The organism is Streptomyces sp. NBC_00576, from assembly GCF_036345175.1.
GTDB lineage: Bacteria > Actinomycetota > Actinomycetes > Streptomycetales > Streptomycetaceae > Streptomyces.
The window spans coordinates 9,826,546-9,884,216 of record NZ_CP107780.1 but is presented as its reverse complement, the minus strand read 5'-3'; the positions used below and the strand labels follow the sequence as shown (position 1 = coordinate 9,884,216).

Here is a 57,671-nt window from a genome sequence, read left to right as displayed (position 1 = left end):
ATCTGCACCTCGCGGTACGGGCCGTCCGTGGCCTTGCAGGAGTAGGGGGCGGCGTCGGGGACGGTGAGGTACCAGTACTCCTCGCAGCCGCCGCCGGAACCGGTCGCGTACACCTCGGCGACGATGCGTTCACTGTTGCGCGGGGTGGTGAGGGTGCCGTCCTGGAGGGTGAGAACGCGGTCGGGGGTGTCCTTCGCGACGGGTGTCCCCCGGTAGAACGTCAGCGTGACCTTGACGTCGAGGATGCCCGTGTAGGTGTCGTTGACAACGTTTCCGATGAGCATCTCGACGGGCTGGGCCTTGCTCAGAGTGTCGCTGTAGCGCGTGACATCCTTCTCCACGGACCAGGCGATACCGTCCGGCGAGGGCTGCGGAGTTGAGGTACGCAGGACTTCGACGCCGCCGAGGTGGAGGTATCCGAGGCGGTCGTACTGACGGCCCTTCACCTTGCCGTCCATCCTCAGCACGACCTTGTTCCAGCTCGCGCCGCAACCGCTCGGGGGCGTGTACGTGCCCTGGTAGGGCGTGAAGTCCTTGAACTGGGCCTCGGCTACGGTGACTTCGCAGGACGGGGAGCCGACCGGCCGGGTGACCGCGGGCGCGGCGGTGACCGGGTCGTGCCAGTCGGTGCCGAACTCGGCGGGGACGTCGACCGCACGGGTGGCCGCCGCAGCCGACTGGGCGGGACTCGCTCCGAGGACGGTGCTCGCCAGGAGGGTCGCTCCGGCAAGCATGGACATGATGATCCGGCTTCTCATGGCCGGTGTTCTACGGGCAGTCGGCCCCGCACGGCAATGAGGCGAACAACCGCCAATCGGGCCGAATCCACGCCTCTCGCCGGAAAACCGTTTGCCTCCGGCCACTCTGTGGAGCGAACCTTTCACGGCCCGTTGTAGGCATTACCCGCCCCTCCCAACCCCCCACGACCACCCCCTCATGCGAGATGCGAGCCACTGGGACGTCATGAAGATCCAAGACCTTCCGTATCCCGACCCTGGTGAGCCGGATGCGCGCTCGGGCCCCAGATTTCTGTGGTGGCTGTTCCGCAACCAGCTCGGCGGGCAGTTCACCTCCCTCGCCTGGGGGTTGGTGCACTTCGTGGCCGTCTCCGGGCTGCCGTTCGGCGTCGGATTCGCCGTCCAGGCCGTCGTCGACCGCTCGGGCGGGCGGCTGGCCCTCGCGGGCGGGCTGATGGTGGGGTGCGGCGTGGCCATCGCACTCGGCGACAGCATGCTGCACCGGGCCGCGGTCACCAACTGGATCACGGCCGCCGCCCGCGTCCAGCAGCTCCTTGCCCGCAAGACCGCCCAGCTGGGCTCGGCACTGACGCGGCGGGTAGCGGCCGGTGAGATCGTCGCCGTCTCCACAGGGGACGTGGAGAAGATCGGCTGGTTCGTGGAGGCCCTCTCCCGGTTCACCGCCGCCGCCCTGACCGTCGTCCTGGTCTGCGTCGGCCTGTACGTCTACCAGCCGGCGCTCGGCATCGTCGTCGCCGTGGGTGTCCCCGTCCTCGCCCTCGCCGCGCTGCCGCTGCTGCCCCGGGCCACCCGGCGCGCCGACTTCCAGCGCGAGAAGGCGGGCCGCGCGACCGAACTGGCCTCGGACACCGTCGCGGGACTGCGGGTGCTGCGCGGCATCGGCGGCGAGGAGCTCTTCCTCGACCGCTATCGCCGGGCCTCGCAGGAGGTGCGTCACGCGGCCGTGCGCAGCGCCCGTATGTGGGCACTGATCTCGGCGATCCAGGTGCTGCTGCCGGGCCTGCTGATGATCGCGGTCATCTGGCACGGTGTGCACCTGGCGAGGCAGGGCCGGATCACCGTCGGCGAGCTGGTCACCGTGTACAGCGCGGTCATGCTGCTGACGTATCCGCTGCGGCACTTCGAGGAGATCGCCATGGCGTACTCCTTCTCGCGGCCCTCCGCTAAACGGGCCGCGCGGGTGCTGTCCCTCGAGCGCGCCACGGACACGGCGGGCTCGCGCGAGGCGGTGGTACCGGCCGGCGATCTGTACGATCCCGCGACCGGGCTGCTGGCACCCGCCGGACGTCTGACCGCCGTGGTGTGCGGCGATCCCGACGCGGCGGGTCTGCTGGCGGAGCGGCTGGGCGGGCACCCCTCCGAGGAGGGCACGTCGGCGCTCCTCGGAGGGGTGCCGCTCGACGAGCTACCGCTCTCCAGCACCCGAACGGCCGTCCTCGTCCAGGACAAGGACCCGGTGCTGCTCTCCGGTTCGCTGCGCGAGCTGCTCGACGTGCCCGCCTCGGGTGCGGTGAGCGCCGCCGCGGCGCTGGCCGCCGCCCAGTGCGGGGACGTACTGGAGGCACTCGTGCAGGGGTCGCTCGATGCCGAGGACCCGCTGGACGCGCGGATCACCGAGCGCGGACGGTCACTGTCGGGCGGGCAGCGCCAGCGGCTGGCGCTGGCACGGTCGCTGATCACGGACCCCGAGGTGCTCGTGCTCGACGAACCGACGTCGGCCGTCGACTCGCACACCGAGGCCCGGATCGCCGACGGGGTGCGGGAGTTGCGCGCCGGCCGCACGACCGTCGTGTTCACCTCCTCACCGCTGCTCCTGGACCATGCGGACCGGGTCGTGCTGATCCACGAGGGCGAGGTCGCCGCGGTCGGTGTGCACCGCGAACTGGTGCACAAGGAACCGCGATACCGGGCCGTGGTGACCCGGGAGACCGAGGACGAGGCGGCCATCGGCCGCGAGCTGGACGACCTGGGTGAACTGGAAGAGCTCAAGGAAATCGGAGAGACGGCATGATCGGCATGGCGCCACCGGTGTACGACCCGGCGGCCCCGACAACGGCGAGCACCCTGCCGGTCGGTGCCCCCGCGACCGTACGCGCCTACGTGAGCGAACTCTTCCGCAGGCACCGCCGTGCCTTCCTGCTGCTGGTCACCGTCAACACGGTCTCCGTGGTGGCCTCCATGGTCGGTCCGTACCTGCTGGGCGACCTCGTCGAACGGGTTTCGGACGACGCCCGCGAACTCCATCTGGAGCTCACCGTCGGCCTGTTCGCCGCCGCGCTGGTCGTGCAGGCCGTCTTCGTACGGCAGGTGCGGCTGCGCGGTGCGATGCTCGGCGAGCGGATGCTGGCCGATCTGCGCGAGGACTTCCTCGTCCGGGCGGTCGGGCTGCCGCCGGGTGTTCTGGAGCGGGCCGGCACGGGTGATCTGCTCTCCCGCATCACGACCGACATCGACCGGCTCGCCAACGCGATGCGCGAGGCCGTGCCGCAGCTCGCCATCGGCGTGGTGTGGGCGGCGCTGCTGCTCGGCGGCCTCGTCGTCACGGCACCACCGCTGGCGCCGGCCGTGCTCCTCGCGGTGCCGCTGCTGGTGGTCGGCTGCCGCTGGTACTTCCGGCGCGCACCCTCCGCCTACCGCTCCGAGGCCGCCGGGTACGCCGCCGTCGCCGCCGTGCTCGCGGAGACCGTGGACGCCGGACGGACCATCGAGGCCCACCGGCTGGGCGAACGCCGGATCGAACTGTCGGACCGGCGGGTCAGGGAATGGACGGCCTGGGAGCGCTACACGCTGTGGCTGCGGTGTGTGCTCTTCCCCGTCATCAACGCCACCCATGTGACCGTGCTCTGCTCGGTGCTGATGGTCGGCGGGGTCTTCGTGCTCCAGGGCTGGATCGACGTGGGCCAGCTGACCACGAGCGCTCTGCTCGCCCAGATGCTCGTCGACCCCGTGGGGATCATCCTGCGCTGGTACGACGAGCTCCAGGTCGCCCAGGTGTCGCTGGCCCGGCTCGTCGGGGTCCGGGACATCGAGCCGGACGCCGGTGACCCCTCGCTTGCCCCGGACGGGCGGGACGTGCACGCGCACCAGGTGCACTTCGGCTACCGGGAGGGCGTGGACGTACTGCGCAAGGTGTCCCTGGAGGTCGCGCCGGGCACCCGGCTGGCTCTGGTGGGCCCCTCGGGCGCGGGCAAGTCCACGCTGGGCAGGCTGCTCGCCGGGATCTACGCGCCCCGGACCGGCCGTATCACCCTGGGCGGCGCCGAACTGTCGAAGATGCCGGCCGAGGAGGTCCGCTCGCACGTCGCGCTGGTCAACCAGGAGCATCACGTCTTCGTCGGCTCCCTGCGCGACAACCTGCTGCTCGCCCGCACGGACGCCGGGGACGCCGAACTGTGGGCCGCGCTGGGCGCGGTCGACGCGGACGGCTGGGCCCGGGCGCTGGACGAGGGGCTGGACACCGAGGTCGGCTCGGGCGGGTTCACGCTCACCCCGGCGCAGGCCCAGCAGATCGCGCTGGCCCGGCTGGTCCTGGCCGACCCGCACACACTCGTCCTGGACGAGGCGACCTCGCTCCTCGACCCGCGAGCGGCCCGTCATCTGGAGCGGTCCCTGGCCAGGGTCCTGGACGGCCGTACGGTCGTCGCCATCGCCCACCGGCTGCACACGGCCCATGACGCGGACGTCATCGCCGTCGTGGAGAACGGCCGGATCAGCGAGCTGGGCAGCCACGACGAGCTGGTCGCGGCGGACGGGGCGTACGCGGCGCTGTGGCGGTCGTGGCACGGGTGACACACCGCTGATCGGGCAGCGGGGCGGGGCCTGGTCGGCTTCGTCCCGTTGCGCGCTCCCGACGGGGAGTGGAACGCTGGAGGCGGCTGCCCGCTCCTGTGGGCGGCAGCGGGGTCGGTCCCCACCCACCTGGAGGTACCCGTGGACAGTGACGAGGGATGGGGAGACGACGTCTACCAGCCCGACGGATCCGAGGTACAGGACGACGCGGGCCTCCTGGACGCCGAGGACACCCTGCTCACCGACGGGGTGAGGGACCCCCTCGACCGTGGCTGGTCCCCTCCGGACCGTCCCTGGGCGGTGGAGCGTTCCGGTGTGACGGCGGCGGAGCGCAGGCAGGGCGAGACGCTGGACCAGCGCCTCGCGGAGGAGCTGCCGGACGTCGCGGCATCGGACGGCGACGGCATCGGCGACTGGGCGGGCATGGACGGCGAGCCGCTGGACAACGAGGTGGGCGCCACCCGTTCCGGTCGCCTGGTGGCCCCCAACGAGGGCGCGCACGAGGACGAGGAGAGCGGGCTGATCGCCACCGACGTGGGCATCGACGGCGCCGCGGCCTCGGCCGAGGAGGCCGCGATGCACATCGTCGACGAGGACGCCCTGTCCGGCTGACTGTCCCCCTGACACGAAGGCCCGGAGGGGCCGCCGACCGTCCGAGCGAGGAGAACACCCATGCAGCAGGACAAGCAGCCCGCCTACCACCCGGTCGTCTTCCGGGACCGGGCCGCCGGATACGCCTTCCTGACCCGGTCCACCGCGACGAGCGAGCAGACCATCGAGTGGGACGACGGGGAGACGTACCCGGTGGTGGACGTGGAGATCTCCTCCGAGAGCCACCCCTTCTACACCGGCAAGGCCCGGACGGTGGACACCGAGGGCCGCGTCGCCGCCTTCGAACGGCGCTACGGCGGCGGGGAGGGCCAGAGCTGAGACGGCTGTCTCAGCAGTGGGCCTCAGATGAAGTTGAGCGCTGCCGCGCAGCCCACTCCCCCGAGCAGCATGAACGCCGGCATGAGCACCTTCAGCTCGACCCAGCTTCCCGCCCGGAACCGCAGCGCCTTCGGCGGACCGATCGGGTACCAGCGCTTGCGGCCGATCGGGATCGGCCACAGCACCGGGCAGCCGGACACCGTCAGCGCGTCCCCGATGTCGTGCACCAGCGCGCCCAGCACGATCGGCAGCCCGAGCCACAGGTACTGCTGCCCCGGGTCCGTGAACAGCCAGTCCGAGCCGTTGCCCGGTTTGTCCAGGACACCGGCCAGGATCCAGGCACTGGTCGCGGCCAGCAGCCAGACCAGGATGTCGGCGCTGGAACCGCGGGTCGCCCGCCACAGCAGGCCTTCGATGGCGAGCACGATGTGCACGAAGAGGAGCGCCAGCACCGCCCAGCGGCCCCCGGCGATCGCGACGGCGGAAGCGCCCGCGCCGATCAGGACCGCCCACAGCCAGGTGTGCGTCAGTGTCCGGTGCCCGCCCGAGCGACGCGGGTCGCCCTGCTTCTTCGTCGCCTTGTAGACGGCGTAGGAGAGCTTGTCGACGATCTCGCACAGACCGCGCGAGATCGGCCCGAAGGCGCGCGAGATGGTCGCCGCCTTGTGGTCGAGGTCCGGGGCGAGTGCGGCACCGGCGCAGATCAGGGCACCGACCAGGACGACCGGCCAGGGCATCGGTTTGCCTGCCGCCGCCGCGGCGGCTCCGACACCGAGCCAGGCAGCGGCCCCCGAGAGTGAGTGTGCTGGTCCCATCATGGCCGTTTTCCGCCCTATTCCTCGTACGCCGCTGTCCAGTTGACCGGGTGCGCTGACGCTCCGTCGGCGACACAGCGTAGCGGCCGTGATCTTCGGACGGGCATCCGATTCCCCCTTCACCTGGGATCACAGGCAAGATGGGGGCGTGACCCTCATCGATCAGCTGCCGAAGACCGCAGACCCCGACGCCCTCTACGAAGCCTTCGAGTCGTGGTCCCAGGAGCGCGGTCTCACGCTCTACCCGCACCAGGAGGAGGCGCTGATCGAGGCGGTCTCGGGTGCGAACGTGATCGTGTCGACGCCCACCGGCTCCGGAAAGAGCATGATCGCGGCAGGTGCGCACTTCGCCGCGCTGGCCCGCGACGAGGTCACCTTCTACACGGCTCCGATCAAGGCGCTGGTCTCCGAGAAGTTCTTCGAGCTGTGCAAGATCTTCGGTACGGAGAACGTCGGCATGCTGACCGGCGACGCCTCGGTCAACTCCGACGCCCCCGTCATCTGCTGCACGGCCGAGGTACTGGCGTCCATCGCGCTGCGCGACGGCAAGCAGGCGGACGTCGGCCAGGTCGTGATGGACGAGTTCCACTTCTACGCCGAGGCCGACCGCGGCTGGGCCTGGCAGATCCCGATCCTGGAGCTGCCGCAGGCGCAGTTCATCCTGATGTCGGCGACGCTGGGCGACGTCTCGATGTTCGAGAAGGACCTCACTCGCCGCACCGGTCGCCCGACCTCGGTGGTTCGCTCGGCGATCCGCCCGGTCCCGCTGTCGTACGAGTACAAGCTGACGCCGATGACCGAGACGCTGACGGAGCTGCTGGAGACCCGGCAGGCGCCCGTCTACATCGTGCACTTCACCCAGGCGCAGGCGGTGGAACGGGCGCAGGCGCTGATGAGCATCAACATGTGCACGCGCGAGGAGAAGGACAGGATCGCCGAGCTGATCGGCAACTTCCGCTTCACCACCAAGTTCGGCCAGAACCTGTCCCGTTACGTCCGGCATGGCATCGGCGTCCACCACGCCGGCATGCTCCCGAAGTACCGCCGCCTGGTCGAGAAGCTGGCCCAGGCAGGCCTGTTGAAGGTCATCTGCGGCACGGACACGCTCGGCGTAGGCGTCAACGTGCCCATCCGTACGGTGCTGTTCACGGCGCTGACGAAGTACGACGGCAATCGTGTACGGAACCTGCGCGCGCGTGAGTTCCACCAGATCGCCGGTCGGGCGGGCCGTGCGGGCTTCGACACGGCGGGCTTCGTCGTCGCGCAGGCGCCCGAGCACGTTATCGAGAACGAGAAGTCGCTCGCCAAGGCGGGCGACGACCCGAAGAAGCGCCGCAAGGTGGTCCGCAAGAAAGCACCCGAGGGTTTTGTCGGCTGGACGGAGAGCACCTTCGACAAGCTGATCGTCTCCGATCCGGAGCCGCTGATGTCCCGCTTCCGGGTCACCCACACGATGCTGCTGTCGGTGATCGCCCGTCCCGGCAACGCCTTCGACGCGATGCGGCACCTGCTGGAGGACAACCACGAGCCGCGCAAGCAGCAGCTGCGGCACATCCGGCGCGCGATCGCCATCTACCGCTCGCTCCTGGACGGCGGCGTCGTCGAGAAGCTCGACGAGCCGGACGCGACCGGCCGCATCGTGCGCCTGACCGTGGATCTCCAGCAGGACTTCGCTCTGAACCAGCCACTGTCCACCTTCGCGCTGGCCTCGTTCGAGCTCCTGGACCCGGAGTCGCCGTCTTACGCGCTGGACATGGTGTCGGTGGTCGAGTCCACGCTGGACGATCCGCGCCAGATTCTCGCGGCCCAGCAGAACAAGGCGCGCGGCGAGGCCATCGGGGCGATGAAGGCGGACGGCGTCGAGTACGAGGAGCGTATGGAGCGCCTCCAGGACGTCTCGTACCCGAAGCCGTTGGAGGAGTTGCTCTTCCACGCCTACGACACTTACCGCAAGAGCCACCCGTGGGTCGGCGATCATCCTCTCTCCCCCAAGTCCGTCATCCGTGACATGTACGAACGCGCCATGACCTTCACCGAGTTGGTGTCGCACTACGATCTGGCCCGCACCGAGGGCATCGTGCTGCGCTATCTCGCCGGCGCTTTCAAGGCCCTCGACCACACCGTCCCCGACGACCTCAAGTCCGAGGACCTGCAGGATCTGATCGCCTGGCTGGGCGAGATGGTGCGCCAGGTCGACTCCAGCCTCCTGGACGAGTGGGAGCAGCTCGCCAACCCGGAGGTGATGACCGCCGAGGAGGCCCAGGAGAAGGCCGACCAGGTCAAGCCGGTCACGGCCAACGCGCGTGCCTTCCGTGTCCTCGTCCGCAACGCCATGTTCCGTCGTGTCGAGCTGGCCGCGCTCGACCAGGTGGGGGCACTGGGCGAGCTGGACGCGGAGGCCGGCTGGGACGCCGACGCGTGGGGCGAGGCGATGGACAAGTACTGGGACGAGTACGAGGACCTCGGCACCGGCCCCGACGCCCGTGGGCCTCGGCTGCTGATGATCGAGGAGGAGCCGCAGAACAGGCTGTGGCGCGTCCGTCAGGCCTTCGCCGACCCGAACGGCGACCACGACTGGGGCATCAGCGCGGAGGTCGACCTCGTGGCCTCTGACGCGGAGAGCCGCGCCGTCATCAAGGTCACCGCCGTCGGCCAGCTGTGAGCACAGGAGAATCGCACCCATGACGAACGCAGCCGAGAGACTCGTCGACCTGCTGGACCTGGAGCAGATCGAGGTCAACATCTTCCGTGGCCGCAGCCCCGACGAATCCCTCCAACGGGTCTTCGGCGGCCAGGTGGCGGGCCAGGCGCTGGTCGCCGCCGGGCGCACCACGGACGGCGAACGTCCGGTGCACTCATTGCACGCGTACTTCCTGCGCCCGGGCCGTCCGGGCGTGCCGATCGTGTACCAGGTCGAACGGGTCCGTGACGGCCGGTCGTTCACGACCCGGCGGGTCACGGCCGTGCAGCAGGGCCGCACGATCTTCAATCTCACCGCCTCCTTTCACAAGCCCGAGGAAGGCAGCTTCGAACATCAGCTGCCGCCGGCCCGGAAGGTCCCCGATCCGGGGTCCCTGCCGAACGTCACCCAGGAGATCAAGGAGCATCTCGGCGCGCTGCCCGAGCAGTTCGAGCGAATGGCGCGCCGTCAGCCCTTCGACATCCGTTATGTGGACCGCTTGCTCTGGACCCCCGAGGAGGTCCAGCAGTTGGAGCCGCGCAGCGCGGTGTGGATGCGCACGGTCGGCCCGCTGGGGGACGATCCGCTCGTCCACACGTGTGCGCTGACGTACGCCAGCGACATGACGCTGCTGGACGCCGTCCGACTCCCGGTGGAGCCCCTGTTCGGCCCACGCACCTTCGATATGGCCTCGCTGGACCACGCCATGTGGTTCCACCGGCCGTTCCGCGCGGACGAGTGGTTCCTGTACGACCAGGAGTCCCCCATCGCCACGGGCGGGCGCGGGCTGGCTCGCGGCCGGATCTACGACGTCGAGGGCAGGCTGCTCGTCTCCGTGGTCCAGGAGGGTCTGTTCCGGAAGCTGAGCTGAGGGCCCCGTCCGGTTCAGACTCGCGCGGCGCGCCTGCGGTCCCGCGCGGGTCGTGGGTTTCTGCCGCGCAGGCGGCTCAACAGGCCGCGGGTTCGCTCAGGTGCCCCGGGTTGCTCGGAAACCTCGGGTCGGCTGACCTGCAGCGGGGGCGAGGACCGGACGTGCTCCTGTTCGAGCTCTTCGTACGGGAGCGGGGCGTGTTCCGACCTCGGGCGAGGTGCGGGTCGGTGGTCACGGGCCTCGGCCAGGGTTTCGGTCAGGTCTGCGCGGAGCCAGCCGATCTCGTCCTGGTCGTCCGCGGTCATGATCCGTTCGGCCAGTCGGGCGGCAGGCGACCCCGGCACGCCGTGGGCCGACTGTTCGGGCCGGAAGCGGTTCAGGTAAGCGCGTTCGTACGGGTCGTTGACGATTTCCGCGACCTGGGCGGGGTCGAGGAAGGACGCCACGACTGCCGCTCGCGCCCACGGGCCGTCGGCCGTTCGGAGCAGGAATCCCAGTTGCCGTCCCCGCCAGTTGCGGGACCGCAGGTCAAATCCTGCTTCGAGTTGGTCCCGCAGACTTTGGGACGTACGGCCGGTCAGCAGCGGGGCGGTGTCCTTGCCGGCCGCGAACTGCCGTAGTTCGTCGGCGAGATAGAGCCAGACCACGGCCCGGTAGCGGTTGAGGTAGAAGTTCACCGGCGTCACCAGCCCCAGCCGGGCGAGGCGGGTGAACCGGGTGGGAGTCACATGCATGAGCTTCGCGCCATCCGCCGTGCCCACCGCTCGGACGCGTTCGCGCAGCGTTTCGGGGAAGCGTTGGTCATTGCGCAGCCGGTCGATCTCGTCGCGGCCGACGCGTCGGCCGCCGCCCCCTTCGTCAGGAACGGTCCGGACGCACCCGAGATGGATCGCGAGGTCGAACTCGCGTCGTTTGAGCCCCAGTTCGCGTGCGGCACGGCTCGGCGCAAAGGGTGCGCCGGAAGTGTGGAGCCTGCCGGTGGCCGGTACGACGGCGGTCTGGGCGGGTTGTGTGATGCCGGTGGCGGACATGGTCGGTCTCCCCCGTGGAGTGGCTGGCCCGCGCCGTGTGCGCCGGCCTCGGGAAAAACCGTAGCCGCTTCGGCGCCCACCCGGGCAAGCCTGTGGATAACTCTCACCGGAGCAGCATATTCGCAGGTCAGGCCTCTGATGTCGGGATGTTTTCGGGTTGCCTGGCATCCACGTCGAGGTGTTCGCCGACCCGATTGACGAGCAGTGTCATCTCGTATGCGATCTGGCCGATGTCGGCGTCCGCAGCGCCGAGTACGCACAGACAGCTACCGGTACCGGCCGCCGTGACGAACAGCACCGCGTCGTCGAACTCGATCATTGTCTGACGTACCTTGCCGGCGCCGAAGTGGCGTCCCGAGCCTTTCGCCAGGCTGTGCAGGCCCGAGGACACGGCGGCGAGATGTTCGGCGTCCTCACGTCGAAGTCCCGCGCTCGCGCCTGTCACCAGCCCGTCGTTCGACAGGACCAGCGCATGTCGTATGTGTTCGACACGCTCGGTCAGATCGTCCAGCAGCCAGCCAAGTCCTTGGTTCTGAGCCATGTTTGTGATCTCCCCGTGCGGCAGGTCCTCCAAGCCGAAGGATCCGGTCAGCCAGCCTTCCCCACGGCCGCCCTCCGAGCAAGCAGGACGGGTTCATGGCGCAGAGGGAACGGTGTTGCGGGGGATCAGCCGCGTGCTCCTCGTGTCAGCTCACCGAGTCGAGCAGCCGGGCGGTGTGCATCCGCCCGGCGTACTCGACCAGCCGGATCAGTACTTCCTTGCCCGAATCGCGGTCGCGGGCGTCGCAGAGCACCACTGGCGTGCCCTGGTCGAGGTCGAGGGCGCGCGACACGTCCTGGGCTCCGTAGGCCCGGGCGCCGGCAAAGCAGTTGACGGCCACCACGAACGGGATGTGCCGGTGCTCGAAGTAGTCCACTGCGGGAAAGCAGTCCTCCAGTCGGCGGGTGTCCGCGAGGACGACGGCTCCGAGGGCGCCCTGCGACAGTTCGTCCCACAGAAACCAGAAACGGTCCTGGCCCGGCGTACCGAAGAGGTACAGGGAGAGGCCCGACCGGATGGTGATGCGGCCGAAGTCCATGGCGACGGTTGTCGTGACCTTCTGGTCCACGCCGTCGGTGTCGTCCACCAACTGGCCGGCCTCGCTCAGTAGTTCCTCGGTTCGCAGTGGCCTGATCTCACTGACCGCGCCCACCAAGGTGGTCTTGCCCACGCCGAATCCGCCGGCGACCAATATCTTCAACGCCAGGGCTGACATTTCGTCGTCCGTGGCGTCGGAGTGCTCGGAGACCATCGATCACTTCTCTCGGGAGGTGCCGGCAACGGTCGAAGTCCGTAGGCAGCATCATGGCAACGACTGTTCCCCGTCGGGGGATTGGACCGCTATTAGCCCGACGGGAGCGGCTTGCGCCCGTCAGGTGTCCGGAAGAGGGCACAACTCGGCCTGGTCCGGATGGTTCCACGTCTCTCTTCTACAGCGCCCTCAGCCCTTCGATCACCTCTCGCAGGATGCGTTCGTCGGGCAGTTGTGCGGGCGGTACCGGACGGCTGACGATGACGCGGCCCAGCTCCAGGAGGTCGCCGAGCAACACCCTCACCACCCCTACGGGGAGGTCCGTGCCCGCGGAGAGTTCGGCGACGGACTGCGTCTCCGTACGGCACAGGTCGATGAGGGCCCGGTGCTCTGGTCCGAGCACGGTGTCGTCGTCCATGCCGGGTGCGCCCGTGTCGAGCGTGACGAGCGCGATCAGGTCGAAGCGCACCCCAGTGGGGCCGGGTCTGGTGCGTCCGCCCGTCATGGCGTACGGGCGGACGAGGGGCCCGGCCTCGTTGTCGTACCACTGGCTGCCCGGCTCCTGCAGGGTGCCTGTCGTGTCCTCGGTCATCTGTGCGGGCCGCCCTCTCGCCTCATCCGGCGGCGTGCGGGCGCGCCGCTGCTCGCGGCGCCGTGTGGAGGTGCTCGCCCACGCGCTTCACCAGCCGTGCCATCTCGTATGCCACGAGACCTATGTCGGCGGTCACGGCGGTGAGTACGGCGAGGCAGGAGCCGTCACCGGCGGCGGCGACGAACAGGAAGCCGTCGTCCATCTCCACCATGGTCTGACGCACGCCACCGGCACCGAAGTGCCGTCCGGCGCCTTTGGCCAGGCTGTGGAAGCCGGAGGCGACCGCGGCCAGATGCTCCGCGTCCTCGCGCTTGAGATCGGTGGAGGCGCCCACCGCGAGGCCGTCGTTGGACAGCACCACCGCGTGCCGCACCTCGCTGACACGCAGTACCAGGTCGTCGAGCAGCCAGTCGAGTTCGCCGGACCGCCGCTCCGCCCTCGTGCTCGGGTCCTTGATCATGCGCGGTCTCCTTCGCTGCTGTCTCTGCCGGTTTCGGGGCCTGGGCCGGCTCCGCGGCCGGGTGAGCTGCCGCCGCCGCGCACCCAGCCGTCGCGGTAGGCCGCCATGCGGTCCCGTACGGCCTCGGGGGTGCGCTTGTCCTCGCTTCGGGAGCCCGGCGTCCGGGCCGGCTCTTCGGGGCGCTGTTCGCGCAGTTGGGGGGCGAGGTGTGCCTGGCGGACGCGTCGCGGGAGGTCGTCGGACTCCTCCTCTTCGACGGGGCCCTCGGGCGGACGGTGCAGCCGCAGGGCGGTGACCCGTGGTGGTGGCGATTCGGGGGCGGTCTCCGCGGAGGCCTGTGCGGGAGCCACCAGTGCGGGGCGGTCCGCCGATGCCTGGACCGGTTCCTGGGGCGGGTCGGCGGCAGCGGGCACGCGCGCGTACTCGCGTTCGACGGCTCGCTCCCGGTCCACCGCGGCGCGCGGAGAGCGGTCCGCCGCGCCGCCGTGCAGCAGTGCCGTGGGCAGCAGGACGACCGCGGTGGTGCCGCCGTAGGGCGAGGTCCGCAGATGCACCTTGATGCCGTGCCGGGCAGCGAGCCTGCTGACCACGAAGAGGCCGAGCCGGTCGCTGTCGAACAGGTCGAGCGCCTCGGACTGTTCGATGCGGCGGTTGGCCTCGGCGAGGGTCTCCTTGCCCATCCCGAGTCCCCGGTCCTCGACCTCCACGGCGTAGCCGTTGCCGACCGGTTCGCCGGTGATGCGCACCCTGGTGTGCGGAGGTGAGAACTGGGCGGCGTTCTCGACGATCTCCGCCAGGAGATGCGTGAGGTCGGCGACGGCGGTGCCCGCGACCGACGCCTCGGGGAACTGTCGTACCTCCACGCGCGCGTAGTCCTCGACCTCGGAGACGGCGGCGCGGACCACGTTCGTCAGGGAGACCGGCAGGCGCCAGGCCCGGCCGGGTGCCGCTCCGGAGAGGATGATCAGGCTCTCCGCATGGCGCCGCATACGGGTGGTGAGGTGGTCGAGCCGGAACAGGTCGCTGAGTTCGTTCGGATCGTCGGATCTGCGCTCCATGCTGTCGAGGAGGCTCAGTTGGCGGTGCACGAGGACCTGGCTGCGGCGCGCGAGATTGACGAAGACCCCGGAGATGCCGCTGGCCAGTTCCGCGCGTTCCACGGCGGCGCGCAGGGCGGCGCGGTGGACGGTGCCGAGGGCCTCCGCGACCTGTTCGGTCTCGTCCTCGGCGGGCGGTCCGGGGGGTGCCTCGGCCCGGATGTCGATCTCCTCTCCCGCGCGCAGCTTCAGCATGGCCTGCGGCAGCTTGTGGCGGGCGATCTCCAGGGCGCTGTTGCGCAGGCTCACCAGCTCGACGACGAGGCCGCGTCCGATGCGTACGGAGATCACCAGGGACGCGGCGACAGCGGCGAGGCCGAGCAGGACCGCGGCGCCGGCCGGGGTGAGCAGACCCCGGGTGAAGGGGTCGGCCCGGTCCGCGACGTCGTGGCCCGCGTCCGCCTCGATGGCCCGCATACCGCCCTGCACGCGTGCGTGTGTCCTGGTCCAGGTGGCTTCGGGCGCGGCAGCGATCGCCCTGACGCCCGGGCGGGTGCCGAGCACCTTGTTCTCGACGGCGGCCAGAGTGGCGTACGCGCTGCCTGCCGCGAGGTTCTGCCAGGTGGCTCGTTCCGGGCCGCGCAGGTCCGAGACGGTGGCTTCGAGGAGGGTGAGGCGGGTGTTGACGGCCCCGGTGAACAGCCGCAGCCGTTGTCCGTCGAGGCGCCCGGCGAGCCGCGCCCCGGCGAGTACGGCGTCCTCCTGCGCCAACGCCTCTCCCGCGCGGGAGAATTCGAGCAGCACGCGCGCGTCGGAGCCGAGTTCGGCGTCCTGGATGCCGGTGAGCGCACCGCCCACGGCGAAGGCCGCCGAGATGGTCCTCGTGTACTGCGCGTACGCCTCGGACCAACCGGTACGGCGGTCGAGGACCGAGGTCCGCAGGGTGCGCAGTTGTTCGACGTCGGCGACGAAGGTCTCCAGGCGGTCCGCCACTCCGGCGGGCAGTTCCTCGCCGTCGGCGACGGTGTTGCGGTCGCCGAGGCGCAGCTTCGCCACGGTCCCGTCGGTGCGCTCGCCCAACGTTGTGAGGTCTACGCCTGGGACTGCGGCCGGATCGGTGGCGTGGCGTACGGCGGCCTCGCGTTCGGCCTGGAGTGCGGCGACGGCGGCGGCGACCGGGGCACGCACCTGAGTGTCGACGCGTTGCAGCTGCCGCAGCCGGGCGACGTCCTGGGCTGTGGTGACAGTGGCGTACGCCCACAGCGCGAGCAGGGAGACGACCGGCACCATCAGAAGGCAGACGATCTTGGCGCGGACGGTTCCCGGCCGCATACGCCAGCGTCCCGCGCGCGTGGGTATCTCGTCGGGCAGAGCCCCGAGGGGCTCCTCGGAGACTTCATCGGCCGGCGGACCGGCGTGCGCCCGGCGTCCGCGCACCGGGAGCGCCGCCCCGGGGGCGGCTGTGGGTGTCCTGCGGGGTGTACGCATGGCCTCCTCGCTCGTGGTGGTTCGGGGCGTGCCGCGCGGGCCGCGCAGGCCCTGTGCGCGCTCCTAACGGGCAGCGACGCTCTCGACCGGTCGCTGGGCGGACTCGGATGCCTCGCGTTCCCCGGCCGTCGGCGACAGGGCGACGAACGCCGAGGTCAGGAAGAGATAGGACCCGAGGCCGACGGCGAGGGGGAAGATGAACTGCATCGCCGTGGCCCCGGGCAGCACCTCGCCGGAAGGCGTGACGTCCACGTGCACCGCGAACATCCCGGTGTAGTGCATGCTGCTGACGGCCGCCCCCATGACGAGTGAAGCGACCGTCACCGCGATCGGCGACCGGATGTTCAGCGCCGCCCACAGGGCCGCGGTGGCCGCGACGACGGCGATCACCACGGAGAGCGCGACGAGCACCGGGTCGTATTTCACATCACCGTGCAGCCGTACCGCGGCCATACCGAGGTAGTGCATGCTCGCCACGCCCAGCCCGGTGGTGAGGCCGCCGACGAAGAGCGCCCGGGCGCGATCGTGCCCGTAGCCGACGGCGAAGACTCCGGTGGAGACGACGGCCATGGCGACGAGGAGGCTGAGGATGGTCAGCGGCACGTCGTAGCGGATGTCGGTGCCGCCGACACTGAAACCGAGCATGGCCACGAAGTGCATGGTCCAGATGCCGGTGCCGATCGCGGAGGCGGCGGTGAGAAGCCAGTTGCGGCGCGAGCGCCCGGTCGCGCCGAGCGCACGGACGGTGCAGCGCAGCCCGAGGGCGGCCCCTATGCAGGCCATCACGTATGACAGTACGGGGGTCAGCCAGCCGAAGGCGGCGTGGTCCAGGTGTCCCATGACCACGGGACGCTAGTGGGGGGACGGGCGCGCAAAGGGGGCGCATTTCGAAAGGTATTGAAATATGGCAGGGAATTGCGCCTGAACGATCGCGTCCAGCTCGAACGTGTGCGCTGTGCGGTACTTCTCGTCCGTGCGGGATCATGCGGAACATGAGCGACGACCACACACACGTCCAGGAGTTCTTCTCCGCCCGCGTGCTGGACGCCGACCGTGGCGCTGGGCACGCCCTGACGCCGCTACGTGCCGCCGTGGGGCCTTCGGGAGTGGTCCTGGGAGCGGGATCGGAGCCGCTCGACGCGGTGTTCGCGGCGAGCTGACCGCGCACCTGCCGCATCCGGCCGAGAAGCTACTTCGCTGGCCGTCCGACTGGCGTGACCTGCGCGGTCATCGGCGTGCGGAGCACCTCACCGCACGTGCCCTCTTCTGCCGCCGGAACTCCAACTCTACGTTGGACAACAGCAGATGAACGATCAACCATGGCAACCACACAGGGGGAAGGGTGGTCCGCATGTTCGGCGGTATCCATAAATCGTTCACGAGATTTCTCCGTTCCTGGCGCTCGGAGGAAGGCGCGGGGCGGGAGAAGCGCACGCACAATCTCTTCGAGGCCGCTGCCGTGTATGTGTCGGCGTGCGTGGAGGACGACCAGGATCGGATGGACGAGGCCGTGGCCTGGGTGTCTCCGGAGGCACTGTCGTTCGGGGTGAACGAGCTGGCGTGCCGTGCTGTCATCGCGTTGGCCAGGGAGCGCGACGAGTCGCCGCGGACGGTCGCCCGGGAACTCCTTGGGCTGCCGACAGCCTGACCGAAGCGGGAACATCTGGTCGATTCCCCCCTGTCCGGCAGGAAAGCAGCAGCTCCGGATGGGGTGGGAGTCGTGACAACGGCCTTCCGCTCGGATTAGGGTGCGCGCCGATGGACGAACCGATGGGGAGGCTGGGATGGCAGAGACGGACGAGGGAGCCGTCGCCACCGCGGACGACGCGCTCTATGTGCTCACGGCGATGCTGCTGACGCCCGCGCAGTTCCCGAGTGTGCTGGGCGACGACTATCCGGAGGCCTGTGCGGCGCTCGGCCTCGCGCCTCTCGCCGACGGGTACGGACTGGTGCTCGGCCAGGACGGCGACGGCGCGCGGTGGACCGTGGTCATCGACGACGTCTCCCTGGTCGCGGTCGCGATCGCGTCGTGGGACTGCGGAATGGAGTACGACCTGTCGCCGGAGGAGCACACCGTCGTCGCGGCCCTCCCCGGCTGGCCTCTCGCGGTCGCCGTCGCGGCTCCCGACGTGCCCGCGCCGCACGACCCGGGCCCCGAACTCACGGACCGACCGCCTCTTGCTCCGCCGGACACCGCCTCGTGGGGCCCGGCCCAGCGGCGCCTAGGCGCCGACCAGATCGCTCTCCAGTGGGCGACCTGGCGGGAGCAGCTCAGCGACGAGGACTTCAGCCCTCCGGGCGGCAGGCCGGCGGCACCCGAGGGCGAGCCGGACGGGCCCGGGGCGGACACCGATCGGCCTGCGGACACCGCGGCCCCGGCCGGGGCCACCCCGAGCCAGGCCGAAGGCACCGTGAGCCGGTCCCGGGCCGGCATCCGGCGTGTCCTCACGGAGGCACGCGCGTACGTGGAGACTCCTCCGCCCCTCGGCCGCGTCCGCTCCTCCTTCGCTCCCGGCGACGCGCGGACGCTGCGCGCCGACGGTCCCGGCTGGTCGATGGTGGCCAGGACCGACGACATCGCCTTCGTCCTGCTCGACGACGAGCCCGGAGAGGTGCTGCCGGTGGGCCGGGGCCCGGAGCTGCCCGGTCTCCTCGAAGCGCTCGACAGGATGGCTGTACGCCCGAGCTGAGCCCCGCCGGCCCATGCCGCCCGGATCCCGTGTTTCCGGGCGGCACAGGTCACGCCGATCGCCCTGTGTGCCACGCGGGGCGTCAGCCGGAGTAGGGCGCGCGGGAATTCAGCCGACGCCGCTTCAGCGGCCGATCTCCTTACGTGTGACGCGGCGCAGCCTGCGCCGCTGTGCGGGGTCCAGCGTGAGATAGGCAGCCGCCGGAACTCCCAGCACTATCAGCAGCGCGGCCCACCAGGGCAACCAGATCAACAGGATGAGCCCGACTGCCACGCCCCCTGCGGCGATCTTCGCGTTCCTCGACATGAGTGTCGCCTCCTTCGCGGCCACGGCCGCTCTCTGCTCTGGAAAACGGGTTCGCGCCTCCCACGGTTCCGGACCGCGCCCCTGAGACGCCCCTGAGATGCGACCCCTACTCGCCCCTGAGGGGCTCTCCCACCTCGTACATGTGCCGCAGAGCCTGCCGGTACGAGTCGACGAGCCCCGTCTCCGTATAGGAGATACCCAACTCACGGCAGTAGGCGCGCACCATCGGTTGGGCGAGCCGCAGATGTGGGCGGGGCATGCTCGGGAAGAGGTGGTGCTCGACCTGGTAGTTGAGGCCGCCGAGGAACCAGTCGGTCAGGGCGCTGCCGCGGACGTTGCGCGAGGTGAGCACCTGGCGGCGCAGATGACCCCAGCGCTCGCCGTCGGGATCGGGCATCTCCATGCCCTTGTGGTTGGGGGCGAAGGCCATGCCCAGGTGGAGACCGACCAGAGCCTGGTGGAGGGCGGCGAAGGCGACTGCCTGGCCGAGCGAGAGGGAGGTCAGCAGCAGCGTCGTGTACGCGGCGACGTGGGTCACCAGGAGCACGGCTTCCACGGCTCGTTCGCGGGGTGCCTGTCGGCGCAGGTCCTTGAAACCGGAGATCTTGAGAGCGATGCCTTCGAGGAGGGTGAGCGGGAAGAAGAGCCAGGCCTGATTGCGGGTCAGCCAGCGTCGAAAGCCGGTGCGATGCCGCGCCTGTTCGCCGGTGAACACCAGGACGTCGGCGACGACGTCGGGGTCCTTCTCGATGTGGTTGGGGTTGGCGTGGTGGCGGTTGTGCTTGTCGACCCACCAGGAATAGCTCATCCCCAGCAGCAGGTCGGCGTGGAGCAGGCCGATCGCACGGCTCATGGCCCTGTTGCCGGTGATCTGTGAGTGGCCCGCGTCGTGACCTATGAAGGCTGTACGCGCACAGAACACAGCGAGCGGCGGGGCGAGGAGCAGCACCCACCAGGAGCTGCCGATCAGCACGATGCCGGTGACGATCACGGCCAGAGCGAGCAGGTTGGCGAGGATCCCTGACGCGTACCAGGCGTACCGCCGCTCCAGAAGCCCTTGCCCCTTGACGGCCCGCAGAAGGGGCGCGAACTCGCTGCCGCCGGACTGCGCGGAAGGGGTCCCCGGAGGTTCGGCGGCGAGGACAGCGGTCTGCGGCATGGTCGGTCTCCGGGTCTCTTCGAGGATCGGGCTGACCTGAGGAAACGTACGAAATGGTCACCCTTGGCGACCATGGCGCCACCACCCGTTTCCTTGCGGGGGAAAGCCCCGCTGTCTCCAGGGGGTTGATGACACCTCCGGGAAAGGTGACCCGGGTCACGGCTCAGCGATGCCGGGCAGGTCGCCGGGGTGCTGTACCCTCGGCGGCTCGGACCCAGTAGTCAAATTTGAGGAATGCGGCCATCGCTGTGCAGAGGATTCCCGCGGCAACCCCCTCCGAGATCTCCGAACTGGCCCGCTGCTGTGCCGTGTTCGTGCCTGGCGATCCGGCCCGCAGCGGCCTGGTCGCGTTCTGGCGGCCCGACGGCGACGCGCCCCCCGTCGTCGCCGCCGGAACCGTCGGCGACCTGACCGTGATCCTGGCGGGCGACCGAGGTGTCGCACCGACCACGGTGACCGCCGTCCTGCTCCCGGTGCGCGCGGCGTTGCCGGTCCTCACGCGGGCGCGTGCCGCCTCACAGGGACATCGGGCGACGGCCTTCTGGGGTGCGGCCGCCGTTCTCGCCCTGCAACTGGCCGCGCGCGGACTGCTGCTGCCCGGCCTCTCCGCGGGCGACCACGACGCATGGCGGGCCGGACCGCTCGGCGCGCCGGATGTGGAGCGCGTCCGCGAACTCGCCGCCGCGATGCCCCCGGAGGCGCATGCCGTGCCATTGGAAGCCACGGGGCCGCCTCGGCTGCCCGACCCCGAGCGGCTGCTGCGCGCCTTCCTGGACGCGGTGGCCGACGCGCTGCCCCGCTCCCCCGCCGCCTCGCTCGCCGCCGGCGGGGCGGCCTACGCGGTGCCGGAACCGCAGCACGTGCCGGAGCAGCGCCCGTGGGCCGCCGAGGTCGCCGCCGGGCACGACGCGGGCGTACGGATCTCACTGCGGGTGGAGGTACCGGGGCTGGCGTCGGCCGGGCCGGACGAGACGGCCCTGCGGTTCCGGGCCGTGCTGCAGGTGCACAGTGTGAGCGAGCCCGGACTGGTCGCGGACGCGGCCGAGGTGTGGGCTTCGGTCGGCGCTCCCAGCAGCGCCTTCGGCCCGCGCGCGCGGATGGACGCCCTGCTCGCACTACGCCGCGCTGCCCGGACCTGGCCGCCGCTCGCGCCGCTGCTCTCCGCAACCGTGCCGGACGCCGTCGAACTGGCCGACGAAGAGGTCACCGAGCTGCTCGGGGAAGGCGCCCGCGCCCTGTCCGCCGCCGGGGTCGAGGTGCACTGGCCCAAGGAGCTGGCCCGCAAGCTGACAGCCCGCGCGGTCGTCGGCCCGCCCGACGACGACACAGGCCCCGGGAAGGTCCCTTCGGACACACCGTCGTTCCTGTCCGCCGACGCGCTGCTCGCCTTCAACTGGCGGTTCGCACTGGGTGACCAGCAACTCACGCGTGATGAGCTGGACCGTCTCGCCGAGGCGAACCGCCCCGTGGTGCGGCTGCGCGACCAATGGGTCCTCGTCGACCCGCAGGAGGTCCGCCGCGCCCACGCGCAGCAGGACCGCAAGGTCACGCCGGTCGACGCTCTCAGCGCCGCCCTGACGGGCTCCACGGAGGTCGACGGGCGCCAGGTCGAGGTGCGGCCCACCGGGTGGCTGGCGGCCCTGCGGGACCGTATCTCGGACCCGGACGCGCAGGACCCGGTCGGTCAGCCGGCCGCGCTCGCGGCGACACTGCGCGACTACCAGCTTCGGGGCCTGAACTGGCTCGCCCGGATGACGTCCCTGGGGCTCGGGTGCTGTCTGGCCGACGACATGGGCCTCGGTAAGACGATCACGCTGATCGCGCTGCATCTGCACCGGCAGACCGACGCGTCGGCAGCGGGGCCCACCCTCGTCGTCTGCCCGACGTCCCTGATGGGCAACTGGCAGCGCGAGATCGAGCGGTTCGCGCCCGGTACGCCGGTACGCCGCTTCCACGGGTCGCGGCGCAGTCTGGAGGCCCTGGCCGACGGCGAGTTCGTACTCACCACGTACGGCACGATGCGCCTGGACGCTCGGCGGCTGGCCGAGGAGCCGTGGGGCATGGTCGTGGCGGATGAGGCACAGCACGTCAAGAACCCGTACTCCGAGACCGCCCGGGAGCTGCGGTCCATCGGTGCACGCGCGCGCGTGGCGCTCACCGGCACCCCCGTTGAGAACAACCTGTCGGAACTGTGGGCGATCCTCGACTGGACGACCCCGGGACTGCTGGGCCGGCTCGGCACCTTCCGCTCGCGCTACGCGCAGTCCGTCGAGGGCGGTCAGGACCCGGCCGCCGCCGAGCGTCTGGCCCGGCTCGTACGCCCGTTCCTGCTGCGGCGGCGCAAGTCGGACCCGGGTATCGCCCCCGAGCTGCCGCCGAAGACGGAGACCGACCGTGCCGTGTCGCTCACCAAGGAGCAGACAGGCCTGTACGAGGCCGTGGTACGAGAGACGCTGGCGGAGATCTCCGGCGCCGACAGCATGGCCCGGCGCGGGCTGATCGTGAGGCTGCTGACCGGTCTGAAGCAGATCTGCAACCATCCGGCGCAGTTCCTCAAGGAGGACCGGCCGAACATCGCGGGTCGCTCCGGAAAGCTGGAACTGCTGGACGAACTGCTCGACACCATCCTCGCCGAGGGGGCGAGCGTTCTTGTCTTCACCCAGTACGTGCAGATGGCGCGGATCCTGGAACGGCATCTGGCGGCACGCGGAGTGCCCACGCAGTTCCTCCACGGCGGCACGCCCGTCGCGGGACGCGAGGCGATGGTGGAGCGTTTCCAGGAGGGTGAAGTACCCGTCTTCCTGCTGTCGTTGAAGGCCGCCGGCACAGGCCTGAACCTGACCAGGGCCGAGCATGTCGTGCACTACGACCGCTGGTGGAATCCCGCCGTCGAGGCCCAGGCAACGGACCGCGCGTACCGCATCGGTCAGAGCCGCCCGGTACAGGTGCACCGGCTGATCGCCGAGGGCACGATCGAGGACCGCATCGCCGAGATGCTGAACCGCAAGCAGGCACTGGCCGACGCGGTGCTCGGCTCCGGAGAGGCCGCGCTCACGGAACTCACGGACACGGAACTGGCCGACCTGGTGCGACTGCGAGGGGGCGCGTGATGAATCAGCACGACAGTGACGACTACGAGGGCGATGCGTACGCGAGTGACGCGTCCGGCGCCGGCCTGGAGCGCACGTTCGCCGCGCTCCCTCCCCCACGAGGGCGCAGTTTCGCGGAGACATGGTGGGGGCGTGCCTGGCTGAAGTCGCTGGAGGACGCGGCGTTGGACTCCGAACAGGTGCGGGTGGGCCGGCGGCTCGCGCGCGCGGGAGCCGTGGGCGCCGTGTCGGTGCGCCCGGGACGCATCACCGCCGTCGTCCAGGACCGCGACCGCACCACGCACCGCTCCGATGTCCTGCTGCAGGAGCTGTCCGACGAACAGTGGGACCGTTTTCTGGACATGGCGGTCGAGCGGGCCGGCCATATCGCGGCCCTGCTCGACCGGGACATGCCCCCGCACCTTGTGGAGGACTCCGCTGCTGCCGGAGTCGAACTCCTGCCCGGCATGGGCGATCTGGAGCCGAAGTGCGACTGCGGCGCCTGGGACCACTGCGGTCATACGGCCGCTCTCTGTTACCAGGTGGCGCGACTGCTGGACCAGGATCCCTTCGTCCTGCTGCTGATGCGGGGACGCGGCGAGCGCGCCCTGCTGGACGACATACAGAGCCGTGGCGCGGTTTCCGTCGGCGGGTCCGCCGAGCCGGAGGGCGTGGACGCTGCCGAGGCGTTCGCGGCCGGGGACATCATCCCTGCGCTCCCTGCCCTGCCGCTGCTGCCCGACGTGCCCGGGACACCGCCGGCTCTGGACACCGACGTCCCGCCCGCGCCCGGGGTGGACCCGGGCGCGCTGGAGTTCCTGGCCGCACGGACAGCCGTAGAGGCGCATCGGCTGCTTGCCGAGGCACTCGGGTCCGGTCATGAACAGCGTTCGGTCGAAGCGGAGCTGACGGTGGATCAGGACACCGTTCGACTGGCCGTGAGCAGCCCCTCGGGGACCGTTTCGGACCGGCTCGCCGAGGGATCGGGCCGCAGCCGGGAGCAGTTGGCCGCGGCCGTCCGTGCCTGGCGGCTGGGTGGCACGGCCGCATTGTCGGTCCTGGAGGAGGAGTGGACGGTCAAGGGCGAACAGCTCGCACGCGCGCGTGCCGCGCTCGACTCGGCCTGGGACGAGGACGAGCGGCCGACACTGCGGGCGATACGCAACCGGTGGACGGTGGTCGGCGCGGACAACCAGCTGCGCCTGGGGCGTGACGGCCGTTGGTGGCCGTACCTGAAGCGGAGCGGCCGTTGGATGCCCGCCGGGCGGGCGGCCCAGGATCCGGCGACCGCGCTGGCCCTGACGGAGTACACGGCCCCGGCGAGCGAGGGAAGGTGATCAGGTCCAGGGGCTGACCGCCTTGAAGGAACTGTCGGCACGGAACGTGGCGGTGTCCTGGTAGGGGTCGATGCGCAGCTCGTAGTTGTAGTGGCGGAGGTAGCGGCCGGGGTAGTTGTACGACTCCAGGCTGACCGAGCCGGTGGCCGAACCGGGCCGGGCGCAGTAGGTGGCGTCGCTTTTGAAGGTCGTCGACCCGTTGTTCGCGTCGAAGCGGATCCGGTAGTCCTTGTGGCGCAGGTAGCGGCCGGACGAGTCACGGAACGAGTAGCAGGCGGGGTCCGCCAGGCCGGGGACGACGGTGAAGGTGGCGCTCTGCTTGACCGCCGTGGTGCTGGAGGAGGTCACCGGGTCGAGGTAGCCGAGGCTGTCGGAGCGGGCGGCGGCGTAGCGGCCGGTGAAGTTGACCGACTGGAGCGAGCGGGTGGTGTCCGTCGGCAGAGTGGGGAGCGGAGCGATGCTGCTCAGGGTGGGGACGACCTTCTTGATCAGGCCGCTTGAGTCGAACTCCAGCTTGTCGATGGTGGTTTCGCGGTGGGTGCCGTCACCGCCGGGGATGGCGAAGCGGTGGTAGGCGATGTACCAGTCGTCGGTGCCCGGCACCTGCACCACGGAGTGGTGGGCGGGGCCCTTGATGCCTAGGGCGAGGTCCTTCTCCAGCATCACGCCCCGCTTGGTCCAGGGACCGGTGGGCGAGGAGCCGGTGGCGTAGGCGGCCCGGTAGTTCTCGTCGCGCGTGTCACCCTCCGACCACATGAAGTAGTAGGTGCCCTTGCGCTTGATGACGAAGGTGCCCTCGGTGTAGCCGCTCGGGGTGATGTCGGTGACCTTGGAGGCGTCGAAGGAGACCATGTCGTCGTTCAGAGGGACTACGTACGCCCGGCCGTTGCCCCAGTAGAGGTACTGCTTCCCGTCGTCGTCGGTGAAGACCGCCGGGTCGATCATCTGGCCGGTGTAGGCGCCGCGGGCGATCAACGGCTTGCCGAGCGGGTCCCTGAACGGGCCGGTGGGTGAATCGGAAACGGCGACACCGATGTTCGTGTCGGCGGAGTAGTAGAGGTAGTACTTCCCGTTCTTCTCGGCCGTCGTCGGGGCCCACGCCCGGGTGTCGGCCCAACTGACGTCGGGTCCGAGGTCGAGGATGACGCCGTGGTCCTGCCAGTGGACCAGATCCTTGGAGGAGTACGCCTTGAACTTCGTGCCGCTCCAGCCCGCGAAGCCGTCGGTGGTCGGGTAGATGTAGTAGGTGTCGCCGAACCGGACGATGTTCGGGTCGGCGGTGAGCCCCGGCAGGACCGGGCTGTTCATGATCAGCGCCTCGACCGTCCAGGTGCGCTTCTGGCCGTCGGAGCCGGTCACCTCGTACGTGAGCGGCTTGGTGAAGTCGCGCGGGGTGGCGGAGGCAGGGCTGATGGACGCGCCGCTGACGAGGGAGAACTGCGGGGCGAGCGCGGTGAGGTCGGTGCCGTCGGTCAACGGGAGGGTGATTTTGCTGCGGGCGTCGTCGACGATGGCGTCGATCTTCAGTGCGGGGTGGGTGGCCGCGGCAATGCCCGTGGTGTTCCCGCTGAGTTGGACGACCTCGCCGGGAGCCAGCGCACGGTTGTAGACGCGGAAGTCGCGGATCTTGCCCTTGAAGAGCTTGTCGCCGGTGTAGAGCGACTTGCCTATGTAGTTGGCCGTGGTGGTGCCGGACCCGATGGAGCCCGGGGTGACGGTGACCGCCGTGTTACGGGCCACCTCCACGCCGTCCCGGTAGAGGATGCCCGTGTTGCCGGTCTGGGTGTAGGTGACGTGCTTCCAGACCGAGCGCTGCAGCGCGGCGGAGGTCCGGGTGTTCTGCTCGGTGGTCCAGTTCCCGGAAGCGATGCCGGTCCGGAGCGAGTCGCCGGTGGTGAACAGGTACCCGTTGCCACTGCCGTTGGTGGCGTTGCCGAAGCCGTAGACGAAGTACGGGGTGGTCTGGGTGGCGTCGATCTGCACGTCCATCGAGACGGTGATCGAGTTCATGCCGCTCATGATGTCGTCCGGCACCTTGATGTAGGTGCTCGACCCGTTGAACGAGAGCCCTTCGCCGGCATCCGACCAGCTCGCGGTGCCGTTGACGGTGCCGTTCCTGCCGTGGCCCGAGGCGTCCGCCGCCACGGTGCCCGAGGTGGCGTCGAGTTTGTACCAGAGGGCCAGGCCGTCGGTGATCTCCGCCGCCTGGACGGGGGCAGCCGGGCCGACCACGCCCGCCAGGAGCGAGGCGACGGCCACGGCGACCAGAGCGCCCGGCCCGAATCTCCGGCGGTCCCGAGGTCTCACGCTGTGCATGGGTTCACATCCCTGAAGAAGACTTGGCTGCCGGTGTCGTGGATGCGTGCGCCGGCTCCGACGATCAGTCACCCGGCTGGGTTCCCCGCGGTCCGACGCGGGCAGCCCGCCGGCCGGCACGCCGTCACTGGGCGAGGAGCTGCCAGTCCTGGTTCGATCCATCGGTGGTGGGCCACTGGATGACCTTGACACCGTCCGTGGTGGCGGCGTCCTTGACGTCGGCGCACCAGCCGGTGCGGACGTTGACGAGCCGGTAGTAGCCGCTGGTCTGGGAGGGGACCAACTTCCACCACTGGTTGTCGCCGCCGTCATCGGACGACTGGTCCAGGGGCGCGCCCTTGACGGAGTCGTCCGGGCTCTCCAGGAGTTTGCCGCTGCGGACGTTGACCAGGCGGTAGGAGCCGTCGCTGTTCGGCAGCAGCTTCCACTGCTGGTTGGTGCCGCCGGTCGAGGGCCACTGGATGATGGAGGCTCCGTCGGCGCTGGAGGCGTCGCTGACGTCCATGGCCTTGCCGCTCTTGCGGTTCACCAGCCGGAAGGTGCCCAGGTCCGCGGTGAAGGGCCGGTCGTAGATCTCCAGGTCGCGGATGGACGCCCAGACCCCGGAGGGCAGTCCGGTGACCGTGACGCGTACGTAGCGGGCCTGGGCACTGAGTACGACGGTCTGCACCTGGCTGGTGCTCGTCGTGCTGGTGCGGTCGGCGAGCGTGGTCCAGGTGGCGTTGTCGGTGGAGCCCTCGATCCGGTAGCGGTAGTTGGTGGCGTCCAGCTCCCAGGCGATACGGGCGCCGGTGACCGACTTGGCCGCTCCCAGGTCGACTTTGAGCCAGTTGCCGCTGTTGGCGTTGTTGGCGCACCAGCGGGTGGCGGTGGAGCCGTCGACGGCCTTCGCCGCCGTGTTGCCCTTGGACGTCTCCTGGCTGCTGGCGGTGGCGGTCCTGCCCGCGGCGATGTCCGCCGGCTGGACGGTGCGGTCCAGGCTCACGCCGACCACGCTGTCCTCGGGGATGCGGGTCCGGTTGATCCCGGTGACCGTCACCTTGCCGTCCGCGCTGACCGAGTACGGCAGTTCGGTGCCCGAGGCCACGTCGTAGACCCGGGTGACCTGGGCGTCCCCGATCGAGGGGGTGGTGAAGGAGGTGCCGCTGTAGCCGGGCAGCAGGTGGAGGTAGAAGGTGTTGCCCTTGTAGGTGTAGCCGTACTTGCCGTCGAGAGGCTGCCAGGGGCCGCCGGTGGTGTCGTAGACGGCTTCGCCGCAGGTGGTCAGGAAGGAACCGATCCTGCGCACCAGGTCGGCCTGGGCGGTGGGCACCACACCGGTGCGGTCAGGGCCGACGTTGACCAGGCAGGTCATGTTCCGCACCCAGGCGTTGACCAGGATGTTCATGGCCGTGCCGAAGCCCATCACGCTCGTGCCGGCCTTGTAGCCCCAGGCACCTCCGATGGTGAAGCACTTCTCCGCCACCTTGCCGGTGCGGATCGCGCCGGAGGGCACGGAGGGCCCCTCCTCACTGGCGTAGTCGCCGATCCAGCCCGAACGCAGGGTGGTGACGATGTCCGGCTGGTGCTTGCGCACCAGCCCGGTCAGCCCCAGCGGCTTGCCGGTGTCGGGATCGGTCTCGCTGTAGGCGGAATCCACCGGCCACTGGTTCGCCGGGTCGCGGAACTTGCCCGGCTCCCAGAAGAACGCGCCGTCCCTGTCGGAACCCTGCTGGCCGAGCCAGCCGCCGTCCCACCACAGGTCATCGATCTTGCCGTACTGCGTGACCAGCTCCCTGACCTGCTGATACAGCTCGTTCTTCATGATCCGCGCGTTCTCCTTGTGCGCGGGATCCGTGGTGTATCCCCACTTGTTGGTCAGGCAGTTGGTGCCGTTTACGTCGTAGTAGCCCGGGTAGCGCCAGCTCAGCGGCGAGATGTACAGGCCCACCTTCAGCCCGGCATCGCGTACCGCGGTGACGTACTGGCCGATGAAGTCCTTCTGGAGCGGGGCCTGCCCGGCGTGCCAGGCGTTCGGGTGCGTGGACGGCCACAGTGCGAACCCCTCGTGGTGACGAGCCGTGAGCACCGTGTACTTCGCACCCATGTCCTTGGCCAACTGGGCCCAGTCGCCCGGGTTGTAGGCGCTCGCGGTGAACTGCTCGCCAGTGACCTCCGTGACGTACTTCTTGTAGTTCTCCGGGGTGACGGCGGCGTTCTCCATGTACCACTCGCCCTTGGCCGGGCCGGAGTAGACACCCCAGTGGATGAACATGCCGAGCTTGGCATCCCGCAACCACTGGATCTTCTCGTCGGACTGCTGCTCAACACCCAGGTCGAGCTTGGGGATCCGCAGCGGAGGGAGTGGCAACGGCTCACCGGCGGCAGCAGCATGGGCGGGTGCCGCCAGTGTCGGGGTGACAGCGGCGGCGACCGTCATGGCCGCCATACCGGCCAGCACTCTTCGTCGAGTGATCGACTGTGACAAGGTCCTTCTCCTGATTGTCAACAAGACAGCACACAAGTGCTGCGGCTCAGCGTCGGGGCCGAACAGATCGGATGGGTCACCTCGGAGGCGGCGAAACACAGGAGTCACACAGAGGTGTGCGTTTCACCCAAGCGACATCGGATGTATTAATCAGCAACACACCATGCCGTGTCTAGAGGTCCGTCGAAACTCGTGCGAATCGGAAGACCACGAACTGGAGAGTAGGACGGAGTCCCTTGAAGACATCGGATGTGTAATGGTCCAAGGCGTTGACGAGGCCTCACTTCCCCCCTACCGTCCCCAAACGGAGTCGCACACAACCAAACAGATCACAAACCTCACTGGGGTGAATCCAGATGCTCCGTCATGCCCTCACCCATGTGTTGGCCGCCTTCCTGGGCGTGACCGCCTTCCTTGTCACCGGCTCCCCCGCCCAGGCGGCCACGGCCCTCATCACCAACGCCACGCAGTTCACCGACTCCACCGGGGCCGTCGTCCACGCCCACGGTGGTGGGGTGATCAAGGTCGGCTCGTACTACTACTGGTTCGGCGAGAACCGCAATGCCGACAACACGTTCAAGGCCGTCTCCGCCTACCGCTCGACCGACCTGAAAACCTGGGAGTTCAGGAACAACGTCCTGACCCAGGCCAGCGCCCCCGAACTGGCGGTCGCCAACGTGGAGCGGCCCAAGGTCGTCTTCAACTCCACCACCGGCAAGTTCGTGATGTGGATGCACAAGGAGAACGGCACCGACTACAACCAGGCCCGCGCCGCCGTCGCCGTCTCCGACACCATCGACGGCAACTACACCTGGAAAGGCAGCTTCCGGCCCCCGACCGGCACCACGTCCCGCGACATGACCCTGTTCAAGGACGACGACGGCACGGCGTACCAGATCACCTCCGCCGCCGGCAACGCCGACCTGCAGATCTGGAGACTCACCGCCGACTACACGGCCTACGAGAGCCTGACCGCGAACCCCTGGGCCGGCACCTTCCGTGAGGCGCCGGCACTGTTCAAGCGCAACGGCGTGTACTTCATGCTCACCTCCGGCAACAGCGGCTGGAAGCCCAACCAGCAGAAGTACGCCACCGCCACCAGCATCGTCGGCCCCTGGACCGCCATGACCGAGGTCGGCGACGACACCGGCTACGGCTCCCAGACCACGTCCGTGCTGCCTGTGCAGGGCGCCACGGGAACCTCGTACCTCTACCTGGGCGACCGCTGGGGCAACTCCATGGGCGGCACGGTCAACGACTCCCAGTACGTCTGGCTCCCGTTGGCCTTCCCCACCCGGACCACCATGAACCTGCCGTGGTACCCGCAGATCTCCATCGACACCGAGGCCGGCACGGTCACCGGCTCGGGCGGCGGCCCCTACTACAACCTGGCGGCCCGGCACAGCGGCAAGTGCCTCGACGTCTCCGACAACTCCTCCGCCGACGGCGCGGTCGCCCTCCAGTACACCTGCGCCGGCGGCATCAACCAGCAGTGGCGGCTCAAGGACACCAGCAACGGATACGTCCAGATCCTCGCCCAGCACAGCGGCAAGTGCCTGGACGTCGCGGGCAACTCCGCCAGCGACGGTGCCTTCGTCAACCAGTACCGCTGCACCACCGGCACCAACCAGCAGTTCCAGTTCCAGGACCAGGGCGGCGGCTACTACCGGCTCGTCGCCCGGCACAGCGGCAAGTGCCTCGACGTGAAGGACGCGTCGACCACCAACGGCGCCCGCCTCATCCAGTGGCCCTGCGGCACCGGCACCAACCAGCAGTTCCAGCGGCGCGCGGCATGACGACCGTCCGGGTGCGGACAACAGAGTCAAGTCACCCCCTCGCTCGACTTGTTGGGGCTGCATACCCCCCATGTATCGAGTCGCTCACCCTGAGGATCGAACGCGCCCCTCTGCTGCAATCGGGATGCTGATCTGGCGATTTCTGTCGCAACCGTAGACAGACCGCCTGACGGCATCTCTTAATACATCCGATGTTTCTCCATCGAGTTGCCGGCACACCCCGCTACCCAGGCCGCCGTCGACCGTCCCCACCACGTCGTCACCGCAAGCGCCGCCCCCGCCACGTCGTCACCGCAGGCAATGCCATCGATCCACACAGGAGTGGGCCATGTCGTCATCAAGAATGAATCGCCGTACGTTTCTCGGCGCGGCGGGTGCGGCGACCGCCGCGACCGCCCTGCCGCTCATCCCCGGCTTCTCCGGCCTGCTGTCACAGGCGTTCGCCGCGGACACCCAGACCAACCTCAGCAAGATGGTCGACATGCGGTTCGGCATGTTCAACCACTTCAGCCTGGGCACATTCACCAACGAGGAGTGGGCGGAACCCAACCAGAGCCCCACCCGCTTCGCTCCCCCGAGTGTCAACTGCGCGCAGTGGGCCGACGCGGCGGTCGCCGCGAAGATGAGCTACGGCTTCCTGACCACCAGGCACCACGACGGCTTCGCCCTGTGGCCGAGCGCGTACGGCACCCAGAACGTCGCGAACAGCTCGTACAAGCACGACGTCGTCCAGGCGTACTGCGACGCCTTCCGGGCGAAGGGGCTGAAGGTCGGGCTGTACTACTCGGTCTGGGACCGCACCTTCGGCGTCGAGGCGTGGGAGAGCCGGCACAAGGTGTCCGGGCTCCAGATAACCGATGCCATCCAGCCCAGTCACATGACCTTCATCCTCGGTCAGATCCGCGAGCTGCTCACCAACTACGGCACCATCGACATGCTCATGACCGACGGTTACGCATGGCAGATGGGGCAGCAGGCCGTCTCCTACCCACAGATCCGTTCGCTGGTGAAAGAGCTGCAGCCGGACTGCGTGATGATCGACCTCGGCGGACTGTCGGAGCCGTTCCTCGGAGACGCGATCTTCTTCGAGGAGCCGCTGGGCGTCACGGCGCCGGCGGGCAACACCTACGCCGGTATGCAGGGGCAGACCATCAGCAACGGCTGGTTCTGGCACCCCTCCACCCCGACCGAGGGCCTCATGAGCAAGGCCGCGATCCTCTCGCACCTGGCCGACCTGGAGCCGAAGTACACCTCGTTCATCCTCAACTGCCCGCCCAACCGCAACGGCCTGCTGGACACCAACGTCGTCAACCGGCTCGCCGAGGTCGGCGCGTCGTGGAGCCCCAACGCCTCCAGGCCGCCGCTGCCCACCCAGCTGTTGCGCGCCGAGCATCCCGTCACACCGGTCAACGCGTACGCCACCGGCTTCCACACCGGCGAGGGTCCGTTCAACGCCATCGACGGACTCAGCGACGCCCGCTACGAGACCTGCTGGTCGACATATGGCCTGTCGCTGCCGCAGTCCGTCACCATCGACCTGGGCGGCGTCTGGAGCAACGTCTCCACCCTGGAATACCTGCCCAAGCAGTGGAGCCGCAGCAACTCCACCGACGGCGACATCACCTCCTACACGATCCTGACCAGCACCGACGGGGTCACCTTCACCCAGGTCGCCACCGGCACCTGGGCCGGAAACGGCAAGACCAAGGTGGTCGAGTGGCCCAACCGGAACGTGGGCTTCGTACGGATCCAGGTCAACGCGGCCACCGGCGGCTACTCCAACATCAGCGGCGTCAGGATCGGCGGCCGGTCGGTCAAGCCGGCACTGGTGTCCACCACACTGCCCGGCGACGGCACCACCTACCGGCTGGTCGCCCGGCACAGCGGCAAGGTCGCCGACGTCGAGAACCAGGCCAAGACCGACGGTACCCACGTCCTGCAATGGCCCTGGCTCAGCCAGCCGAACCAGAAGTGGACCTTCGTCAAGACCGGCGACGGCTACTACAAGATCAAGGGCGTGGCCAGCGGCAAGCTCCTGGAGGTCGCGGGTCTCTCCCGCGCGGACGGCGGCATCGTCGGTATCTGGGGAGACGCCGGCGCCCCACAACAGCACTGGGCCGTCACACCCACCGGTGACGGGCACTACCTGCTCATCAACCGATACAGCGGGCTCTCGCTCGCCGTGGACGAGGCCAGCACCGCCAACGGAGCGGCCGTCGAGCAGCAGCCGTACGCGGCGCGCAGCGAGCAGCAGTGGCAGATCGTCCCCTCCTGATCCTGACCACTTGATCCTGACCTCCGCCCCTCTCGCTCCTCGGCCTGTTGTGAGGAGTGACGGTGACGGCCCTCTGCGGGCGCGGGCGCCTGGGCACCCCGCGCCCGCAGAACGTCACCCAAGACCCGCACTCTCTTGAGGCCCCCGCAGAAAGACAGGGAACACACATGTCCGCTGTTCTCGCACGGCTGTCGGCGATACTGGTCACAAAGCGCCACGGCTCGATCCTGAACCTGACGGCCGCCGAGGACAGCCGCGTACAGGCTCGCTGGCCCAACACGGCGATCAACCGGTTGCAGTCGTTCAACTTCCAGGACCGGTACGTCCGGCACACCGACTTCGACGTGCGCATCGACCCGAACATCAGCGGCCCCGACGCGCAGTTCCGGCTGCGCCCCGGCCTGACCGGCACCGGCACCGTTTCCTTCGAGTCGGTCAACTTCCCCGGGTACTTCCTAAGGCACGCCGGATACGACTTCCAGCTCGTCCACAACGATGGCACCAGCCAGTTCGCCGCGGACGCCACCTTCCGCCGGCTCGCCGGGCTCGCCGACCCGGCATGGTCCTCGTTCCAGTCGTACAACTACCCGGACCGGTACATCCGGCACTACGCGTACGAACTGCGGCTCGACCCGATCAGCACCGCGACGGGACGCAGCGACGCCACCTTCCGGGTGACGAGCTGAGCTGACGGTGCGCCTTGATCACGGAGATCGGGGCGGCAGCCCTCCGATCGAGCGGCACGCACGCGTGGACGGCGATCCGCCGGGACTTCAGGTCAGTGGCGTGGTGAGTTTCCGGGTGTCGGAGCCGAGGTCGGCGGCCAGGCTGCACGCGACGTTGTCGATGCCCAATCGGTAGCCCGCGGTGTCCGGATACTGCACCAGGCTGCCCCTCACGGTCCCCGCGGGCTGTTCTGCCGCCTCGCGTTCCAGGGGTGACCGGCACAGGGCGTAGGCGGCGTTCTTCAGGGCGGCGTCCGTCGCGTAACCGCCTTCGAGTTCGACCACCTTCACGACCTCGGCGTCGTGTGGTTCCCCGCACGCGCGCTTGGCGGCCTGTCCGGGGTTGGCGGTGTCGGCGTTGAAGCAGTCGCCGGTTCGCAGCATGTAGTACGGCACTTCGTCGCCGGCCAGCGGGATGAGCGACTCCAGGTCACTCGGGAACTCGCTCGGCAGATCGGTGGGGAACCCGGTCGGAAGCTCGGTGGGGAGCCTGGACGGCAACGTGGGCAGCTTGGTCGGAAGCCTGGTGGGCAGTTCGGTCGGGATGCTGAACGACGGGTCGGGGGTTCGGCCTGAGCTCTGGCTGCTCCCTGGCGGGTTCTTGTCCGGGGTGTCGTCGCCTCCGGAAACCATGAGAACCCCCGCGGCGATGGCTCCGACTGCGACGATCGCTACGAGCAGGATGAACAGAGCGCTCGGACGCCTGCCGGGGCCTCGGTGTCCGCCCGGGCCGTCAGGCGGTTCGGGCGGCTCCGGTGGCATCCAGCCACCACCCCCCTGTGTGGGCGGGGGCGGCCCGTTGCCTTCCGGAGGAAGGCCGTAGCCCCCGTTGCCATCGCCTCCGTAAGGAGGGCCGTAGCCCCCGCTTCCGTAGGCTCCCCCGGAGGATGGGCCGAAACCTCCGGGAGGTGGGCCGAAGCCACCTCCCGGAGGCGGAATGTCTCCCGGTGGCCCGGGCGGTTGGGGCGGTACGGGCGGCATGGCCATACCGCCAAGACTCGCCGCGAACCGGTCAGCACGCGACCCCCACGCGGAAGTTGATACGGGCTCATGCCATGGACCGCACGATTCCGGAGCAGTCCGAGCCAGAACCGGTCACAGGAGATCAATCGGAGCACAGTTGTATGCGCCAGTGACCGGGGACGCCCGTCGGTAGACAGTCGCCCCCGGTTCTCGACTCAGCCTCGGGCGCCCAGCAGATGGTTCATGGCCAGCTGGTCGAGCTGCTCGAACGCCATCCCGCGCGCGGCCGCCGTGTCCACGTCGAACTCCTCGAAGGCCGAACGGTCCGCGAGCAGGCCCTTCAGGCCGTCCGCCGCCGTCTGCTGCGCCAGCTCGTCCAGACGCGCGGCGCGCAGGGCCGTCTGGACCTCCGGGTCGGCGCGGAAGGCGGTCGCACGCTCCTTCAGGATGAGGTAGTTGCGCATGCAGCCGGCCGCCGAGGCCCACACGCCGTCGAGGTCCTCGGTCCGCGGCGGCTTGAAGTCGAAGTGCTTCGGTCCCGCGTAACCGGCGCTCTCCAGGAGGTCGACCAGCCAGAAGGCGCCACGGAGGTCACCGGCGCCGAAGCGCAGGTCCTGGTCGTACTTGATGCCGGACTGGCCGTTGAGGTCGATGTGGAAGAGCTTGCCCGCCCACAGCGCCTGGGCGATGCCGTGCGCGAAGTTCAGCCCGGCCATCTGCTCGTGCCCGACCTCGGGGTTCACGCCGTACATCTCCGGGCGCTCCAGGCGCTCGATGAAGGCCAGGGCGTGGCCGACCGTCGGCAGCAGGATGTCGCCGCGCGGCTCGTTCGGCTTGGGCTCGATCGCGAACTTCAGGTCGTAGCCCTGGGAGATCACGTACTCGCCGAGGAGGTCGAAGGCCTCCTTCATCCGGTCCAGGGCGACGCGTACGTCCTTGGCGGCGCCGGACTCAGCGCCTTCCCGGCCGCCCCAGGCGACGTACGTCTCCGCGCCGAGTTCGACCGCGAGGTCGATGTTGCGGATCGTCTTGCGCAGCGCGTAACGACGCACGTCACGGTCGTTGGCGGTGAACGCGCCGTCCTTGAAGACGGGGTGCGTGAAGAGGTTGGTGGTGGCCATCGGTACGCGCATACCGGTCGCGTCGAGGGCCTGGCGGAAGCGCTTGATGTGCGACTCGCGCTCGGTGTCCGAGGACCCGAAGGGGATCAGGTCGTCGTCGTGGAAGGTCACTCCGTGGGCACCGAGCTCGGACAGACGCTGCACCGTCTCGACCGGGTCGAGGGCACGGCGGGTGGCGTCACCGAACGGGTCCCGTCCCTGCCAGCCGACGGTCCACAGTCCGAAGGTGAACCTGTCCTCGGGGGTGGGCTGGTAGTTCATGCCGCGGCTCCTTGCTGCTCCGACTATTTCGTCATGGCGGTTTACAAATTAGTATGCGGGAGCATCTCTGGGAAGAGACAACGTGTCCCTGAGCAGAGACTGAGGGTGAGGACGGGTCGCCGCGACCCGGACAGGCACCGGAAAACACCAGGCCAGATCCCGCGGAGCCGCGGAAGAGGGAGAGCCCGATGTCAGCAGCCGAGGGTCCGCTTGTCGTCGGCGTGGACACGTCGACCCAGTCCACCAAGGCGCTGGTCGTCGACGTGGCCACCGGACAGGTCGTGGCGAGCGGCCAGGCGCCGCACACCGTCACCACCGGGGCGGGCCGCGAGAGCGACCCGCGGCAGTGGTGGGACGCCCTGTGCGAGGCGCTGAGCCAATGCGGTGACGCGGCACGTGAAGCCGCCGCCGTGTCGATCGGCGGCCAGCAGCACGGGCTCGTCACCCTGGACGCCCAGGGCGAGCCGGTCCGTCCGGCGCTGCTGTGGAACGACGTGCGCTCGGCGCCGCAGGCCCGCCGTCTGGTCGAGGAACTGGGCGGCGCGAAGACATGGGCGGAGCGCACCGGAAGCGTGCCCGGCGCGTCTTTCACGGTCACGAAGTGGGCCTGGCTGGCCGAGCACGAGCCGGAGGCGGTTCGCGCCGTCAAGGCCGTACGGCTCCCCCACGACTACCTCACCGAGCGCCTCACCGGCCAGGCCACCACCGACCGCGGCGATGTCTCCGGCACCGGCTGGTGGGCGTCCGGGACGGAGGCGTACGACGCGGAGGTGCTCGCACACGTGGGTCTCGACCCCGCGCTGCTGCCCCGGGTGGTCCGGCCGGGTGAGGTGGCCGGGACCGTCCGCGACGGCCACGACCTGCCCTTCGCCAAGGGCACCCTGGTCGCCGCGGGCACCGGGGACAACGCCGCCGCCGCGCTGGGTCTCGGGCTGCGCCCCGGCACTCCGGTACTGAGCCTGGGCACGTCGGGCACGGTGTACGCGGTCTCGACACACCGGCCCGCCGACCCGACCGGCACCGTCGCGGGCTTCGCCGACGCGCGCGGCGACTGGCTGCCGCTGGCCTGCACCCTCAACTGCACCCTCGCCGTCGACCGCGTCGCATCCCTGCTCGGCCTGGACCGCGAGGCCGTCGAACCCGGTACGGGCGTCACGCTCCTGCCCTACCTGGACGGCGAGCGCACCCCGAACCTGCCGGGCGCCTCGGGACTGTTGCACGGGCTGCGTCACGACACGACCGGTGGACAGCTGCTCCAGGCCGCGTACGACGGGGCGGTGCACTCGCTGCTCGGCGCCCTCGATCTGGTGCTCGACGCGGACGCGGACCGCTCGGCGCCGCTGCTGCTGATCGGCGGCGGCGCGCGCGGCACGGCCTGGCAGCAGACCGTGCGCCGCCTCTCCGGGCGGCCCGTCCAGGTGCCGGAGGCCAAGGAATTGGTCGCACTCGGCGCCGCCGCGCAGGCGGCGGGCCTGCTGACCGGCGAGGACCCGGCCGCGGTCGCCCGCCGCTGGGACACGGCCCGGGGGCCGGTCCTGGACGCGGTGGAGCGGGACCAGGCGACGCTGGACCGGATCTCCGGGGTACTCTCCGACGCATCGCCGCTGCTGGAGCGGGGGACGGACGCCGGCTGACGGCTCCGAGGGACGGAGACGAGCCGACGGAGCCGAACCGACATCCACCGAACGTCCGCTGAAGGACGCCTACGGGCGTCCGTCCACGGATGTCGGCTCACGGACACCCACTGAGGACTGACGGAGGCATGACCGCACCGCTGCACGAGGCCCGTCCGCCCGGCGCCGGCGCCCGGCTGCCCAACACCCAGCAGGGCATGCGCCGCCGCAACCTCGCGCGGGTGATGCACACCGTCAGCGCCGAGGGGCCGCTGTCACGTGCCGGGGTCGCCTCACGCATCGGACTGACCCGGGCGGCGGTGTCGACGCTCGTGGACGAGCTGATCCGCTCGGGACTGATCGAAGAGCTGGGCCCCGAGCGGCCCGGCCGGGTGGGGCGCCCCGGGTCGGCACTCGCCGTGAGCGGGCGTGGTCCGGCCGGGATCGGCGCGGAGATCGGTGTCGACCATCTCGCGGTCTGCGCGGTCGATCTGCGGGGCGCGGTGCGGGCACGCGCCGTACGCCACGGCGCCAACCGCGGGCGCTCCCCCGAACCGGTGATCGAGGAACTGACCGAGCTGGTACGGAAGGTGATCACGGAGACGGAACGTGAAGGCCTGTGGCCGGCCGGCCTCACGGTCGCCGTGCCGGGGCTCGTGGCCCGCGACGGACGCACGGTCGTCCGCGCCCCCAACCTCGACTGGCACGACACGGACCTCGGCGCGCTGCTGCCCGCCGAGTTCCCGCTGACCGTGGACAACGAGGCCAACCTCGGCGCGCTGGCGGAACTCTGGCTCGGAGACGGCACTCCGCCCGACTTCCTGCATGTGTCGGCCGAGATCGGCATCGGCGCGGCGGTGGTCGTGGACGGGCGGCTGCTGCGTGGAACACGGGGATTCGCGGGCGAGTTGGGGCATGTGCCGGTCCGTCCGGAGGGTCCGGAGTGCGCGTGCGGCGGGCGTGGGTGTCTGGAGCAGTACGCCGGTGAGGAGGCGGTCCTGCGGGCGGCGGGCATCGAGCCGGGCGAGGGCCGCGTCGGGCTGCTCGCGGAGCGCGCCGCCCAGGGCGACGCGGACGTACGGCGGGCCCTGGACGGGGCCGGCACGGCACTCGGTATCGCGCTGACCGGGGCGGTCAATCTGCTGGACCCCGAGACGGTCGTCCTGGGCGGTGCGCTGTCCGGGCTCGCGCCGTGGCTGCTGCCGTCGCTGGAGGCGGAACTGGCCCGGCGTACGGCGGGACCCGCCTGCGCGGTGTCGGTGTCGCGGCTGGGACCCGAGGGCCCGTTGCTCGGCGCCGCACACTCGGTGGTCCGGGCGGTGCTGGACGATCCGGGGGCGGTGGCGGGCCGGGGCTGAGGGGCCCCGCCCGGCTCCCATCCCTCTCACAGGGCGCCACGTCACCCATCGGGGTGGCCGAGTTATCCACATTCCCGCGGTCATCCACCGAAATTCGTGGGCCCTTCCTGCCCGACTGCCAACCGCCGTAGCGTGATCCACGTGAGGCGCCGCCACCACACGCAGGAACCTCTCAGCCATCCGCAACCCCCTGGCGCCCCGGCGCGTCCCTCAAGCAGTACTCCCCAACCCCCCTGTCGAAAGGCCACGCACGGATGGAGCGGACCAGGTCGTTCCCCAGCAGACGGCGGTTGTTGAAGAGCGCCGCGCTCGCCGCCGGCCCCTATGCCCTGCTCCCCGCTCCCCGGGTCGGCGCCCAGCCCCGCTCCCTCGACTACCCGCTCGCCACGTGGGAGCCGGCCACCACCGCCAACTACACGGCGTCCAGCCCTCCGGAGTCCCGGGTCCCCGACCTCGTGGTCATCCACGTGACCCAGGCGTCCTACGCCAACACCCTGGCCGTCTTCCAGCACCCGCGGAAGAAGGTATCCGCGCACTACGTCGTGCGGTCCGGCGACGGACATGTGGCGCAGTGCGTTCGGGAGAACGACGTCGCCTGGCACGCGGGCGACTGGAACCACAACCTGCGCAGCATCGGCATCGAACACGAAGGGTGGGTGGACCGGCCCGGCTATTTCACGGACGCCCTGTACGAGAAGTCGGCACAACTCACCGCGACGATCTGCACGCGCTACGGCATACCGAGGGACCGCACGCACATCATCGGGCACTACGAGGTGCCCGGCACTGACCACACCGATCCTGGTCCGAACTGGGACTGGACGCGGTACATACGCCTCGTCAACGCCGCCTGAGCGGGGCGGTGGTGCCGCCGTTCGGTCGACTCCGTCGAAACCATTGTCCGTACCCATCCCCCGAGTGACGATGTCACCAGCCGCATCGCTTTCCGGGGAGGCCCAGTTGACCGATCCATGGGTGGCCCTGGAACCGGGGACCGACCCCGTCGAGCGGGTTCGCGTGCTGCGTCGCGCGCACGAGACGTTCACCGAGGCGGGGACGGTGACACGGCCGGTGCGTACCGTGGTGGCGGACTCCTGGAGACGCTCCGCCCGGGCAGGGGTGGGGCCCGACGGCACGGCGAGCGTGGATCTGATGGACGGCGACCTCGGCGCCTACCGTGCGGAGCATCCGCTGGCCCGGGTGATGCCCCTGATCCGTGAGCTCATGGGCACCTTCGCTGCGGACGGCGAGCATCTGCTCGCGGTGTGCGACGCGCAGGGCAGGCTGCTCTGGGTCGAGGGGCATCCCGCGACCAGGCGGCAGGCGGGGCGGATCAACTTCGTACCGGGTGCGCGCTGGGCGGAGTCGGCGGTGGGAACGAACGCGCCGGGTACGGCGGTCGCCGTGGACCGGCCGGTGCAGGTGTTCGCGGCCGAGCACTTCATCCGGCAGGTGCAGCCGTGGACGTGCGCGGCGGCTCCGGTACACGATCCGCGCACGGGGCGGGTGCTCGGTGCTGTGGACATCACCGGCCGGGACGGGCTCGCGCATCCGCACAGTCTCGGGTTCGTGCAGGCGGTGGCACGGGCCGCCGAGTCCCAACTGGCGCTGCTCACCCCGGCCGGACCCGTGCCGGACGCCCTCGAACTGACCGCGCTGGGCCGTGACGAGGCTCAGCTGCTGGCCGCCGGGCGCGTGTTGCGGCTCAGCCGTCGACACAGCGAACTCCTCGTCCTGCTCACCCGCCACCCGGAAGGGCTGACCGGGGACGAGCTGCTGTGCGCGCTGTACGAGGACGAGTCGGTGACACCGGTGACGCTGCGCGCCGAACTGGCCCGGCTGCGCCGCGTCCTGGCCCCCGGGTTGCTGGCATCGCGCCCGTACCGGCTGACGGTGCCGGTCGAGTCGGACATCGGCGTCGTGGAACGATCGCTGGAGACCGGTGCGCTCACGACGGCGGTGCGGGCGTACGCGGGCCCGCTGCTGCCCGGTTCCCGGGCACCGGCTGTGGCCCGGCTGCGGCGCCGGCTTGCCGACGGCCTGCGCACCGCGCTCGTCGCCCGCCGGGACCCGGATCTGCTGGCCGACTGGGCCCACGCTCCGTGGGGCGAGGACGACCTCGACGTATGGCGTGCGCTCGCGGCAGTGCGACCGACGGCGGCGGTACGGGCACGGCTGAGCGAGGTGGAGTCGGAACAGGCGGCGCCCCGGGGTTGGGCGCATCAGGCCGCCCGGCACTGATGGAACCCCGGCGTCCGGGGTTCCGGGGGGGCGCAGGTCCCGTGGCTCACACGGGCGTCCCGCACCCTCTGCCCGCGCAGCGGCACCCTTCGTACGCATCACCCGCCCATGTCTGATCCCGCGCGCACTCCGTCGTCGGGCAGCCGTGCGCAACCTGCCTGCAACCTCGCCGCTTCTAGCCTCGCGGCGAGAGCGGCCCAACGGCGGGCGGCTCTGCTGAGGGAGGCAGGCCAGCATGACCCGTTACGCGGCACCCGGAACCGACGGCGCGATCGTCTCCTACCAGGCGCGCTACGACCACTTCATCGGCGGCGAGTATGTGCCTCCGGCACAGGGGCAGTACTTCGAGAACCCGAGTCCGGTGAACGGGCAGCCGTTCGCGGAGATCGCGCGGGGCACCGCCGAGGATGTGGAGCGCGCGCTCGACGCGGCGCACGCGGCGGCACCGGCGTGGGGCCGGACGTCGGTGACCGAGCGGTCCAACATCCTGCTGAAGATCGCCGACCGGATGGAGGCGAACCTCGAAGCACTGGCGGTCGCCGAGACCTGGGAGAACGGCAAGCCGGTACGGGAGACACTCGCCGCCGACATCCCCCTCGCCATCGACCACTTCCGCTACTTCGCGGGCGCGATCCGAGCGCAGGAGGGGTCTCTCGGCGAACTCGACGACGACACGGTGGCGTACCACTTCCATGAGCCGCTCGGCGTGGTAGCGCAGATCATCCCGTGGAACTTCCCCATCCTGATGGCGGTCTGGAAACTGGCGCCCGCGCTCGCGGCAGGCAACGCGGTCGTGATCAAGCCTGCCGAGCAGACTCCGGCGTCCCTCCACTACTGGATGAGCCTGATCTCGGACCTGCTGCCGGCAGGTGTCGTGAACATCGTCAACGGCTTCGGAGTGGAGGCGGGCAAGCCGCTCGCGTCCAGTGCGCGGGTCGCGAAGGTGGCGTTCACGGGCGAGACCACGACGGGGCGGCTGATCATGCAGTACGCCTCGGAGAACATCAAGCCGGTCACGCTGGAGCTGGGCGGCAAGTCGCCGAACATCTTCTTCGACGACGTGTGGGCGGCGGACGACGACTTCCGCGACAAGGCGCTCGAAGGCTTCACCATGTTCGCGCTCAACCAGGGCGAGGTGTGCACCTGCCCGTCCCGGGCACTGGTCCAGCGCGGCAACTACGCCGATTTCCTCCAGGCCGCGGTCGCCCGCACCGAGCTCATCAAGCCGGGTCACCCGCTCGACACGGACACGATGATCGGGGCGCAGGCCTCCAACGACCAGTTGGAGAAGATCCTCTCGTATCTCGACATCGGTCGGCAGGAGGGGGCCAGGATCCTGACGGGCGGCGAACGCGTCCAGTACGACGGTGAGTTGAAGGGCGGGTACTACGTCCAGCCGACCATTTTCGAGGGCGACAACCGGATGCGGATCTTCCAGGAGGAGATCTTCGGACCGGTGGTGTCGGTGACGTCGTTCGACGACTTCGACGACGCGATCAAGCTCGCCAACGACACGCTGTACGGCCTCGGGGCAGGTGTGTGGACCCGGGACATGAACACCGCCTACCGGGCGGGCCGCGCGATCCAGGCGGGCCGGGTGTGGACGAACTGCTATCACGCGTATCCGGCGCACGCGGCGTTCGGCGGCTACAAGCAGTCCGGGATCGGCCGCGAGACGCACAAGATGATGCTGGAGCACTATCAGCAGACGAAGAACCTTCTTGTTTCATACAGCCCCAAGAAGCTGGGGTTCTTCTAGAGCCCGAAGTCGGTTGCCCGGAGGCATCCTTGCGGCGCCCGAGCCGTCGGCAGCTCTGGGACAGGGTCTCGACTTCATGGCCCGCCCAGAACGAATTCCCGCAGCATGAGCGGAGGCTCCTCGCGGCGGCGAGGGCGTGTTCCTCGAACGCCGCTTCTCCCACGGCCTGTTCGCCAGCCTTGACCGGCCCGAAAGCGTGGGAGCCCTTCTGAAAGGCCTCTCCGTCCTTCTGTCCGGGATGGACATCGACGGAGTGGAGCCAAGATTGTCCTGGCCCCACTCCGTGGTGCGGGCGTGTCACTGGAACTGTGCGAAGAACCTCCAGATCTCTGCCTTGGTCCAGGTGGTGACGCCGCTTTCGCCGGAGGAGCCGTCGACCGGACCGGGTATGTGGCCTCCGTCGAACGCGGCCCATTGGACCGGGTATCCGGCACGGCAGCCCGAGTAGGTGGTGGTGATGTGCGTTCGGCTGCCCGGCGCGGGCTCACGCGGACTTTGGCCGGTGCAGCCGTTGTTGGCGACGAACTTGTCGCGCAGGGACCGTCCTTGCCCGATGCCGAGGACGTTGTCGCTGACGCCGTGGATTCCGAAGTAGGCGATGGGCTGGGTGCCGCCGCTGCACCCGCTGATCTGAGCGCCGGACATGACCGCGACAGCCCTGAAGACGTTCGCCCGGCTGCACGCGAGTGCGTAGCTCATACCGCCGCCCCAGCTGAATCCCGTGGCGAAGCGCTGTGCCGGGTTGACACAGAGACCGCTCTCGATTCGCCGGATCATGTCGTCGACGAAGGTGATGTCCTCACCGCCCGCATTGCCCCAGCCGTTGCCGAGGCCCTGAGGGGCGACGAGGATCGCGCCGTTGTTCGACTGTTCCTGTTGGCCGTAATAGGACCAGGCGTTCCCGCTCGTGCCGCCCGAGGAGATCTCGCCGGCGGTTCCGCCCCGCCAGTGGAACGCGAAGATCAGCCGGTAGGGGCGGGCGTTGTCGTAGTTGGCGGGAACCCTGAGGATGAAGCTGCGGCTCTTGCCGCCGCTCTGAATCGTGTGCGTACCGCTCGCCAGAGTCGGGGCGCTGCCGCATCCGCCGTTTCCACCGCCACCGGACGACAGCTTGAGCAACTGCCATTGCTGGTTGGCGCCGCCCCAGTCGGAGTACTGGACGACGTTGCCGCCGTCGGCGGTGGAGGCGCCCTGCACCTCCACCGCCTTGCCGCTGGTGCGGTTGATCAGCCGGACGTGGCCCGCATCCGAGTCGGCCAGGCGGAACTGCTGGTTGGCGCCGTTGCCGTCGGCCCACTGCTGGATCGCGGCACCGTCCGCGGTCGAGGCGCCGGCCACGTCGAGAACCTTGCCCGAATGCCGGGCCTTGAGGCGGTAGAAGCCGCCGCCGGAGTCCACGAACTGCCACTGCTGGTTGGTTCCGTCGCTGCGCGTCCACTGGCTGACCCGCGCGCCGTCGGCGGTGGCCGCGCCGGAGACGTCCAGCGCCTTGCCGCTGTTGCGATTGACCAGGACGTACCAGGCATTGGTGTCCACTGTCGCCGCCTCGGCGGGCGCCGGACGCACCGCGGTGAGCATGCCGATCGCGAGGGTCGCCGCCACCACGGCCGCGACCCGGGACCACCAGCGATGTCGCCGTGGCGGGGCGGGGGAAGCCGCACCGTAGGTCTTCATCGATCCACCCTTTCCGTTGGTGACAGGTCCCATCAGGTGCGGGTCCAGCGCTGGTTGCTGCCGTTCGAGCAGGTGTAGAGCTGGATCAGGGTGCCGTTGGCGGTGCCGCCCGAGACGGAGTCGAGGCAGAGGCCGGACTGGACGCCGACGACGGATCCGTCGGAGTTGAGGCGCCATTTCTGGTTGTCGGCGCCCCAGCAGCTGTAGATCTGGACCTTGGTGCCGTTGCCGGTGCCGGCGGCGTCCAGGCACTTGTTGCCGTAGACCCTGAGCTCACCGGCGGCGGTGTACGTCCACTGCTGGTTGGTGCCGTTGTTGCAGTCCCACAGTTGGAGCTGGGTGCCGTCGGTGGTACTGGTGCCGGGCACGTCCAGGCAGCGGCCCGAGCCGACGCTCTTGACCGGTCCGGAATCCGAAGGGGGCGTGGAGGTGCCGCCGTTGAGTGCGTTGAGGACGGCGGTGTAGGCGGCCTTCTTGCTGCCGTTGCCGTTGAACAGCAGCGGGGTGTCCCCCGGGCGCCAGGAGTCGGTGTCGCGCACACCCCAGACGGTGATGCCGAGGCAGCGGGGGACGGCCAGGCAGTCGTTGGTCACGCTGGCGTAGGTCGTGGACGAGGCGCCCTGGATGTCGAGTTCGGTGATGGCCACGTCGACGCCGAGGGCGGCGAAGTTCTGCAGGGTGGTGCGGAAGTTGCTGTTGTAGGGGCTGCCGCTGTTGAAGTGCGACTGGAAGCCGACGCAGTCGATCGGCACGCCGCGCTGCTTGAAGTCCTTGACCATGGCGTACATGGCCTGGGTCTTCGCCCAGGTCCAGTTCTCGACGTTGTAGTCGTTGTAGCAGAGCTTGGCGGCCGGGTCGGCGGCGCGCGCGGTGCGGAAGGCGACCTCGATCCAGTCGTTGCCGGTGCGCTGCAGGTTGGAGTCACGCCGGGCTCCGGAATTGCCGTCGGCGAAGGCCTCGTTCACGACGTCCCACTGGGCGATCTTGCCTTTGTAGTGGGCCATCACGCCGTTGATGTGGCCGATCATCGCCTGGCGCAGCGTGCTGCCGCTGAGGCTCTGCATCCAGCCGGGCTGCTGGGCGTACCAGGCCAGGGTGTGGCCGCGCACCTTCTTGCCGTTCTGCACCGCCCAGTTGTAGACGCGGTCACCGGCGGTGAAGTTGAACTGGCCCCGCTGCGGTTCGGTGGCGTCGATCTTCATCTCGTTCTCGGCCGTCACCATGTTGAACTCACGACTCGCGATCGTCGTGTACGCCGAGTCGCCCAGCCTGCCCGAGGCGATGGCCGTGCCGAAGTAGCGGCCGCTCTGCGCCGCCGCGGCGCCGAGCGTGTTCTCGGCGGCGTGTGCGGTCGGCGGCGCGACCAGTAAGGCGACCGTACCGAGGACGCCGACGACCAACGCCAGCAGCAGGTCGCGGATCTTCCGGCGGACAGCGAATCTGGGAAGGGCATACGAGCCCATGACTGTGCCTCCAAGGTAGAAATCACGGAAGGACTGAAGCTCAGGGGAATGCGTCGTCCGCTCCCACGCGGCAGACGGACGGGGTGAGCCGGAACCCGGAAAGCACGGAATCACCGGACACCGCGGTCATGGGACCGGTGCGATCTCCACCGGCACGGACGGCACCCGGCCGGCCGTCGGGTGACGTACGGCGGGTGACGGCGGTGTTTCGGCACAGGCATGGGCGTACTCCATCGCGGCTCAGCCGGGGGACCGCCACGCGGCGTCGCGTATCTCTCCAAATGCGCGGACAGCCAGGACGCGCTGGTGCGAGCCTCACCGGAACGGGGTGGTGCGGGTGCTTCGGTGCGCGGATCTGCGGTGCAGCACAGCTACTCAGACGACGCAGTTCGGAATCTCGAACCGCGGTCGGTCACTCAGAGAGGGATGATTGAGGGATTGACAGTGAATCGTCAATACTCACCACAGAGAAAGTTTCAGTTCGTCGTCCGAATCTTTCGGAATCCCGATCAGCGGCCGATGCCGCTCGCTCACCTCCCCTTCCCCGCGCGGACCCTTGCAATGGCAGGCCGTATCGCGAACTTCCGGAGTGCTGGGAGGAACTGTTTGTGGACAGATCGGGGAGAGACCTTGACCAAAGGGCCCCGCATTCTTAGCTTGTGGCGTCAAAGGTTCGGAGAGGTCTTCGAATGTTTCGAGACTGTCTGTCCCTGGTACGGCCGCTCCACGGTTCATCGGCGTCACCCCGCCCCGGCCCCAAGGAGACCTTCTGATGTGGTTTCGCCACCCGTCCCTGGTACGCCCAAGACGCTTGCTCGCCGTCCTTGCGCCCTTGCTGCTCGTGGCCACCTTCCTCGGTGCCCAACCCGCCGACGCGGCGACCGTCGACCCCAACGCCTCGTATGTGCTGGTCAATCGCAACAGCGGCAAGGCCCTGGACGTATACAATCTGGCGACCGGCGACGGCGCCCGCATCACCCAGTGGACCCGGAACGACCAGAACCAGCAGCAGTGGCAGTTCGTCGACTCCGGCGGCGGTAACTACCGCATCAAGTCCCGCCACTCCGGCAAGGTGCTGGACGTCAACAACGGGTCCACCGCCAACGGCGGCGCGATCGTCCAGCGGACCGACGTGAACGGCACCAACCAGCAGTGGCGGCTGGCCGACAGCTCGGACGGCTACGTGAGGCTCATCGCGCGCCACAGCAACAAGGCCCTCGAAGTACAAGGCGCCTCCACCGCCGACAACGCGAACATCGTCCAGTACGACGACTGGAGCGGCAGCAACCAGCAGTGGCAGCTCGTCAAGGTCGGCGGCACCACCCCTCCCGGCTCGTGCAATGTCCCCTCGACCTACCGCTGGACAACAACGGGCGCGCTGGCGCAGCCCAAGGCCGGGTGGGCCTCGCTCAAGGACTTCACCGTCGCCCCCTACAACGGCAAGCAACTCGTCTATGCGACGACCCACGGTGCCGCCGGAACAGGCGTGGGCTGGGGTTCGATGAACTTCAGCCTGTTCAGCAACTGGTCGGAGATGGGCTCGGCCGCCCAGAACACGATGTCGAACTCCGCAGTGGCGCCCACGCTCTTCTACTTCGCTCCGAAGAACATCTGGGTGCTCGCCTACCAGTGGGGAGGCGGGAGCGCCTTCTCCTACCGCACGTCGAGCGACCCCTCCAACCCCAATGGCTGGTCCGCACAGCAGGTGCTCTTCTCCGGAAGCATCACCGGCTCCGGAACGGGCCCCATCGACCAGACGCTCATCGCCGACGGCCAGAACATGTACCTGTTCTTCGCAGGTGACAACGGCAAGATCTACCGGGCGAGCATGCCGATCGGGAACTTCCCGAGCAGTTTCGGCTCGAGCTACACAACGATCATGAGCGACACGGCGGACAACCTGTTCGAGGCCCCGCAGGTCTACAAGCTCCAGGGCCAGGACCGCTACCTCATGATCGTCGAGGCGAGGGGCTCGCAGGGCCGCTACTTCCGCTCGTTCACGGCCACCAGCCTGAACGGCTCCTGGACACCCCAGGCCGGGACGGAGAGCAACTCCTTCGCAGGCAAAGCCAACAGCGGCGCCACCTGGACCAACGACATCAGCCATGGCGAACTGATCCGCACGAGTGCCGATCAGACCTTCACCGTCGATCCCTGCAACCTGCAGTTCCTCTACCAGGGACGCAACCCCAACATCGGCGGCGAGTACGGCCACTGGCCCTACCGGCCGGCTCTGCTGACACTGCAGCGCTAACGGCGTGACACCGGTCCGGCTCCCGTGCGGAGCCGGCGTGGCGGGCTCGGCGGAAGGCCGAGCCCGCCCGGGTCACGCAACAACGTCACCGCTCATACGGCGACGAAGCGCGTGGTCGGGCAACGCTCACCAGCCCGAGGGCCATCCCGTAACGCGGGGCCGCCGCCGGTGGCGCTTGTCAACGGTCCAGGCGCACCAGGTCGTCTGGTGCACCGCGGCGGACGAGCCAGGCTTCGGTGATGTGGGTGAACCTCGCCTCGGCCGCACCTCTCGGGCGATGCGGTTTCCCGACGCCTGCCTGATGACGTCGCGGAAGGCGACCCAGCTCGCCCGGCGCGGCCGGTGAAGGGAATCCGCGCCTGGCGAGTCACCCTGGCCTTCCTAGGCGAGCTGCCGGCACAGGCCGTCCACCGGCTTCGTCCGCCCCTCGCCGACCTGGCCGCTACCCACCCCTCTCTCGAACTGATACTCCTCGGTGGCGGACACTTCGACGAACGAGCGCTGTGGAGCGGCATCGAGGGCGATCTCGACCAACTGCACGAACTGGCCGAAGCAGTACGGGCGCGGATCAGGGACTACGACGTCGCCTTCGCCGAACGTCCGCTGCGTCCCGACCTCACGCTGGCCCGCGCTCGCCGCTGCGACAACGCGTCCGTAACGGCGGCGGCCGCCGCCCTCGACGGCTTCACCGGACGCCCTTGGCAGACCGAACGCCTCCACCTGGTCGGCAGCACGGTAAGCGGCCACCCACGCCCGCGGCGCTATCAGGACATCGACGCATGGTCCCTCGTCACTGGGCAAAGGCATCCCGACCCGAAACCGCCACGGGCTGCAGTGCATCAGTACCAGGACGGTTCGGGCCCGCAATGATGCCCGCTCGACCTCACGCGCCTTGAACCCGCTCAGACGGTCACCCCGCCGGTCAGGAGGCGGTCCAGCACTTGCTCCTCTGGTTACAGATGCACGCCCCGGGCAACCAGCCGCGCACGACGGACGTGGCCCCATATCCAGTCCACCAGGCGGCCGTTGACAGCGGCCGTCTCTCCGCACTCCGCCAGCTGACCGGTGCCGTATTCGACCGTGCTCTCGGGCCACCGGAACCGGCTCTTCTCGGAGTCGCGCACGACAGAAACGGCTCCACCAGCGATATCCGCTCGTCCTCGGCGGGTCACAGGTTCCGCGACGGATACTCGCGGGTTCGCAGTCCGTCCAGCAGCAGGCGCAGCAGCCGGTCGGCGTGTTCCTCACTGTCAGGCACCCGCTCCGCGGCCACCGCGATGGCGTGGGTGAACGTAATCAGGTCCGAGACCTCCAGGTTCGGGTGGAACGAGCCGTCCTTTCTGACCCTCGCCAGCAGGGGGGTGGCCGCCGCGTCGAGCGCTTCCCTGCAGTAGCGGAACAGTTCGGAGCCGCCGTCCTTGTTGTCCGCAGCGAGCGCCGCCGCGAGCCCGCGCCGCATCGTCAGCCGGATGAGGCTGCGCAGCCAGACGACGATGCCCTCGACCGGCGACTCGGCCATGAGGAGGCTTTCGGCCTCCTTGCACAGCGCCTCGATCCGTCCCCAGAACACCGCTGCCAGCAGCGCGTCGCGGCTGGCGAAGTGACGGTAAAGCGTGCCAGAACCGAGCCCGGCCCGGCGGACGACATCGTCCAGGGGCACGTCCGTGCCCCGTTCGCCGAACAACTCGTCCGCCGCGGCCACCAGACGGTCGTAGTTCCGCCGGGCATCCATCCTGACCGGACGCGAGGGCAGGCTCGGCGGAGCTGGTCTCGAACGCTGCATCAATCCTCCATGTTGCAATACGGAGAGTATCCCCCGTATCGTACGCACTATATCCGGAGAGCACTCCCCGCTTTTGGCCCGGGCACTCCGGCCTGAACAGGCCGTCATCCGTTCGCGAGCGCCGACTCGCCGAAGGAGGCTCCTCACCTTGTCCAGCACCGCACCCCCCGGCCAGACACCCCAGGCTCCCGCCCACCGCGGCGCCATCCTGACCGTGATCCTCTGCGTCCAACTGCTCAGCGCCATCGACATCACCGTGATGAACATGGCCCTGCCAAAGATCCAGCACTCCCTGGACGTCTCCCCCACCGGACTGTCCTGGGTGCTCAATGCCTACACGTTGGTGTACGGCGGATTCCTGCTGCTCGGTGGGCGCATGGGCGACATCCTCGGCAGCCGCAGGGCGCTGATGACCGGCGTCGCGATCTTCACACTGGCCTCCTTCGCTGGAGGTTGCGCCCAGGAGACCTGGTGGCTGCTCACCTCCCGGGCACTGCAGGGCCTGGGCGCGGCACTGGCGCTGCCTTCCACCCTGGCGTTGATCGTGAGGACGTTCACCGGCCAGGAGGAGCGCACCAAGGCACTCGGCATCTCCGTCATGGCCTCCGGCATCGGCTCCACCGGCGGCCTGCTTCTCGGCGGCGTCCTGACGGACCTGGCCTCATGGCGGTGGGTGCTGTTCATCAACGTGCCCATCGGTGTCGCGGTGCTCGCCCTGACACCACGGCTGATCCCTGCGGCCGAGCCCCAGGGCGGCAGGTTCGACGGAGCCGGCGCTCTGCTCGGCACCGCCGGCATGAGCGCACTGGTGTACGGCTTCGTCCACGCCGCCGATGAAGGCTGGTCCAACACTCTCACGGTGGGTTCGTTCGTTGCGGGCGTCGTACTGCTCGGCTTGCTCGTGCTGGTCGAGTCCCGGCACCCCCAGCCGATCCTGAACCTGAGTCTGTTCACCAACCGCAACCGAGCCGGCGGCTTCCTCGTCTTCGTCTGCTCCGGCGGCGCGATGTTCGGGATGTTCTTCTTCCTGACCCAGTTCGTGCAGAACGTACTCGACATGAATCCGATCGAGGCAGGACTCGCCTTCCTGCCGATGTCCCTTGGGATGGTCGTGGTGCCGAGGACGCTGACACCGAAAATCGTCAAGCGCTACAGCCCCAAAGCCTCGATGACGATCGGACTGTTGATGGTCGCCGCCGGAATGGTGTGGCTGACCCAGATCTCGGACTCGACCGGGTATTTCGGCGGCATCATGCTCCCGATGCTGCTGGCTGGAGCGGGTGTCGGTCTGCTCAACGCACCGCTCGCGGCGACCATTCTCGCGGAGGTCCCGCCGAAGGAGGCGGGTGGTGCGTCGGGTGCTCTGCAGACGGTCGGCATGATCGGAGGTTCGATCGGTACGGCGGTGCTGGTCACGATCTTCGGCAGCGCGCTGCGCGGACACGGCGGCGCGGCGACCAAGGCCGCTCTGGCGGACAGCATCGCGACCACGTGCGTGGGCGGGCTGGTGTTCGCCGTCGTGGGACTGCTCCTGGTACTGACCGTCATCCGCACGCCGAAGCCGGAGCGGGCCGACCAGCGACAGTCAGTCCGCGCCGCCTGACGAACGCAAAAGAGGGAGTTGGGAAACGGAGGTGAATCCGTTTCCCAACTCCCATTCCCGTGAAAAGCGTCCGTTCGACTCAGTCGGATTCCGAGAAAATCCAGCGCGTCGCCGTGTTGAAAAACGGCGCGTTCCACCCCAGCACCTTGGTGGGTGTAATCCTGAATCCGGGGCCGCCGTACCCTTCCGGGGTGAAAACACCCTCGTCGGTGGCGACCGTTTCATGGCTGAAGTGCTCCCGATAGTTATCGGATATTACCTGCAGCCGTTCTTTGCCGTAGATCCTTTCACACCGGCCTTCCATGATGACCACCTCGTCACCGCTTTCGGTGTGCACGGTGACGTTGTTGTCCGCCTCGATGTACGCCACGGAACGGTTCGTCGTCGAGAACCATAGTCCGTCCTGCAGCCAGAACCCCCAGACGGGACGGGTATGGGGGCGCCCGTCGAGGGCCTTCGTGGTCAGCCAGAAGTTCTTCGACTCCCGCAGCCGTTTGTGCGCCCACTCCCAGTCCAGCTGCGGCCCGGTGGCCGTGTAGCTGAATATCCAGGCAGGTTCCGTTACCGGCTCACGGTCCACACGCAGCAACTCCGGATTGGTCATCGAAATTGCCACCTCCATTCCGTCTAGGCAGGGATGCGTCACGTTCGTCTCTACGCTAGCGGTGCAGCCGACCGCTACAACCCCTAAGAAGCCACAGTTGCGACGCAGCAGTCCGGCCCAGTACCTCACTGTTTTCCGTATCTGAATACCGGGCACTGTTGACGGGGCGCTTCAAAAAGGAACGATGCTCAAGATCCGCCGGATTCCGCAGCACGAAATATCACCAAACCGGTTGTCCACCCAGCGCCGACTCGCAGGTTCCCCCGTGCCGTGCGAGCCGGTCGGTCGCCGCGTTCACGGCCGCCCCGGCGAGCCGCGCGGCACCAGGGCGGTGCGGGAAGGACCGGGCCACCCTCTGGCCCCGTTCTTCCCGCCCACTGCCGAAACGGAGTAGTCGCCGGCCGCGCTCAGTCGTCGCGGTTGACCCACTCCAAAGCCATCACGCGAACAAGGTCGAGGGCGGAGGAGTCGGCGTCGGTCTCGTCGTATGCGGCTGCGAGATGGAGAAATGCCGCCGCGAATCCGCCGGTCAGCAGATTGATCCGGTCCTGCGCCCTGGCCGCGGCGATATCCACAGCCTCCTCCGCCGAGACACCCGCGGGCAACTCCCTATCCAGACAGGCGAGTTCGTCCAGCAACAGCGACAAGCGGTCCGGCTCGCCGTCCCACGGCTCCTCAGGCATCAGTGTCAGCGCCAGGATTCCCGCAACCAGTCGCCAGATATCGCTCTTCGTCATGCCCAGAATGGTGCCCGACCCCACCTCCCACGCCTCACCTTGGGTTCTTCTGGAGCCTCAAGCCGCCCTCGCCCCGCGCCCGGTGGCCCACCAGGATGCTCCGCGGGTACCCGGCTGTCACCGCCCGTTCCGCTCACCGGACCGGGCGCGGGGCGGTGTCCTGCCGCCTGAAGAGCCCTGCCGATCTGCGCTGAGGCTCCGACGGGTGCGCCCATCGGAGCCTCAGCGTCGTCAGGCCAGGCCGAACCGCTCGGCGTGCACCTGCAGTTGGGGAACCTGCAGCGTGCTCAGGGCGCTGAGCACGGCCGAGGTCATCGCGGGCGGGCCGCAGACGTACACGTCGCGTTCGGTTATGTCGGGAACCAGGGCATGGAGACTCGCGGGCTCGAACGGCGGGCTGCCCTCCCCCGTGCGGCCGGTGAGCAGGTGCAGCCGCCCGCCGAGATCCGCGACCAGAGTTCGTACCTCGTCGACCAGCACGGCGTCGGCCTCGCTGCGCACCCGGTAGAGCACGACGACATCGTCGCCCGGTTCCTCCTCCAGCAAGGCTCGGACCGGCGTGATCCCCACTCCTCCGGCGATCAGCAGCGCACCGGGCCGCGTTCGGTGCAACGCGGTGAACGCCCCGTACGGCCCCTCGACGAACGCGCGGCTTCCGACCGGGACATGCAGCAGGCCGGCGCTGGTGCTGCCGACCGCCTTGGCGGTCAGGCGCAGCGTGCGGCCGTCGGGTGCCGCCGACAGCGAGAAGGGATTGGCCAGCCACCAGTGGTTGTGCCCGGGGAACCGCCAGATGCAGAACTGGCCCGCCCTGGCCGGCAGCCTGTCGAGGTGGCGGCCGGTGACGTGCACCGACACCACATCGTCCGACTCCGGCACCACCGCCGTGACCTCGAACCGGTGATAGGCGTTGCGCCACACAGGCATCACGATCCGCCCCGTGACCAGGGCACCGAACGCGAACACCCACAGGGCCCACCAGTAGATCATCGCGGGCGCAGAGGAGCTGAAGGTCGTGGTCTCCTGCAACTGGTGGAAGAACGCCAGCCCCAGCGCCAGGTACAGCAACAGGTGCACGCCGTGCCACGTCTCGTATCGCAGCCGCCGTCTCACCTGTCGGGCGGAGACCGCGGCGACCACGACGACGATCGCCGCGGCGAGCATCCCGAGCAGGGAGGCCGGCACTCCGGCCAGTGCGAAGAACGTCTTCGTCATCGACGCGTCATCGAGCCGCGCGTAGCCCAGCACCACCAGCACGGCGTGGGTGAGGATGGTCCACAGCAGGGTGAAGCCGACCCACCGGTGCCACACCGTCAACCGGTCCATGCCGATACGGCGGTCGAGCCACGGCAGCCGGGCCACCAGCAGCAGCTGGAACAGCATCAGCACGGCGGCGTGCAGGCCGAAGAACTTGGCGACCGTGAGCACCCCGTTCTTGCCTGACCCGGCGGTGAGGAACAAAACCTCGACGATCACCAAGTTGACGATGACAAACGTCCACAGCGCCCACCGCGCCGCGACGACCGGAGGTATGGTGCCCTCTCGCACCTGCGTACTCGTTGCCTCCACCGCTTCCCCTCTTGTTCGTTCTTGTCCATGTGACGTACTGGCGCCGACACCCGCGAGGTCGCGGGGATCCGGGCGTCCCGATCTGATACGGCCCCAGGGCGGGGCAAGAATACGGAACGTGGCGCAAAGTTGGCCCTACTTGGCCTCAACTGTTCTTGTTCCGCGATCGGCACGGTGGTCGAGCGGACCACACGTGCTCGTGGGGTGCCCTGCGATCACTCCTCACCCGGCGGCCGTCGTCCCGGCCGCCGTCGACGGGTACGCTGAGTGATTAAGTTCTTAACCACAAGCGGTCACAGGGCTGTTGGGGAACAACAGGCGCTGTTGGGGTGCACATGGAGAGCTCTCGTGCCTGGCGGTGTCCCACGCTCGGTGCCGTGGCCGCACGCGCAGGGGTGTCCACGGCCACGGTGTCGAACGCGCTCAACGGCACCGGACGACTGTCCGAGACGACCAGGCAGCGCGTGCTCACCGCGGCACGCGAACTCGGTTACGCCCCCGCCAGCACTGCCCGGGCCCTGGCCCGCGGCGCCACCGGAGTGCTCGGCCTGACCCTGACGACGTACGGCGACCTCCCCGTCGCCTACACCGAGATCCCCTACTACGCACAGCTGACGCTGGGCGCCATGGCGGCGGCCCACGAGCGCGGCTATCTGCTCCTGGCGATGCCGAGTTCGACGTCACCGCGGATGTGGCTGAACACGCCGATGGACGGCGTCATCCACGTCGCACCGCGCGCCGACGACCCGGTGCGTTCCCTCCTGCGGGAGCGCGGCATACCGATGATCAGCGAAGGCCGGCCGCCACGGCCGCACGCGTGCGACGCGTGGGTGGACTCCGACCACGAGTTGGGCCTGCGCCTCCTGCTCGACCACCTCACTGAGGCCGGCGCCCGGCGGATCGGGCTCTCCCTGCCCCTGCACGACGACGAGTACCCGCGCCTGATCGCACACGCCTACCGGTCCTGGTGCGACGAACGCGTCCTGCCCGCCCTCGTGGAGGAGTACGCCTCCCTGCCCGACTACTTCACGGCCGAACAGGACGCCGTCGGCCGGCTGCTCGACCGCGATCCGCGACCGGACGCCGTCATCGGCGTCTACTCCGACTCCGGTCACAACATCCTCGCCGTCGCCCGGCACCACGGGCTTCGGGTGCCGCGAGACCTGCTGGTGGCGTGTGTCAGTGAGGATCCGGACTACGCGACGACCAACCCGCCCGTCACCACGCTCAGCCTCCGCCCGGACCGGATGGGTACCGAAGCGGTCGACCTGCTGATCGCTGTCATCAACGCCCGCAGCGGCGTGGACCGGCGTCGGCTCGTACAGCCGGTGCTGCTGCCTCGCCGGTCCACACGACGCCCGGTACGACGGACGAACGGCACACCCTGACCGCAGGCCCGGATGCGACACATACTCGACCGGCAGGACAACCCGCCGACTGGGCGTATTCCGATCATCCGAAAGCCGGACCCGCGCCGAGCGCGCCGTTCAGAACGCGCAGGTGTCCATCCAGCGCGTGACCAGGGATGTGTTGTTCTTGTCCGCGTCACGTACGGGACCGCACAGGAACGGGCTGAAACGGGTGTCGGCACGCAGCCAGAGGCTGAGGAACGACACGATCCACTTGCCCTGCTTGGCCTTGTTGCCAGAGCCCGTCATCGGGCACAGATGGTCGCCCGGAACCTCGACGTAGAGTTTCTCGGCCTGGGACATGGAGTTGTACCAGGGCACCGCGTAGGTGTTGCCGTGGGCGACGGGGTCGCTCTGACAGGTCAGGAAGAACGTGGGCTCGGTGACTGCGGAGAAGTTCGCGTTCGGGTAGTACGGGGCCGTCGGCACGCCCGCCCGGAAGCGCGAGTCGTCCCGGAGGGCCGCCATGACACCACCGCCGCCCATCGAGTGACCGACCGCGCCGAGCGTGCCATTGACCTTCCCGGATATCGGGTTGCCGGCGGCGTTGCCGAGCGCGAGCAACTGGGTGCCTGCAGCGGTGATCTGGCGGCCGCGTGATGCGGGATCGTCGGTGAGTGTGTTGGTTCCGACGTTGATGACGACGAAGCCCCACGAGGCGAGGCGGGGTGCGAGCCACTGCAGGTTCTGCTGTGTGCCCTGATAGCCCGGCATCAGTACGACACCCGGGTACGAGCCACTGTTCGTGGGGTACGTGACCGTGCCGGAGCCGTACCCCGATGGGGTGGGAACGGCGTAGGTGGCGGTGGTCAGCGGCCCGTTGGTGGCCTCAAGGGAAGCGGTCGTCGGGTCCGGGATGCCGGCGCCCGGAGGGGTGCCCTCACCGGAGCCGTACACCTGGAACTCCCACAGCGAGTAGCCGTAGGCGGTGCCGCGCTGGGTTCCGTGGAGGCGGACGTACCGGCCGTCGCCGTTCACGTCGAGGGTCTGCACGCCGCCGGTGCTGGTCGCGGTCGAGTAGACAGTGGTCCAGTCGGTGCCGTTGTCGGAGGTCTCGATCTGGAACGCGCGGGCGTACGCGGCCTCCCAACGCAGCACGACTTGGCTGATGGTGGCAGTGGCGCCCAGATCAATGCTCAGCCACTGCGGGTCACTGAACGTGCTCGACCAGCGCGTCCCGGTGTTGCCGTCCACGGCCGCCGACGTCGGGGTGGACGCGTTCTCGGTGGACGAGGAGGTCGCGGGTTTGCCCTGGGACAGCAGGTCTGCGGCGGCCGCCGGCGGGGCGGCGGCTGTCAGCAGAGCCAGCGCCAGGCCGATGGTGGTCGCCAGGGCGATCAGTGCCGTCATGACACG

44 protein-coding genes and 2 pseudogenes (1 of these 46 running past the window's edge) are annotated in these 57,671 nt (G+C 69.4%); 23 read left to right on the top strand and 23 right to left on the bottom strand.

The window, feature by feature from the left end:
- Window positions 1-758, bottom strand: partial view of a peptide-N4-asparagine amidase gene (locus OG734_RS42950; RefSeq protein ID WP_330292787.1) — the 5' portion only. The gene continues 871 nt to the left of window position 1, outside the view; only the first 758 of its 1,629 coding nucleotides appear in the window; its start codon is at window positions 756-758; its stop codon lies off the left edge, out of view.
- A gap of 205 nt (window positions 759-963) precedes the next feature.
- Here OG734_RS42950 and OG734_RS42945 point away from each other — a divergent pair, with 205 nt between their 5' ends.
- From OG734_RS42945 to OG734_RS42930, 4 genes are all read left to right on the top strand, one after another.
- Window positions 964-2,769 carry an ABC transporter ATP-binding protein gene (locus tag OG734_RS42945; protein WP_330294000.1) on the top strand — a complete coding sequence of 602 codons (1,806 nt, stop codon included), beginning with the start codon at window positions 964-966 and terminating at the stop codon, window positions 2,767-2,769.
- Entirely contained in the window at window positions 2,766-4,547 is a 1,782-nt protein-coding gene (locus OG734_RS42940; RefSeq protein ID WP_330292786.1) for an ABC transporter ATP-binding protein, read from the top strand. Before OG734_RS42945 ends, OG734_RS42940 begins: the two co-directional genes overlap by 4 nt.
- A 141-nt stretch (window positions 4,548-4,688) precedes the next feature.
- Window positions 4,689-5,159 (top strand): DUF5709 domain-containing protein, encoded by a 471-nt coding sequence (locus tag OG734_RS42935; RefSeq protein ID WP_330292785.1) that lies wholly within the window; start codon window positions 4,689-4,691, stop codon window positions 5,157-5,159.
- A 60-nt stretch (window positions 5,160-5,219) separates the two neighbouring features.
- A complete protein-coding gene (locus tag OG734_RS42930; protein ID WP_330292784.1) occupies window positions 5,220-5,477 on the top strand; it encodes a type B 50S ribosomal protein L31 in 258 nt (85 codons plus the stop codon).
- Between the two features lie 23 nt (window positions 5,478-5,500).
- On the opposite strand, the gene OG734_RS42925 is transcribed toward OG734_RS42930, so the two are convergent.
- Entirely contained in the window at window positions 5,501-6,295 is a 795-nt protein-coding gene (locus OG734_RS42925) for a metal-dependent hydrolase (protein WP_330292783.1), read from the bottom strand.
- Window positions 6,296-6,440: 145 nt separating this feature from the next.
- On the opposite strand from OG734_RS42925, the gene OG734_RS42920 reads away from it, so the two are divergent.
- On the top strand, window positions 6,441-8,954 hold the full coding sequence (locus OG734_RS42920) for a DEAD/DEAH box helicase (RefSeq protein WP_330292782.1): 2,514 nt from the start codon (window positions 6,441-6,443) through the stop codon (window positions 8,952-8,954).
- A 19-nt stretch (window positions 8,955-8,973) separates the two neighbouring features.
- Entirely contained in the window at window positions 8,974-9,843 is an 870-nt protein-coding gene (locus OG734_RS42915) for an acyl-CoA thioesterase (RefSeq protein WP_330292781.1), read from the top strand.
- A 14-nt stretch (window positions 9,844-9,857) separates the two neighbouring features.
- Here the strand turns inward: OG734_RS42915 and OG734_RS42910 are convergent, their stop codons facing one another.
- The 7 genes from OG734_RS42910 to OG734_RS42880 form a co-directional block, all read right to left on the bottom strand.
- A complete protein-coding gene (locus OG734_RS42910; RefSeq protein WP_330292780.1) occupies window positions 9,858-10,874 on the bottom strand; it encodes a DUF6397 family protein in 1,017 nt (338 codons plus the stop codon).
- Between the two features lie 127 nt (window positions 10,875-11,001).
- The gene (locus OG734_RS42905; protein ID WP_330293999.1) at window positions 11,002-11,415 is read right to left on the bottom strand and encodes a roadblock/LC7 domain-containing protein; all 414 of its coding nucleotides are present in this window, start codon (window positions 11,413-11,415) and stop codon (window positions 11,002-11,004) included.
- Between the two features lie 145 nt (window positions 11,416-11,560).
- The gene (locus tag OG734_RS42900) at window positions 11,561-12,166 is read right to left on the bottom strand and encodes a GTP-binding protein (protein WP_330292779.1); all 606 of its coding nucleotides are present in this window, start codon (window positions 12,164-12,166) and stop codon (window positions 11,561-11,563) included.
- A gap of 178 nt (window positions 12,167-12,344) precedes the next feature.
- Entirely contained in the window at window positions 12,345-12,758 is a 414-nt protein-coding gene (locus OG734_RS42895; protein ID WP_330292778.1) for a DUF742 domain-containing protein, read from the bottom strand.
- 22 nt (window positions 12,759-12,780) lie between these two features.
- Window positions 12,781-13,218 (bottom strand): roadblock/LC7 domain-containing protein, encoded by a 438-nt coding sequence (locus tag OG734_RS42890; protein ID WP_330292777.1) that lies wholly within the window; start codon window positions 13,216-13,218, stop codon window positions 12,781-12,783.
- Complete coding sequence (locus OG734_RS42885) at window positions 13,215-15,743, bottom strand: sensor histidine kinase (protein WP_330292776.1); 2,529 nt, start codon at window positions 15,741-15,743, stop codon at window positions 13,215-13,217. Before OG734_RS42885 ends, OG734_RS42890 begins: the two co-directional genes overlap by 4 nt.
- 63 nt (window positions 15,744-15,806) lie before the next feature.
- Window positions 15,807-16,583 carry an MHYT domain-containing protein gene (locus tag OG734_RS42880; protein WP_330292775.1) on the bottom strand — a complete coding sequence of 259 codons (777 nt, stop codon included), beginning with the start codon at window positions 16,581-16,583 and terminating at the stop codon, window positions 15,807-15,809.
- A 143-nt stretch (window positions 16,584-16,726) separates the two neighbouring features.
- Between OG734_RS42880 and OG734_RS42875 the strand changes: the two are divergent.
- From OG734_RS42875 to OG734_RS42865, 3 genes and pseudogenes are all read left to right on the top strand, one after another.
- A pseudogene (locus tag OG734_RS42875) lies at window positions 16,727-16,935 on the top strand (SAM-dependent methyltransferase); the annotation flags it as partial.
- A gap of 159 nt (window positions 16,936-17,094) precedes the next feature.
- Window positions 17,095-17,391: a hypothetical protein gene (locus tag OG734_RS42870; protein WP_330292774.1), complete on the top strand. Its 297-nt coding sequence runs from the start codon at window positions 17,095-17,097 to the stop codon at window positions 17,389-17,391.
- A gap of 136 nt (window positions 17,392-17,527) precedes the next feature.
- Window positions 17,528-18,433, top strand: coding sequence for a hypothetical protein (locus OG734_RS42865; RefSeq protein ID WP_330292773.1), 906 nt, complete (start codon window positions 17,528-17,530; stop codon window positions 18,431-18,433).
- A 123-nt stretch (window positions 18,434-18,556) separates the two neighbouring features.
- On the opposite strand, the gene OG734_RS42860 is transcribed toward OG734_RS42865, so the two are convergent.
- A complete protein-coding gene (locus OG734_RS42860) occupies window positions 18,557-18,739 on the bottom strand; it encodes a hypothetical protein (protein ID WP_330292772.1) in 183 nt (60 codons plus the stop codon).
- Between the two features lie 106 nt (window positions 18,740-18,845).
- Window positions 18,846-19,898, bottom strand: coding sequence for an acyl-CoA desaturase (locus OG734_RS42855; protein ID WP_330292771.1), 1,053 nt, complete (start codon window positions 19,896-19,898; stop codon window positions 18,846-18,848).
- Window positions 19,899-20,146: 248 nt separating this feature from the next.
- Here OG734_RS42855 and OG734_RS42850 point away from each other — a divergent pair, with 248 nt between their 5' ends.
- Both OG734_RS42850 and OG734_RS42845 read left to right on the top strand, forming a co-directional pair.
- A complete protein-coding gene (locus OG734_RS42850) occupies window positions 20,147-23,008 on the top strand; it encodes a DEAD/DEAH box helicase (RefSeq protein ID WP_330292770.1) in 2,862 nt (953 codons plus the stop codon).
- Window positions 23,008-24,324: an SWIM zinc finger family protein gene (locus OG734_RS42845; protein ID WP_330292769.1), complete on the top strand. Its 1,317-nt coding sequence runs from the start codon at window positions 23,008-23,010 to the stop codon at window positions 24,322-24,324. The genes OG734_RS42850 and OG734_RS42845 overlap by 1 nt, the downstream gene beginning before the upstream one ends.
- Here the strand turns inward: OG734_RS42845 and OG734_RS42840 are convergent, their stop codons facing one another.
- Together OG734_RS42840 and OG734_RS42835 are read right to left on the bottom strand one after the other, a co-directional pair.
- Complete coding sequence (locus tag OG734_RS42840; RefSeq protein WP_443065126.1) at window positions 24,325-26,631, bottom strand: family 43 glycosylhydrolase; 2,307 nt, start codon at window positions 26,629-26,631, stop codon at window positions 24,325-24,327. It abuts the gene before it with no gap.
- A gap of 133 nt (window positions 26,632-26,764) precedes the next feature.
- On the bottom strand, window positions 26,765-29,107 hold the full coding sequence (locus OG734_RS42835; RefSeq protein WP_330292767.1) for an alpha-L-fucosidase: 2,343 nt from the start codon (window positions 29,105-29,107) through the stop codon (window positions 26,765-26,767).
- A 356-nt stretch (window positions 29,108-29,463) separates the two neighbouring features.
- On the opposite strand from OG734_RS42835, the gene OG734_RS42830 reads away from it, so the two are divergent.
- From OG734_RS42830 to OG734_RS42820, 3 genes and pseudogenes are all read left to right on the top strand, one after another.
- On the top strand, window positions 29,464-30,903 hold the full coding sequence (locus OG734_RS42830) for an RICIN domain-containing protein (protein WP_330292766.1): 1,440 nt from the start codon (window positions 29,464-29,466) through the stop codon (window positions 30,901-30,903).
- A 328-nt stretch (window positions 30,904-31,231) separates the two neighbouring features.
- Window positions 31,232-33,178 carry an RICIN domain-containing protein gene (locus OG734_RS42825; protein WP_330292765.1) on the top strand — a complete coding sequence of 649 codons (1,947 nt, stop codon included), beginning with the start codon at window positions 31,232-31,234 and terminating at the stop codon, window positions 33,176-33,178.
- Window positions 33,179-33,387: 209 nt separating this feature from the next.
- Window positions 33,388-33,864 (top strand): annotated as a pseudogene (locus tag OG734_RS42820) (AbfB domain-containing protein); the annotation flags it as partial.
- A gap of 87 nt (window positions 33,865-33,951) precedes the next feature.
- Here OG734_RS42820 and OG734_RS42815 read toward each other — a convergent pair.
- On the bottom strand, window positions 33,952-34,536 hold the full coding sequence (locus OG734_RS42815; RefSeq protein WP_330292764.1) for a hypothetical protein: 585 nt from the start codon (window positions 34,534-34,536) through the stop codon (window positions 33,952-33,954).
- 545 nt (window positions 34,537-35,081) lie between these two features.
- Window positions 35,082-36,248, bottom strand: a complete 1,167-nt coding sequence (xylA, locus tag OG734_RS42810) for a xylose isomerase (RefSeq protein ID WP_330292763.1) — start codon at window positions 36,246-36,248, stop codon at window positions 35,082-35,084.
- Between the two features lie 188 nt (window positions 36,249-36,436).
- On the opposite strand from xylA, the gene xylB reads away from it, so the two are divergent.
- The 5 genes from xylB (at window position 36,437) to exaC (ending at window position 43,219) form a co-directional block, all read left to right on the top strand.
- Window positions 36,437-37,882: a xylulokinase gene (xylB, locus tag OG734_RS42805; protein WP_330292762.1), complete on the top strand. Its 1,446-nt coding sequence runs from the start codon at window positions 36,437-36,439 to the stop codon at window positions 37,880-37,882.
- A gap of 128 nt (window positions 37,883-38,010) precedes the next feature.
- Window positions 38,011-39,219 carry an ROK family transcriptional regulator gene (locus OG734_RS42800; protein ID WP_330292761.1) on the top strand — a complete coding sequence of 403 codons (1,209 nt, stop codon included), beginning with the start codon at window positions 38,011-38,013 and terminating at the stop codon, window positions 39,217-39,219.
- A gap of 254 nt (window positions 39,220-39,473) precedes the next feature.
- Window positions 39,474-40,073 (top strand): N-acetylmuramoyl-L-alanine amidase, encoded by a 600-nt coding sequence (locus tag OG734_RS42795; RefSeq protein WP_330292760.1) that lies wholly within the window; start codon window positions 39,474-39,476, stop codon window positions 40,071-40,073.
- Window positions 40,074-40,143: 70 nt separating this feature from the next.
- A complete protein-coding gene (locus tag OG734_RS42790; protein WP_330293998.1) occupies window positions 40,144-41,460 on the top strand; it encodes a GAF domain-containing protein in 1,317 nt (438 codons plus the stop codon).
- A 235-nt stretch (window positions 41,461-41,695) separates the two neighbouring features.
- Window positions 41,696-43,219 carry an acetaldehyde dehydrogenase ExaC gene (gene exaC, locus OG734_RS42785; protein ID WP_330292759.1) on the top strand — a complete coding sequence of 508 codons (1,524 nt, stop codon included), beginning with the start codon at window positions 41,696-41,698 and terminating at the stop codon, window positions 43,217-43,219.
- A gap of 297 nt (window positions 43,220-43,516) precedes the next feature.
- Here exaC and OG734_RS42780 read toward each other — a convergent pair whose 3' ends face one another.
- Together OG734_RS42780 and OG734_RS42775 are read right to left on the bottom strand one after the other, a co-directional pair.
- Window positions 43,517-44,893, bottom strand: a complete 1,377-nt coding sequence (locus OG734_RS42780; RefSeq protein ID WP_443065025.1) for an RICIN domain-containing protein — start codon at window positions 44,891-44,893, stop codon at window positions 43,517-43,519.
- Between the two features lie 32 nt (window positions 44,894-44,925).
- A complete protein-coding gene (locus tag OG734_RS42775; protein ID WP_330292758.1) occupies window positions 44,926-46,356 on the bottom strand; it encodes an endo-1,4-beta-xylanase in 1,431 nt (476 codons plus the stop codon).
- A 772-nt stretch (window positions 46,357-47,128) separates the two neighbouring features.
- Between OG734_RS42775 and OG734_RS42770 the strand changes: the two genes are divergently transcribed.
- A complete protein-coding gene (locus OG734_RS42770) occupies window positions 47,129-48,610 on the top strand; it encodes a non-reducing end alpha-L-arabinofuranosidase family hydrolase (protein WP_330292757.1) in 1,482 nt (493 codons plus the stop codon).
- 342 nt (window positions 48,611-48,952) lie between these two features.
- Complete coding sequence (locus OG734_RS42765; protein WP_330292756.1) at window positions 48,953-49,480, top strand: 2'-5' RNA ligase family protein; 528 nt, start codon at window positions 48,953-48,955, stop codon at window positions 49,478-49,480.
- Between the two features lie 83 nt (window positions 49,481-49,563).
- On the opposite strand, the gene OG734_RS42760 is transcribed toward OG734_RS42765, so the two are convergent.
- Both OG734_RS42760 and OG734_RS42755 read right to left on the bottom strand, forming a co-directional pair.
- Complete coding sequence (locus tag OG734_RS42760; protein WP_330292755.1) at window positions 49,564-49,734, bottom strand: hypothetical protein; 171 nt, start codon at window positions 49,732-49,734, stop codon at window positions 49,564-49,566.
- A 44-nt stretch (window positions 49,735-49,778) separates the two neighbouring features.
- A complete protein-coding gene (locus OG734_RS42755) occupies window positions 49,779-50,312 on the bottom strand; it encodes a TetR/AcrR family transcriptional regulator (protein WP_330292754.1) in 534 nt (177 codons plus the stop codon).
- Window positions 50,313-50,541: 229 nt separating this feature from the next.
- On the opposite strand from OG734_RS42755, the gene OG734_RS42750 reads away from it, so the two are divergent.
- Entirely contained in the window at window positions 50,542-51,996 is a 1,455-nt protein-coding gene (locus OG734_RS42750) for an MFS transporter (RefSeq protein ID WP_330292753.1), read from the top strand.
- Window positions 51,997-52,075: 79 nt separating this feature from the next.
- Here OG734_RS42750 and OG734_RS42745 read toward each other — a convergent pair whose 3' ends face one another.
- The 3 genes from OG734_RS42745 to OG734_RS42735 all read right to left on the bottom strand — a co-directional run bounded on the left by OG734_RS42745 (window position 52,076) and on the right by OG734_RS42735 (window position 54,906).
- Entirely contained in the window at window positions 52,076-52,600 is a 525-nt protein-coding gene (locus OG734_RS42745) for a pyridoxamine 5'-phosphate oxidase family protein (protein ID WP_330292752.1), read from the bottom strand.
- A gap of 407 nt (window positions 52,601-53,007) precedes the next feature.
- Window positions 53,008-53,337 carry a hypothetical protein gene (locus tag OG734_RS42740; RefSeq protein WP_330292751.1) on the bottom strand — a complete coding sequence of 110 codons (330 nt, stop codon included), beginning with the start codon at window positions 53,335-53,337 and terminating at the stop codon, window positions 53,008-53,010.
- Window positions 53,338-53,568: 231 nt separating this feature from the next.
- Entirely contained in the window at window positions 53,569-54,906 is a 1,338-nt protein-coding gene (locus OG734_RS42735; protein ID WP_443065024.1) for a ferredoxin reductase family protein, read from the bottom strand.
- Between the two features lie 377 nt (window positions 54,907-55,283).
- Between OG734_RS42735 and OG734_RS42730 the strand changes: the two genes are divergently transcribed.
- A complete protein-coding gene (locus tag OG734_RS42730; RefSeq protein ID WP_330292750.1) occupies window positions 55,284-56,294 on the top strand; it encodes a LacI family DNA-binding transcriptional regulator in 1,011 nt (336 codons plus the stop codon).
- 99 nt (window positions 56,295-56,393) lie between these two features.
- Here OG734_RS42730 and OG734_RS42725 read toward each other — a convergent pair whose 3' ends face one another.
- Complete coding sequence (locus OG734_RS42725; protein ID WP_330292749.1) at window positions 56,394-57,665, bottom strand: poly(ethylene terephthalate) hydrolase family protein; 1,272 nt, start codon at window positions 57,663-57,665, stop codon at window positions 56,394-56,396.
- Window positions 57,666-57,671: the final 6 nt, after the last annotated feature.

Excerpts from the sequence above, each read along its gene's own strand:
- OG734_RS42930 (WP_330292784.1), top strand. The coding sequence starts at position 5,220 with ATGCAGCAGGACAAGCAGCCCGCCTACCACCCGGTCGTCTTCCGGGAC.
- OG734_RS42895 (WP_330292778.1), bottom strand. The coding sequence starts at position 12,758 with ATGACCGAGGACACGACAGGCACCCTGCAGGAGCCGGGCAGCCAGTGG.
- xylA (WP_330292763.1), bottom strand. The coding sequence starts at position 36,248 with ATGAACTACCAGCCCACCCCCGAGGACAGGTTCACCTTCGGACTGTGG.
- OG734_RS42905 (WP_330293999.1), bottom strand. The coding sequence starts at position 11,415 with ATGGCTCAGAACCAAGGACTTGGCTGGCTGCTGGACGATCTGACCGAG.
- OG734_RS42775 (WP_330292758.1), bottom strand. The coding sequence starts at position 46,356 with ATGGGCTCGTATGCCCTTCCCAGATTCGCTGTCCGCCGGAAGATCCGC.
- OG734_RS42855 (WP_330292771.1), bottom strand. The coding sequence starts at position 19,898 with ATGCCGCAGACCGCTGTCCTCGCCGCCGAACCTCCGGGGACCCCTTCC.
- OG734_RS42830 (WP_330292766.1), top strand. The coding sequence starts at position 29,464 with ATGCTCCGTCATGCCCTCACCCATGTGTTGGCCGCCTTCCTGGGCGTG.
- OG734_RS42795 (WP_330292760.1), top strand. The coding sequence starts at position 39,474 with ATGGAGCGGACCAGGTCGTTCCCCAGCAGACGGCGGTTGTTGAAGAGC.
- OG734_RS42845 (WP_330292769.1), top strand. The coding sequence starts at position 23,008 with ATGAATCAGCACGACAGTGACGACTACGAGGGCGATGCGTACGCGAGT.
- OG734_RS42885 (WP_330292776.1), bottom strand. The coding sequence starts at position 15,743 with ATGCGTACACCCCGCAGGACACCCACAGCCGCCCCCGGGGCGGCGCTC.
- OG734_RS42725 (WP_330292749.1), bottom strand. The coding sequence starts at position 57,665 with ATGACGGCACTGATCGCCCTGGCGACCACCATCGGCCTGGCGCTGGCT.
- OG734_RS42860 (WP_330292772.1), bottom strand. The coding sequence starts at position 18,739 with ATGTCGAGGAACGCGAAGATCGCCGCAGGGGGCGTGGCAGTCGGGCTC.
- OG734_RS42740 (WP_330292751.1), bottom strand. The coding sequence starts at position 53,337 with ATGACGAAGAGCGATATCTGGCGACTGGTTGCGGGAATCCTGGCGCTG.
- OG734_RS42800 (WP_330292761.1), top strand. The coding sequence starts at position 38,011 with ATGACCGCACCGCTGCACGAGGCCCGTCCGCCCGGCGCCGGCGCCCGG.
- exaC (WP_330292759.1), top strand. The coding sequence starts at position 41,696 with ATGACCCGTTACGCGGCACCCGGAACCGACGGCGCGATCGTCTCCTAC.
- OG734_RS42865 (WP_330292773.1), top strand. The coding sequence starts at position 17,528 with ATGGCAGAGACGGACGAGGGAGCCGTCGCCACCGCGGACGACGCGCTC.
- OG734_RS42815 (WP_330292764.1), bottom strand. The coding sequence starts at position 34,536 with ATGGTTTCCGGAGGCGACGACACCCCGGACAAGAACCCGCCAGGGAGC.
- OG734_RS42880 (WP_330292775.1), bottom strand. The coding sequence starts at position 16,583 with ATGGGACACCTGGACCACGCCGCCTTCGGCTGGCTGACCCCCGTACTG.
- OG734_RS42945 (WP_330294000.1), top strand. The coding sequence starts at position 964 with ATGAAGATCCAAGACCTTCCGTATCCCGACCCTGGTGAGCCGGATGCG.
- OG734_RS42780 (WP_443065025.1), bottom strand. The coding sequence starts at position 44,893 with ATGAAGACCTACGGTGCGGCTTCCCCCGCCCCGCCACGGCGACATCGC.
- OG734_RS42825 (WP_330292765.1), top strand. The coding sequence starts at position 31,232 with ATGTCGTCATCAAGAATGAATCGCCGTACGTTTCTCGGCGCGGCGGGT.
- OG734_RS42910 (WP_330292780.1), bottom strand. The coding sequence starts at position 10,874 with ATGTCCGCCACCGGCATCACACAACCCGCCCAGACCGCCGTCGTACCG.
- OG734_RS42940 (WP_330292786.1), top strand. The coding sequence starts at position 2,766 with ATGATCGGCATGGCGCCACCGGTGTACGACCCGGCGGCCCCGACAACG.
- OG734_RS42870 (WP_330292774.1), top strand. The coding sequence starts at position 17,095 with ATGTTCGGCGGTATCCATAAATCGTTCACGAGATTTCTCCGTTCCTGG.
- OG734_RS42925 (WP_330292783.1), bottom strand. The coding sequence starts at position 6,295 with ATGATGGGACCAGCACACTCACTCTCGGGGGCCGCTGCCTGGCTCGGT.
- OG734_RS42900 (WP_330292779.1), bottom strand. The coding sequence starts at position 12,166 with ATGGTCTCCGAGCACTCCGACGCCACGGACGACGAAATGTCAGCCCTG.
- xylB (WP_330292762.1), top strand. The coding sequence starts at position 36,437 with ATGTCAGCAGCCGAGGGTCCGCTTGTCGTCGGCGTGGACACGTCGACC.
- OG734_RS42790 (WP_330293998.1), top strand. The coding sequence starts at position 40,144 with ATGTCACCAGCCGCATCGCTTTCCGGGGAGGCCCAGTTGACCGATCCA.
- OG734_RS42770 (WP_330292757.1), top strand. The coding sequence starts at position 47,129 with ATGTGGTTTCGCCACCCGTCCCTGGTACGCCCAAGACGCTTGCTCGCC.
- OG734_RS42915 (WP_330292781.1), top strand. The coding sequence starts at position 8,974 with ATGACGAACGCAGCCGAGAGACTCGTCGACCTGCTGGACCTGGAGCAG.
- OG734_RS42890 (WP_330292777.1), bottom strand. The coding sequence starts at position 13,218 with ATGATCAAGGACCCGAGCACGAGGGCGGAGCGGCGGTCCGGCGAACTC.
- OG734_RS42745 (WP_330292752.1), bottom strand. The coding sequence starts at position 52,600 with ATGACCAATCCGGAGTTGCTGCGTGTGGACCGTGAGCCGGTAACGGAA.